51 protein-coding genes, 2 tRNA genes and 1 pseudogene (2 of these 54 only partly in view) are annotated in these 55,729 nt (G+C 62.0%); 26 read left to right on the top strand and 28 right to left on the bottom strand.

Annotation, left to right across the window (positions count from 1 at the left end; genetic code table 11):
- The 3 genes from RTH74_RS11980 to RTH74_RS11970 form a co-directional block, all read right to left on the bottom strand.
- A protein-coding gene (locus RTH74_RS11980) for an IS1182 family transposase (protein ID WP_316914799.1) crosses the window boundary here: on the bottom strand, positions 1–1,266 show its 5' portion. It extends 105 nt beyond the left edge of the window; the window shows 1,266 of its 1,371 coding nt (coding positions 1–1,266); its start codon is at positions 1,264–1,266; its stop codon lies beyond the left edge, outside the window.
- A gap of 247 nt (positions 1,267–1,513) precedes the next feature.
- Entirely contained in the window at positions 1,514–2,125 is a 612-nt protein-coding gene (locus tag RTH74_RS11975) for a hypothetical protein (protein ID WP_316914798.1), read from the bottom strand.
- A 204-nt stretch (positions 2,126–2,329) separates the two neighbouring features.
- The gene (locus tag RTH74_RS11970) at positions 2,330–3,436 is read right to left on the bottom strand and encodes a hypothetical protein (protein WP_316914797.1); all 1,107 of its coding nucleotides are present in this window, start codon (positions 3,434–3,436) and stop codon (positions 2,330–2,332) included.
- Positions 3,437–4,242: 806 nt separating this feature from the next.
- On the opposite strand from RTH74_RS11970, the gene RTH74_RS11965 reads away from it, so the two are divergent.
- The 5 genes from RTH74_RS11965 (at position 4,243) to RTH74_RS11945 (ending at position 9,169) form a co-directional block, all read left to right on the top strand.
- Positions 4,243–5,133 carry a TauD/TfdA family dioxygenase gene (locus tag RTH74_RS11965; RefSeq protein ID WP_316914796.1) on the top strand — a complete coding sequence of 297 codons (891 nt, stop codon included), beginning with the start codon at positions 4,243–4,245 and terminating at the stop codon, positions 5,131–5,133.
- A gap of 53 nt (positions 5,134–5,186) precedes the next feature.
- Positions 5,187–6,230 (top strand): ABC transporter substrate-binding protein, encoded by a 1,044-nt coding sequence (locus tag RTH74_RS11960; RefSeq protein WP_316914795.1) that lies wholly within the window; start codon positions 5,187–5,189, stop codon positions 6,228–6,230.
- Between the two features lie 5 nt (positions 6,231–6,235).
- Positions 6,236–7,111 carry an ABC transporter ATP-binding protein gene (locus RTH74_RS11955; RefSeq protein ID WP_316914794.1) on the top strand — a complete coding sequence of 292 codons (876 nt, stop codon included), beginning with the start codon at positions 6,236–6,238 and terminating at the stop codon, positions 7,109–7,111.
- A 12-nt stretch (positions 7,112–7,123) separates the two neighbouring features.
- Positions 7,124–7,990, top strand: coding sequence for an ABC transporter permease (locus RTH74_RS11950; protein ID WP_143503941.1), 867 nt, complete (start codon positions 7,124–7,126; stop codon positions 7,988–7,990).
- Positions 7,991–8,152: 162 nt separating this feature from the next.
- Positions 8,153–9,169 (top strand): ABC transporter substrate-binding protein, encoded by a 1,017-nt coding sequence (locus tag RTH74_RS11945; protein ID WP_316914793.1) that lies wholly within the window; start codon positions 8,153–8,155, stop codon positions 9,167–9,169.
- Positions 9,170–9,198: 29 nt separating this feature from the next.
- On the opposite strand, the gene RTH74_RS11940 is transcribed toward RTH74_RS11945, so the two are convergent.
- From RTH74_RS11940 to RTH74_RS11920, 5 genes are all read right to left on the bottom strand, one after another.
- The gene (locus RTH74_RS11940) at positions 9,199–11,103 is read right to left on the bottom strand and encodes a patatin-like phospholipase family protein (protein WP_316914792.1); all 1,905 of its coding nucleotides are present in this window, start codon (positions 11,101–11,103) and stop codon (positions 9,199–9,201) included.
- Between the two features lie 182 nt (positions 11,104–11,285).
- Complete coding sequence (locus tag RTH74_RS11935) at positions 11,286–11,552, bottom strand: DUF2790 domain-containing protein (RefSeq protein WP_099524529.1); 267 nt, start codon at positions 11,550–11,552, stop codon at positions 11,286–11,288.
- A gap of 182 nt (positions 11,553–11,734) precedes the next feature.
- On the bottom strand, positions 11,735–12,073 hold the full coding sequence (locus tag RTH74_RS11930; RefSeq protein ID WP_296235890.1) for an antibiotic biosynthesis monooxygenase family protein: 339 nt from the start codon (positions 12,071–12,073) through the stop codon (positions 11,735–11,737).
- 44 nt (positions 12,074–12,117) lie between these two features.
- The gene (locus RTH74_RS11925; protein WP_316914791.1) at positions 12,118–13,092 is read right to left on the bottom strand and encodes a zinc-dependent alcohol dehydrogenase family protein; all 975 of its coding nucleotides are present in this window, start codon (positions 13,090–13,092) and stop codon (positions 12,118–12,120) included.
- 155 nt (positions 13,093–13,247) lie between these two features.
- Entirely contained in the window at positions 13,248–13,550 is a 303-nt protein-coding gene (locus RTH74_RS11920) for an ArsR/SmtB family transcription factor (RefSeq protein WP_017676662.1), read from the bottom strand.
- A 261-nt stretch (positions 13,551–13,811) separates the two neighbouring features.
- Here RTH74_RS11920 and pdxY point away from each other — a divergent pair, with 261 nt between their 5' ends.
- Positions 13,812–14,690 carry a pyridoxal kinase PdxY gene (gene pdxY, locus RTH74_RS11915; protein WP_316914790.1) on the top strand — a complete coding sequence of 293 codons (879 nt, stop codon included), beginning with the start codon at positions 13,812–13,814 and terminating at the stop codon, positions 14,688–14,690.
- Between the two features lie 404 nt (positions 14,691–15,094).
- A complete protein-coding gene (nfsB, locus tag RTH74_RS11910) occupies positions 15,095–15,745 on the top strand; it encodes an oxygen-insensitive NAD(P)H nitroreductase (protein WP_099524511.1) in 651 nt (216 codons plus the stop codon).
- 40 nt (positions 15,746–15,785) lie between these two features.
- Here the strand turns inward: nfsB and RTH74_RS11905 are convergent, their stop codons facing one another.
- Complete coding sequence (locus tag RTH74_RS11905) at positions 15,786–16,610, bottom strand: ROK family protein (RefSeq protein ID WP_316914789.1); 825 nt, start codon at positions 16,608–16,610, stop codon at positions 15,786–15,788.
- 4 nt (positions 16,611–16,614) lie between these two features.
- Positions 16,615–17,502 (bottom strand): LysR family transcriptional regulator, encoded by an 888-nt coding sequence (locus tag RTH74_RS11900; RefSeq protein WP_316914788.1) that lies wholly within the window; start codon positions 17,500–17,502, stop codon positions 16,615–16,617.
- A gap of 106 nt (positions 17,503–17,608) precedes the next feature.
- Here RTH74_RS11900 and RTH74_RS11895 point away from each other — a divergent pair, with 106 nt between their 5' ends.
- Positions 17,609–19,144: an NADH-quinone oxidoreductase subunit L gene (locus RTH74_RS11895; protein ID WP_316914787.1), complete on the top strand. Its 1,536-nt coding sequence runs from the start codon at positions 17,609–17,611 to the stop codon at positions 19,142–19,144.
- Positions 19,141–21,594: a DUF2309 domain-containing protein gene (locus RTH74_RS11890; RefSeq protein WP_316914786.1), complete on the top strand. Its 2,454-nt coding sequence runs from the start codon at positions 19,141–19,143 to the stop codon at positions 21,592–21,594. Before RTH74_RS11895 ends, RTH74_RS11890 begins: the two co-directional genes overlap by 4 nt.
- A 56-nt stretch (positions 21,595–21,650) precedes the next feature.
- Here RTH74_RS11890 and RTH74_RS11885 read toward each other — a convergent pair whose 3' ends face one another.
- Entirely contained in the window at positions 21,651–22,046 is a 396-nt protein-coding gene (locus tag RTH74_RS11885; protein WP_316914785.1) for a RidA family protein, read from the bottom strand.
- Between the two features lie 139 nt (positions 22,047–22,185).
- Between RTH74_RS11885 and RTH74_RS11880 the strand changes: the two genes are divergently transcribed.
- Positions 22,186–23,118, top strand: a complete 933-nt coding sequence (locus tag RTH74_RS11880) for a LysR substrate-binding domain-containing protein (protein ID WP_316914784.1) — start codon at positions 22,186–22,188, stop codon at positions 23,116–23,118.
- On the opposite strand, the gene RTH74_RS11875 is transcribed toward RTH74_RS11880, so the two are convergent.
- The 3 genes from RTH74_RS11875 to RTH74_RS11865 all read right to left on the bottom strand — a co-directional run bounded on the left by RTH74_RS11875 (position 23,119) and on the right by RTH74_RS11865 (position 27,236).
- On the bottom strand, positions 23,119–23,979 hold the full coding sequence (locus RTH74_RS11875) for an alpha/beta fold hydrolase (protein WP_316914783.1): 861 nt from the start codon (positions 23,977–23,979) through the stop codon (positions 23,119–23,121).
- 10 nt (positions 23,980–23,989) lie between these two features.
- Positions 23,990–26,782 (bottom strand): autotransporter domain-containing protein, encoded by a 2,793-nt coding sequence (locus RTH74_RS11870; RefSeq protein ID WP_316914782.1) that lies wholly within the window; start codon positions 26,780–26,782, stop codon positions 23,990–23,992.
- Positions 26,783–26,921: 139 nt separating this feature from the next.
- Positions 26,922–27,236, bottom strand: a complete 315-nt coding sequence (locus RTH74_RS11865) for a helix-turn-helix domain-containing protein (protein WP_316914781.1) — start codon at positions 27,234–27,236, stop codon at positions 26,922–26,924.
- An 89-nt stretch (positions 27,237–27,325) separates the two neighbouring features.
- Between RTH74_RS11865 and RTH74_RS11860 the strand changes: the two genes are divergently transcribed.
- The 4 genes from RTH74_RS11860 (at position 27,326) to RTH74_RS11845 (ending at position 30,064) form a co-directional block, all read left to right on the top strand.
- A complete protein-coding gene (locus tag RTH74_RS11860) occupies positions 27,326–27,883 on the top strand; it encodes a carboxymuconolactone decarboxylase family protein (protein ID WP_316914780.1) in 558 nt (185 codons plus the stop codon).
- Positions 27,884–28,004: 121 nt separating this feature from the next.
- On the top strand, positions 28,005–28,595 hold the full coding sequence (locus RTH74_RS11855; protein WP_316914779.1) for a TetR/AcrR family transcriptional regulator: 591 nt from the start codon (positions 28,005–28,007) through the stop codon (positions 28,593–28,595).
- Between the two features lie 9 nt (positions 28,596–28,604).
- Positions 28,605–29,084: a DUF1348 family protein gene (locus RTH74_RS11850; RefSeq protein ID WP_125879916.1), complete on the top strand. Its 480-nt coding sequence runs from the start codon at positions 28,605–28,607 to the stop codon at positions 29,082–29,084.
- A gap of 68 nt (positions 29,085–29,152) precedes the next feature.
- Entirely contained in the window at positions 29,153–30,064 is a 912-nt protein-coding gene (locus RTH74_RS11845; protein WP_041978882.1) for a LysR family transcriptional regulator, read from the top strand.
- Positions 30,065–30,071: 7 nt separating this feature from the next.
- Here RTH74_RS11845 and RTH74_RS11840 read toward each other — a convergent pair whose 3' ends face one another.
- Positions 30,072–30,350: a peptidylprolyl isomerase gene (locus RTH74_RS11840; protein ID WP_013715799.1), complete on the bottom strand. Its 279-nt coding sequence runs from the start codon at positions 30,348–30,350 to the stop codon at positions 30,072–30,074.
- Positions 30,351–30,499: 149 nt separating this feature from the next.
- Here RTH74_RS11840 and RTH74_RS11835 point away from each other — a divergent pair, with 149 nt between their 5' ends.
- Positions 30,500–31,720, top strand: coding sequence for a PilT/PilU family type 4a pilus ATPase (locus RTH74_RS11835; RefSeq protein WP_177432777.1), 1,221 nt, complete (start codon positions 30,500–30,502; stop codon positions 31,718–31,720).
- Positions 31,721–31,723: 3 nt separating this feature from the next.
- On the opposite strand, the gene RTH74_RS11830 is transcribed toward RTH74_RS11835, so the two are convergent.
- The 10 genes and pseudogenes from RTH74_RS11830 to RTH74_RS11790 form a co-directional block, all read right to left on the bottom strand.
- Positions 31,724–32,473, bottom strand: coding sequence for a transporter substrate-binding domain-containing protein (locus tag RTH74_RS11830; protein WP_316914778.1), 750 nt, complete (start codon positions 32,471–32,473; stop codon positions 31,724–31,726).
- A 70-nt stretch (positions 32,474–32,543) separates the two neighbouring features.
- A complete protein-coding gene (locus RTH74_RS11825) occupies positions 32,544–33,497 on the bottom strand; it encodes a GGDEF domain-containing protein (RefSeq protein ID WP_296235898.1) in 954 nt (317 codons plus the stop codon).
- Positions 33,484–34,311, bottom strand: coding sequence for an alpha/beta hydrolase (locus RTH74_RS11820; protein ID WP_316914777.1), 828 nt, complete (start codon positions 34,309–34,311; stop codon positions 33,484–33,486). The genes RTH74_RS11825 and RTH74_RS11820 overlap by 14 nt, the downstream gene beginning before the upstream one ends.
- Positions 34,312–34,417: 106 nt before the next feature.
- A pseudogene (locus RTH74_RS24225) lies at positions 34,418–34,516 on the bottom strand (hypothetical protein); the annotation flags it as partial.
- A gap of 97 nt (positions 34,517–34,613) precedes the next feature.
- Positions 34,614–35,513: a hydroxymethylglutaryl-CoA lyase gene (locus RTH74_RS11815; protein ID WP_316914776.1), complete on the bottom strand. Its 900-nt coding sequence runs from the start codon at positions 35,511–35,513 to the stop codon at positions 34,614–34,616.
- A gap of 98 nt (positions 35,514–35,611) precedes the next feature.
- Positions 35,612–37,540: an acetyl/propionyl/methylcrotonyl-CoA carboxylase subunit alpha gene (locus RTH74_RS11810; RefSeq protein ID WP_316914775.1), complete on the bottom strand. Its 1,929-nt coding sequence runs from the start codon at positions 37,538–37,540 to the stop codon at positions 35,612–35,614.
- A gap of 2 nt (positions 37,541–37,542) precedes the next feature.
- Positions 37,543–38,337 (bottom strand): gamma-carboxygeranoyl-CoA hydratase, encoded by a 795-nt coding sequence (locus RTH74_RS11805; protein WP_316914774.1) that lies wholly within the window; start codon positions 38,335–38,337, stop codon positions 37,543–37,545.
- A 93-nt stretch (positions 38,338–38,430) separates the two neighbouring features.
- Positions 38,431–40,038 carry a carboxyl transferase domain-containing protein gene (locus tag RTH74_RS11800; protein ID WP_316914773.1) on the bottom strand — a complete coding sequence of 536 codons (1,608 nt, stop codon included), beginning with the start codon at positions 40,036–40,038 and terminating at the stop codon, positions 38,431–38,433.
- A gap of 71 nt (positions 40,039–40,109) precedes the next feature.
- Positions 40,110–41,273: an isovaleryl-CoA dehydrogenase gene (locus RTH74_RS11795; protein ID WP_316914772.1), complete on the bottom strand. Its 1,164-nt coding sequence runs from the start codon at positions 41,271–41,273 to the stop codon at positions 40,110–40,112.
- A gap of 34 nt (positions 41,274–41,307) precedes the next feature.
- A complete protein-coding gene (locus RTH74_RS11790) occupies positions 41,308–41,688 on the bottom strand; it encodes a MerR family transcriptional regulator (RefSeq protein ID WP_017676704.1) in 381 nt (126 codons plus the stop codon).
- 87 nt (positions 41,689–41,775) lie between these two features.
- On the opposite strand from RTH74_RS11790, the gene RTH74_RS11785 reads away from it, so the two are divergent.
- The 3 genes from RTH74_RS11785 (at position 41,776) to RTH74_RS11775 (ending at position 45,093) form a co-directional block, all read left to right on the top strand.
- A complete protein-coding gene (locus tag RTH74_RS11785) occupies positions 41,776–42,543 on the top strand; it encodes a 3-hydroxyacyl-CoA dehydrogenase (RefSeq protein ID WP_316914771.1) in 768 nt (255 codons plus the stop codon).
- Between the two features lie 133 nt (positions 42,544–42,676).
- Positions 42,677–43,867, top strand: a complete 1,191-nt coding sequence (locus tag RTH74_RS11780) for an acetyl-CoA C-acyltransferase (protein ID WP_316914770.1) — start codon at positions 42,677–42,679, stop codon at positions 43,865–43,867.
- Between the two features lie 98 nt (positions 43,868–43,965).
- Entirely contained in the window at positions 43,966–45,093 is a 1,128-nt protein-coding gene (locus RTH74_RS11775; protein ID WP_316914769.1) for an acyl-CoA dehydrogenase family protein, read from the top strand.
- Between the two features lie 35 nt (positions 45,094–45,128).
- On the opposite strand, the gene blaPRC is transcribed toward RTH74_RS11775, so the two are convergent.
- A complete protein-coding gene (gene blaPRC, locus RTH74_RS11770; RefSeq protein ID WP_316914768.1) occupies positions 45,129–46,268 on the bottom strand; it encodes a PRC family class C beta-lactamase in 1,140 nt (379 codons plus the stop codon).
- A gap of 94 nt (positions 46,269–46,362) precedes the next feature.
- Positions 46,363–48,198 carry a sigma-54-dependent Fis family transcriptional regulator gene (locus RTH74_RS11765; protein ID WP_316914767.1) on the bottom strand — a complete coding sequence of 612 codons (1,836 nt, stop codon included), beginning with the start codon at positions 48,196–48,198 and terminating at the stop codon, positions 46,363–46,365.
- Between the two features lie 259 nt (positions 48,199–48,457).
- Between RTH74_RS11765 and RTH74_RS11760 the strand changes: the two genes are divergently transcribed.
- Genes RTH74_RS11760 through RTH74_RS11735 form a run of 6 tightly spaced genes read left to right on the top strand, consistent with a single transcriptional unit; the run spans position 48,458 to position 54,397 of the window.
- A complete protein-coding gene (locus tag RTH74_RS11760) occupies positions 48,458–49,552 on the top strand; it encodes an ABC transporter ATP-binding protein (RefSeq protein ID WP_179544747.1) in 1,095 nt (364 codons plus the stop codon).
- Positions 49,552–50,649 (top strand): ABC transporter ATP-binding protein, encoded by a 1,098-nt coding sequence (locus tag RTH74_RS11755; RefSeq protein ID WP_106732432.1) that lies wholly within the window; start codon positions 49,552–49,554, stop codon positions 50,647–50,649. Before RTH74_RS11760 ends, RTH74_RS11755 begins: the two co-directional genes overlap by 1 nt.
- Positions 50,646–51,509, top strand: a complete 864-nt coding sequence (locus RTH74_RS11750) for a carbohydrate ABC transporter permease (protein WP_013715269.1) — start codon at positions 50,646–50,648, stop codon at positions 51,507–51,509. Before RTH74_RS11755 ends, RTH74_RS11750 begins: the two co-directional genes overlap by 4 nt.
- 8 nt (positions 51,510–51,517) lie before the next feature.
- Positions 51,518–52,318, top strand: a complete 801-nt coding sequence (locus RTH74_RS11745) for a carbohydrate ABC transporter permease (protein ID WP_013715270.1) — start codon at positions 51,518–51,520, stop codon at positions 52,316–52,318.
- Between the two features lie 12 nt (positions 52,319–52,330).
- Positions 52,331–52,603: a DUF2160 domain-containing protein gene (locus RTH74_RS11740; protein ID WP_316914766.1), complete on the top strand. Its 273-nt coding sequence runs from the start codon at positions 52,331–52,333 to the stop codon at positions 52,601–52,603.
- Between the two features lie 51 nt (positions 52,604–52,654).
- Positions 52,655–54,397 carry an ABC transporter substrate-binding protein gene (locus tag RTH74_RS11735; protein ID WP_316914765.1) on the top strand — a complete coding sequence of 581 codons (1,743 nt, stop codon included), beginning with the start codon at positions 52,655–52,657 and terminating at the stop codon, positions 54,395–54,397.
- Positions 54,398–54,457: 60 nt separating this feature from the next.
- On the opposite strand, the gene folD is transcribed toward RTH74_RS11735, so the two are convergent.
- Positions 54,458–55,312, bottom strand: coding sequence for a bifunctional methylenetetrahydrofolate dehydrogenase/methenyltetrahydrofolate cyclohydrolase FolD (folD, locus tag RTH74_RS11730; protein WP_316914764.1), 855 nt, complete (start codon positions 55,310–55,312; stop codon positions 54,458–54,460).
- A 269-nt stretch (positions 55,313–55,581) separates the two neighbouring features.
- On the opposite strand from folD, the gene RTH74_RS11725 reads away from it, so the two are divergent.
- Positions 55,582–55,658: transfer RNA gene (locus RTH74_RS11725), tRNA-Arg, on the top strand.
- 36 nt (positions 55,659–55,694) lie between these two features.
- Positions 55,695–55,729 (top strand) — tRNA-His (locus RTH74_RS11720) (it continues 41 nt past the right edge of the window).

Below are 55,729 nucleotides of genomic sequence, written 5' to 3'. Positions count from 1 at the left end.
CAATCGTAAACGGTCGAGTTTCATGATCCGTTTGAGGTGGGCGAAAAGCATCTCTACCTTCTTCCGTTCGCAACGAGAGACAAGGTATTCCGGTGTCTTGGCGATGCGTCGGGCCACGTCACGGGCAGCTTCATGGATGCTGCGGACGATTTTCCGATTCGGTGTGTTAGGGCAGCACTTCGCTTTCAGCGGACAGGTGGCGCAGTCGGTTTGACTAGAGCGATAGATGATGGTGTTGGCCTTGGTCACCCGCGATCTTTTCTGGGTGAAGGCGCGCCATTCACTGCGTAGCGGTTTGCCGGTTGGGCAGTGGTATTCATTGGCCTCCGGATTCCAGTGGAAGTCGTTACTGGAGAGGCTGTCGTCTTTGCGCTCGGTCTTGTCCCAGACTGGGATATGCGGGTCGATATTCTTTTCTTCGACCATCCAGGCCAGCATCGGGGCAGTGCCATAGGCGGTATCACCGATGAGGCGTTCCGGCGTGATGTCGAACTGCGCTTCAACGCGATCGACCATTGTCCTGGTCGAATCGACCTCGGCGGTACGATGCGCCGGAGTTGCTTCCACATCCATGATCACGCCATGCTCAGTATCGATCAGGTAATTCGTGGAGTAGGCAAAGAAGGCTGGGCCGCCTGGCGCTGCTGTCCAACGGGACAGCGGATCGGTGAGCGAAATTTTCTTGGGAAGAGCTTCAGCCAACGCCTCTTCATCAAGGGCTTCAAGATACTCGCGCACAGCGCGGCTGCTGAGCGCAGGATCACGCCAATCGACTTCATCTCCCGCCACTCCACGTTGCCGGCTGGCATCCGCCTTGATGATGCTGGCGTCTACAGCGAAGCCTTCACCTTTGACCAGGCCAGCCGCCATGCAGCGGCGCAGCACCTCATTGAACAACCAACGGAACAGGCCGCTGTCACGGAAACGGCCGTGGCGATTCTTCGAGAAGGTCGAGTGATTGGGTACTTCGTCTTCCAGACCCAGCCGGCAGAACCAGCGATAGGCCAGATTTAAATGCACCTCTTCGCATAGTCGTCGCTCGGAGCGGATGCCGTAGCAGTAGCCAACGACCAGCATGCGCACCATCAACTCAGGGTCGATCGAGGGGCGTCCAATGGGGCTGTAGAAGTCGGCCAGATGTGCACGCAGATCGCTGAGATCCAGGCACTGGTCGATGCTGCGCAAGAGGTGTTGGGACGGAACGTGGCCTTCCAGATTGAACGAGTAGAACAGGCGCTGCTGTCCACCCGGTAGCTGTCCCATCATGCTGTTCGCCCCTGCGCTCACCAACAGAGTGATTCTGCCGGCGGCACGGGGAGGTCGCTACTTTTTCAACACAATCGGCCAGAAGCGGACAGTCAACCCAGTAAATAAATCTGTCCCCTTTTCGCTAGTCCCCTTTTCGCTATGTCCCCTTTTCGCTGCAGCGCGACTCGATTGATGCCGTTACCCAACAACAAGCTATGCATGATTTATACGCCCCTGTTGGAGTCAGTTTATCGCGCCTGGTGCTCTAGAAATTGCTGTCCTCGACAGCGACCTGTAGAGACGGGAACCCACTTAGCGAGAACATCCATGAAAGCGAATCACCCAGCGCTCTAACGGCATTTTGCCCACCCTCTGAATGCAGTTCGGCCGTAATGATCACGTTGACAAGCTTGCTGGGCAACGCGCGACCAGGCCCGATAAGAGGCGCTGTCGCAACTTGGTATGCCGCTTCGGCCACATCTTCTAGGAAAGAGTAAACCAGTCCCGTACCACGACTGCTATTGGCGAGATATATCGCTTCTAGCGTAACCGTTAGATAGATTTCGTCAGGGAACTCCATGCCCGAGAAACCAAGTACAGCAACGCCGGCCAGCGAACCCTTAGTCCATAGTTCATAACAAGGACGACCGAGGAAATTCGAAGGCTGCAACAAATCCCCTACTGGCCTTTTCCGACGAAAAAGCCCTTTGATCTGCTGGTCAGTGGCAAGGCTGTAAGTGACCTGATAATTCTGATCTCGCCCCGAATCCAAGAGGTGCGCACTGGCGGCCAAGCTACGGGGCGCAGGCTCAGGGAAGACTAGATCACTGCCTTCATCCTCCAACTCTTCTGCTATGTCCTGAGAGTGAATGTCCATTTCTCATCCTTGGCTAACAACAAAAACTCCAGACATCGACCTGTATAGGCTGGAACCCTGCATGCTGTTATCTGTAGGGATTAAGAGTCAACCCGGTGTCTGCTTCTGCCCGTTTTTGCCTGTCGCCAGCGGCAGCTATGTGTCGACTTTGAGCAAAGAGGTACCGAGACTACCGATCAACACCACAGTCGGGCACAGAGCAAATCAGGCGATTTCAACCTCATCGACAACTGGAAGCCATGCCTGGAACTCGGCCCCAGTGGAAATCCACCGAAACCCGAGAGGAGTAGCCATGAGCAGCGCCTTGTCGGCTTTCTCTGCTTTGGGTGCAGGGTTCCACAGTCCGTGCTCTTCCACCTCAGCAACGAGGGTAGCGAACTGCTCAGCGCTCTCGAGACCAACTATCAAAACCTCAAAACCAGTCGCGGAGATTTCCGTCAGGAGCGCAGCTGAGGTATCCATTCCAGGGGCGACATAAGCCGTCACCATTCGCCCGCCCAGGCGGTCGTTGATCCGTTTCTGCCGCTCGTAGGCGGCATCGACTTGCAAGCCGGCGGCGTCGCTAGAGATCAAGAACCTCCCGTCGTCTGTCAATTCGATCTTCCAAGGCATAGGAGGGTTCTCGCTGAACCGACCGACGATGGTTCGGGCGGGACGAAATGACTCTGCCGTTTCCTGTTGAAAGGTTTGGAGGAGTTCGAAGAAATACAGTGCGGTCTGTAAGGAGGCCACCAGTTCGGCATTGGATACGACCATTGGGTGACCGCCATTTCTTCGCCGCAACCGCAACCCATCCGGTACCAGTATGTAGTCTGCGTGCGCCATGGCATTTCGAATATCGTCCCGGAAAGCGAGTTCCAGCAGACGTGCGAGGCCGGTCATCCCAATCTCGGTAGCGGCTTTCGCGAGACGCCGGAACATTGCATTGGCGTTGGGGCCTATCACTGCTCGGGGTGTTGGGCGGATGCGTACGAGGTCTTGAAAAGGCCAGAGATTGTAGGCCTTCAATTGCGGGATCTGCAGAATGTTCAGCAGCCCCTCGTAAACTCCGCCAGCCTCTGATAACTGTGCGTAGAGGCAGAGCACCTGACGAAGCTCTGCCCGATTCAGCGGTGCGCCCTTCGATCCAAGTGCCTTCAATTCGTGGAACACCTCATGAGCTGTGGCGACCGTGCTCCAACCAGCATCCTGCATCCCACGGAACTCACTAAACAAAGCTGCCGCGGTATCAATTTCATTGATTTTTCGCGCATAGCCGAACAGGTAGGTGAGTTGGATGTTCAGCTCTCGAATGTAGATTTGAGGTTCCATTTACCATTAGCGTCCGATAGCAAGTGGTCGCGCGACGATCATGCCCAAGCGCTGAGCCGAAGAGCCCCATCTCTATCGCGCTTAAAGCCTATCGTATAACGTTTACTCATTGCCGAGGCGGGCCGGGTTCGACTTAGGCGTTTTGTTGAAGGTATCGGCTCTCCAGTTCAGAGCTTGTCATTTTTGATCAGACCGAAAAGGGGACAGATTTATTTAATGCGCTTGCAACTTCCGCTATTGGCCCATAGCAGCCCCCTCTTAACGAGAACTTTCTACAAGGCGAAGCCTGCTATTCGCGGTTGATTCACCGGTTTCTTGCCTAACGCAAGCTACTGCCCGACCGGCGAAGCACCTGATAGCGACGGCGAGCGTGACGGCTGATGGCGCGACTCGCTGGCGGGTCATATGAATATGCTTATTCGGTATTTAAAGACCGAAAAGGGGACAGATTTATTTAATGCGCTTGCAACTTCCGCTATTGGCCCATAGCAGCCCCCTCTTAACGAGAACTTTCTACAAGGCGAAGCCTGCTATTCGCGGTTGATTCACCGGTTTCTTGCCTAACGCAAGCTACTGCCCGACCGGCGAAGCACCTGATAGCGACGGCGAGCGTGACGGCTGATGGCGCGACTCGCTGGCGGGTCATATGAATATGCTTATTCGGTATTTAAAATAATTTTCTTATACCTATAGAGTTCTGCTCCATGCGTACCTGCCGACCAATCGGCGCGCCGCACTGAACACATGGCCGAACCCTCGGCCGGTCAAAGTGATGCGCCGATTGGCGCCTTTGCATGGAGTTTTCTATGTCGGCAGTAGCCCATACCACCACCGCGGCGTCGGCACAGTCATTCGAGGTTCGCCCCTTCGATGCGCCCGTTGGCGCCGAGATCATCGGTCTTGATCTGACCCGGCCGCTCAGCGATGAAGACTTCGCTCGTGTCCATCGCGCTCACCTCGATCACGCCTTGCTGGTATTCCGTGACCAGCGCATCACGCCCGAGCAGCAGATCGACTTCAGCCGCCGTTTCGGCCCGCTGCAGATCCACGTGCTCAAGCAGTTTCTGCTGGCCGATCACCCGGAGATTTTCATCATCTCCAACATCATCGAGAACGGTCAGCCGATCGGTCTGGGCGATGCCGGCAAGTTCTGGCATTCGGATCTGTCCTACAAGGAATTCCCCAGCCTGGGCTCGATGCTGCTGGCGCAGGAGCTGCCGGAGGAGGGCGGCGATACGCTGTTCGCCAGCCAGCAACTGGCTTATGAAACCCTGCCAGCCGAATTGCGCCAGGCCATCGAAGGCAAGCGCGCTGCGCATTCCTACACGGCCCGCTATGCCGATGAAGTATTCGCCGGCATCCGTCGCCCGACCCTGACCGAGGCGCAACTGGCCGAGGTCAAGTCGGTGGTTCACCCGGTGGTGCGCACTCACCCGGAAACCGGGCGCAAGGCCCTGTTCGTCAACGAGAACTTCACCACCCATATTCTCGACGTTCCCGAGGACGAGAGCCGGCAGATCCTCGCTGAGCTCTACGCGCACAGCGCCAAACCCGAGTTCATATACCGCCACCAGTGGCAGCCACACGACATGGTGTTCTGGGATAACCGCGCGCTGGTCCACCTGGCCACGGGCTGCCCGAGCCACCTGCGCCGGCGCATGCACCGCACGACGATCCAGGGCGACATCCCGTTCTGATTGACCGCAACACCCTATTTTCCTTTTCGCTTGCATCCGAATGGAGTCACACCATGTCTCTAGGCAAACGTTTTCCTTTCATTCCACGTTTTGGCTGGCTGGCCAGTGGTATCGGTCTGTCACTGAGCCTGCTGGCAGGCTCGCTGGCGGCGCCTCAGGCAGCGCATGCCGAGGGGCAGATTCGCATCGCCGAGCAGTTCGGCATCGTTTATCTGTTGCTCAACGTGGTGCGTGACCAGCAGTTGATCGAGAAGCACGGTAAGGCCGATGGTCTGGACATCAAGGTCGACTGGCAACAACTCTCCGGCGGCGCGGCGATCAACGATGCGCTGCTGTCCGGCGCCATCGATATCGCGGGTGCCGGCATTGGCCCGTTGCTCACCGTCTGGGATCGCACCCACGGCAAGCAGAACGTCAAGGGCGTGGCTTCGCTGGGCAACTTCCCGTACTACCTGCTGAGCAACAATCCCAAGGTCAAGACCATCGCCGATTTCACCGAAAAGGATCGCATCGCCGTGCCGGCGGTAGGCGTTTCGGTGCAGTCACGTTTCCTCCAGTACGCCGCCGCCAAGCAGTGGGGCGACAAGGCGTTCTACCGCCTCGACAAGTACACCGTGGCGCTGCCGCACCCGGATGCCACCGCCTCGCTGCTGTCTGGCGGTACCGAGCTGACCGGGCATTTCTCCAACCCGCCGTTCCAGAACCAGGCGCTGGAGAACCCCAGCGTGCATGTGGTGCTCGACACCTACGAGCTGCTCGGCCCGAACTCGCCGACCGTGCTCTATGCCACCGAGAAATTCCGCAACGACAACCCCAAGACTTACAAGGCCTTCGTCGCTGCTCTGGCCGAGGCTGCCGACTTCGCTCAGAACGACAAGGGCGCGGCCGCCGACACCTACATCCGCGTGACCGGCGCCAAGATCAGCCGTGAGGATCTACTGAAGATCATCGACAACGAGCAATTCCAGTTCAGCGTGACGCCCACCAACACCTACCCGTTGGCCGAATTCCTCCAGCGCGTCGGCGCGATCAAGAACAAGCCCACCTCCTGGCAGGACTACTTCTTCGAAGACCCCGCCATCGGCCAAGGAAGCTGAACCCCATGAATGCCCCTTTTCAAGGCCACACGGCCAGCAACCCACAGTCAACCGTCACGGCTTTCGACACCGTTTTACAGGTGAACAAGGTCAGCCTCGAATATCGCACTCCGCAGCGCGTGGTGCGTGCCACCCACGAAGTCAGCTTCGAGGTGGATCGCTCCGATCGTTTCGTGCTGCTTGGCCCTTCGGGCTGTGGTAAGTCCACGCTGCTCAAGGCCGTCGCCGGTTTCATCGAGCCGATTGGCGGCAGCATCCGCCTCGATGGCGCCGAGGTGCGCGAGCCTGGCCCTGACCGCATCGTGGTGTTTCAGGAGTTCGACCAGTTGCCGGCATGGAAGACGGTGAAGCAGAACGTCATGTTCCCGCTGTTGGCGTCGCGCACCTTGGGCCGTCGCGAGGCCGAAGAACGGGCGCTGCACTATCTGGAGAAGGTCGGCCTGGCCGCCTTCGCCGACGCCTACCCGCACACCCTGTCCGGCGGCATGAAGGCGCGCGTGGCGATTGCCCGGGCGCTGGCCATGCAGCCGAAGATCCTGCTGATGGACGAGCCGTTCGCCGCGCTCGACGCCCTGACCCGCCGCAAGATGCAGGAGGAGCTGCTGCAACTGTGGGATGAGGTGCGCTTCACCTTGCTGTTCGTCACCCATTCGATCGAAGAGGCGCTGATCGTCGGCAACCGCATTCTGCTGCTGTCGCCACATCCGGGGCGGGTGCGGGCGGAGGTGGGCAGCCATCAGTTCGACCTGCACAGCCTGGGTGGTACAGCGTTCCAGCAGACCGCGCAACGCATCCATCACCTGTTGTTCGAGGAGGACAGCGAGGAGGGCGCACGCGCCGCTGCCGAGCTGGGCTTCCATGACATCCGCATTGCCTACTGAGGAGCGTGCACCATGAGTCTTTCCCCCGCACGCCGAGACGATTACGAAATTGCTCTGCAGCCGCTGCCGGATCTCAAGCTGGAACGTGAGCTGCCCTTACTGCAGCGTCTGTGGCAACAGGGCTGGCTGCGCAAGACGCTGATCCTGCTGGTGTTGGCGCTGATCTGGGAGCTGGCGGCACGTTATCAGGGCAACGACCTGCTGCTGCCCAGCTTCGTGCAGACGGCCAAGGCCTTCGCCGAAGGCATCGGCAGTGGCGAACTGCTGGAGAAGGTGGCGATTTCGCTGTCAGTGCTGATCAAGGGCTATCTGCTCGGCATCGGCCTGGCCTTCCTGCTCACCACCCTGGCGGTGTCGACCCAACTGGGGCGCGACCTGCTGTCGACGCTGACCTCGATGTTCAACCCGCTGCCGGCCATCGCGCTGCTGCCGCTGTCGCTGTTGTGGTTCGGCCTGGGCGAGAACAGCCTGATCTTCGTGCTGGTGCATTCGGTGCTCTGGGCGCTGGCGCTGAATACCTACGCCGGCTTTCTCGGCGTCTCCGAGACCCAGCGCATGGCCGGGCGCAACTACGGCCTCAGGGGCCTGCGTTTCGTGCTGTTCATCCTGATTCCGGCGGCGCTGCCGTCGATCCTCTCGGGCCTGAAGATCGGCTGGGCCTTCGCCTGGCGCACCCTGATCGCCGCCGAACTGGTGTTCGGCGCCTCCAGCGGCAAGGGCGGCCTGGGCTGGTACATCTTCCAGAACCGCAACGAGCTGTACACCGACAAGGTCTTCGCCGGCCTGGCAGCGGTGATTCTGATCGGCCTGCTGGTGGAGAACCTGGTGTTCGCCACGGTGGAGCGGGTGACCGTCAAGCGCTGGGGGATGCAGCGTTGAAAGCGATTTATCACTCCTTAGGGTGGGCCGGGCGGCGATCCGTTTTAGCCCACCAATTGGACGTACCGTTGGTGGGCTGAAGCCCACCCTACAAGCCTGAAGCGGATCGCCGCAGGCCCACCCTACAAGACCAATTCACTGATCACATAACGAGAAACGACCATGACCAACACCTTCACATTTGGCCGTCTGGCCGCCGCACTGGGCCTGCTCGGCGCATTGGCAACTCCGCTGGCTGCGCAGGCCGAAGGCAAGATCAGCATCGCTCAGCAGTTCGGCATCGGTTACTTAGTGCTGCACGTGGTCAAGGACCAGCAACTGATCGAGAAGCACGCCAAGGCCCAGGGCCTGGACAAGATCGACGTCGAGTGGCGCACCATTTCCGGCGCGACCGCGATGAACGAGGCGCTGCTGGCCGGCGCCATCGACGTGGTCTCGGCGGGTGTGCCGCCGATGCTCACCGTATGGGATCGCACCCATGGGCGGCAGAACGTAAAAGCGGTGGCGGCGTTGGGCTCATTGCCGGGCTATGTGTTGAGCAACCGTGAAGACGTCAAGTCGCTGGACGATCTTTCCGAGAAGGATCGTCTTGCCGTGCCGGCAGCCGGTGTCGGCTTCCAGTCGCGTACTCTGCAGCTCGAGGCCGCCAAGCGCTATGGCAAGGATGACTTCCAACGCTTCGACAATATCTCCGTCAGCCTGCCGCATCCGGACGCCACTGCGGCGCTGATCAAGGGCGGCTCGGAAATCACCGCGCATTTCTCCAGCCCGCCGTTCCAGTATCAGGCGCTGGAGAACCCCAAGGTTCACAAGCTGATCAGCAGCTACGACATCCTCGGCGGCCAGGCCACGTTCAACGTGCTCTACGCCACCGAGAAATTCCACGACGAGAAGCCCAAAACCTACAAGGCCTTCTATGACGCGCTGGTGGAAGCCGAGCAGATCATTAAGGCCGACAAGGCCGCAGCCGCCGAGACGTACATTCGCGTGGAGAACTCCAAGCTGCCGCTGGACTTCGTGAAGAAGATCATCGAGGACCCGGAAAACGACTTCAGCATCTCGCCGCAGCGCACTTTCATCTATGCCGAGAAGCTGCATGAGCTGGGTGTGCTGAAGAACAAGGCGGCGTCCTGGAAGGATTATTTCTTCGAAGAGGCCTATGCCCATCCGGGTAGTTGATCACCCCAGCCTTGTCGTTTGCTGGCGCCTTACAGGCGCGGCCGCAGCTTGAGTTCAGGCGTGGGTTTGGGGGCGTCGATCGCCGGATGACCGTCCGGGTGCTGTTCGATCATCTGGGCGATCTCCCGCAGCTTGCCCAGCATGGCCTGCGCCAGGCCGGCCTGGGTGCGATACAGGCCGGTATCCGGGTCCTGCTCCAGGTCATGCAGGCCTTTGAAGGGGTAGCTGTAGCGCCTGGCATCGGCGCTGAAGAAGCGCTGGTAGTCCTGCTCGGTGCCGTGCAGTTCGCGGCAGGCTCTTTCCAGGCTCTGTAGTTGTTCAGCGACGCTGGCCAGTTGCAGGCGCAGGCGGATGATCTGGTGGTTCTCCCAGTTCATCGGCGATGCCTGGGCGCCAGGTAGCCAGTGCTGCGGGTCGCCGAAGCGCAGGACGAACTGCTGGCCGGCTTCACGTCCGTAACGGGTCAGCCGTTCGATGCGCTCGGTGGGCATGGTCAGGTTGAGGCCGCCTTCTTCGCGGGTCAGCTGGATCAGGCCGATACGGTCGCGAAAGCCGGGCATCAGCGACAGGGTTTCGTGGTTCCAGTCCTTGGCAACGTTGCTCAGCAGGGCGAGGAAGCCGCGCAGGGCGGGCAGGCCCTTCTGCGGGAAGCGGCGCCAGTAGGCAAGCCGCGCATCGCCATTGTTGCGCGGGAAGCGCACGCGTTGTTCGTCGGCGCCATCGGTTGGACCCAGGTCGAGGCCGAAGGTGGGGCGCCTGGGCAGCGCGGCATCGAAGAAGTGGATAGGAAAGTTGGAGCTGATGCCGCCATCGGTGAACCAGCAGCGCTCCAGCTTCTTCGCGCTCTTGCGATAGTCCACGGCATGCAGCGGCACGGCGCTGAGCAGCAGGGGAAAACTCAGGCTCATGCGCACGGCGACGATCACCGGCAGGTCGTCAGGCAGCGGCAGGCGCAGGTAGCCGTCGTCACGGTCAGTGCCGGGACGCTGGTGAGCGCGCATCCAGGCCACCACGCGCTGAGGGAATAGCCGTGAGAATTCCTCCTGGCGGAAGTGGAACTGGTTGTTCTCGCGCACCTTGTCATCGTCACGAAAGGGCAGGCGGAACGGTCGCGCCATGCTCAGGCAGGTGGTCATCACTTGCAGGTCGATGCCATGGCGACGCAGATCGCCGAAGGTCAGGGGGCGCTCGCATTCGATAGCGTCGGCCTGTCCGGCGCAGTAGTCGGGTTGGCCGCTGAGCTGGTCGAAGTACTGGGCCAGCCAGGTGGTCAGAGCTTCATCCGGGGCGTCGTCATCGGCCGTTGGCATGCCGCTGCACAGGCCGAAACCGCTCGCCGGCAATTCGCGCAATGCCACCATGGCCATGCGTCCGAGCACGGCTGCGACGCCACCCAGTGCGGTGAACAGCAGCACCCAGAGCCAGACCAGGGCGCTGGCGCTATTGATGGCGCTCCACCACAGCGGCCCGCCTGCCAGCAGAGCGCCGACCAGGGCAGCGAGCTTGTGGCGCAGGAGCATGACTTTCAATGGCGCTAACAACCGCGCCCAGGAGCCTTTTCCCTTGGCCTCGAGAATGGCGATAAAGGTATCGAACAGGGGGCGTACTGCCGGGGCCGGCTTGAACAGCGCCAGCAGCTTGGTGCCATGGCCATTGGCGGCGGGCACGCAGAGGTGTTGGGGCAGCCGTTCGATTGTCGCGAAGCCGGCCGGGTCGTTGCTCAACTCACCCTGCTGATAGCGCTGGCGGCCCAGCTCGGCCGCAGCTGCTGCCGCTGCAGCGATGGCGCCGGCACTGGTGCCGCCGATGCTGCGCAGACGAAACGCCTTGGCGATCTCGGTAATAGCCAGCGGGTAGACGATGCCACTGGTGATGCCGCCTTTCATGATCAGGTCGCATTCCCGGGCAAACGCCGCCTGGCGCGAATCGCTCATCTACTGCTCCTTGTGCTCATGCCGAACGCTGGCGCGGGCATGATAACGCGGCTCGTGCGGCTATATGCCAGTATTGCGAGCGATTGCCAAGAATGAGCGGCTACATAGGCGTTGATCGCTAAGTTGTACGCAGTTGCTCATTTTAACGGCTGCTTGCCATCCCTGGCGCCACTGGCGTTATGTCAGTGCCCTTTGCTGCATGCATCAGAGAGAGCCCTGAATTTCAGGGTCTGGATGGTTCCAGCCGAGTCGATGTATTTCATCAGATGATCGACCGGCTTGCAGGTATGGGTTTTGGGTTTCGAGATGGATAGAACTTTGGCTATATCAAGTTTCAATCCATACTTGTAAGTGGTGGCGTGACTTTCAGCGAGTGCATTGCTGGATAGAAGTATGGCCAGGCTGGTAATTGAAATAGTTGCCAGGTTTTTTGCATGTTTGATGATCATTTTTAAACTCCGGAATGCGAAATTAATGTCGAATGCCTCCGCGAGAGTTGAGCTCGGTTGCCAACTCACTATTGGAGCAAGCGATGGAATGGTGTTTAGGGAAGTTGATCTGACAGCCTTGTATTGCAAAACTGTCAGATCAGATTGCGGCCAGAAGCAGTGCCCACGTCAGTGCTGCAGACTTAAGCTTTTGGCGTAGCAATATCGAAGGCCTGATTGTTTCCATGGGTAAAAGCAGCCTCCTGAATGTGGTAGACAGTCGGCTCTTGCGAGAAGTATTCCTCCAGGCCCTGCATGAAAGTCTGATGGTCGTCACTTGCTTCGAAACCCGGTGAGTGGTCCTCAAGTGAAGCCCAGCGCACGATCAGGTTGAAGGTCTCGGGACTTTCGACGCCTTGCGCGAACATATGGCCGTGATAACCCTTGGCGCGTTCTAGCAAATGAACCACGTCGGCAAATGCCTGTTTGAACTGTTCAATCTGTGCACTGTGAACAGGCAGTACTGCAATTTCATAAATCATTACGGTATTCCTCTGGAATCAGTTTGGTAGTTGAGCCTGTGTACTTACGGGACGAGTGAGGGCTCGACGGCAATTGCGACTTTGCCGCGAAGACCGTTGTTGGGCGTTTCCAGCAGGGCGTGCGCGCTTGCAATGTCAGCAAGCGAATAGACCGCGCCAATATGGGGGCGCAGTTGACCGCGCTCGACCAATGCCTTCAGCTCATCGAGCTTGCCGCGGTTCTGGCGGGTGAAGACGAAGTGGTAGCTGGCGTTCTTACCCCAGGCCTGAATCAGATTTTGCGGCTTGGCGATGTCGACGATCGAAACCACACGGCCCAGTTGGGCGAGTGCATCGGGGCTACGGGTCAAGGTGTCGCCGCCGATGGTGTCGAAGATCACATCCACGCCTTGGCCATCGGTTTCCCGCAGGATGGCGTCCACGTAATCCTCTTGTTCGTAGTCGATGACTACGTCGGCACCCAGGCCCCGGGAGAATTCGAAGTTCTCTTCACGCACGGTGGTGAATACTCGGGCGCCAATGGCTTTTGCCACCTGGATCGCGACATGGCCGACGCCACCCGCACCGCCGTGGATCAGAATGCTTTCCCCGACCCGCAGCGATACACGCCCGATCAGTGCTTCCCAGACCGTCCCGCCTACCAGCGTCAGGCTTGCTGCCTCGAGGTGGCTCAGCGATGCCGGCTTCTTGCCGATGATGCTTTCGGACGCAACGTGGTACTCGGCGTAACTGCCGTCACCTTCGAAAATCTGCGTGGTGTACCAGACCTCATCGCCTGGCACGAAGCTGGTCACACCTGGGCCGACCGCTTCGACCACGCCGGATACGTCATGCCCGGTAATGGCGGGGAGGGGAACGTAATCGACGTAGTCGCCACGGCGTACCTGGTAGTCCAGCGGGTTGATGGAGGTTGCGTGAACCCGCACCAGAACTTGCCCTGCCTGCGGTACGGGTTTGGCCACTTCGCTCAGTTCAAACGCGTTCGGGCCGCCAAAGGATTTGAGAATTTGCGCTTTCATTGTGTGGTTCCTTGTTTCTGGAAAAAGGGATATAGGGAATTTTCGATATAGTGATGCAAAAAAATTTACGCGACTGTGCCTAGGGTCTCTCCATTGTCAGTTCTCGTTTCGGTTAAAAGGGATATCGAGAAATATCGATATATTGGGTCAAAAAATTACAGCTCCTTGCCAATGAGCTCGGCCAGGGCACGGATATTGGCTTCATTGCGTTTGTAGTAGGTCCACTGACCAACCCGGCGGACTTCGACCAGACCGACCCGTTGCAACGTCGCGAGGTAATCGGACACCGTCGACTGCGACAGACCGACACCTTCCTGAATACTGCTGACGCACACGCCCACGGTATGAACGTCCCCTTCATCTTGCGGAGGAAAGTTCTTCACCGGATCCTTCAGCCCCTTGAGGATGCCAAGGCGGGTGGGATTCGAGAGGGCTTTGAATACATTGATCAGGTCCATGGGTGGCGATAATATCGAGATTTTCCGATATGTCAATTCCTATATCTGCCGTTCGTCGCGCACCCGGCTCGAGTAGAGTTTTCAGCAAGTCTTGGTAGCGCACCTCAAATCTCTGGCTTGCCTGAGGCGTGCAAGCTGTTGCGATTTAACTCAGCCGCCAGGCTCCGTCTCCAGCAGCTCGGCGCTTGAAGAGGTAGTGGTGCGCCCAGGCAGCTTGGCGAATAATCTGCGCCTTGTCATACGCAGCCAGCAGAGACCGTCATGAGCGCCACGCTACCGCCCCTCGTCTTGTCCATTCAGTCGCACGTTGCCTGGGGCCATGTCGGCAATGCTGCTGCGGTTTTCCCATTGCAGCGGCTGGGCTTCGAGGTGCTGCCGATCCACAACGTGCAGTTCTCCAATCACACCGGCTACGGCCAGTTTCGCGGTCAGGTGTTCGGCGCGGAGCATGTGCGCGAGGTGCTGCTCGGGCTGCGTGAACGCGGTGTTCTGCCGCGGCTGTCGGCGGTGCTTTCCGGTTATCTGGGCGATGCTGATACCGGGCGGGTGATTCTCGAGGCGGTAGGTGAGATTCGCCAACACAACCCGGCGGTTCGCTACCTGTGCGACCCGGTGATGGGCGACGTCGGGCGCGGCGTGTTCGTCAACCCGGCGATTCCCGATTTCCTGCGCGACCAGGCGATTCCCTTCGCCAATATCATCACGCCTAACCAGTTCGAGTTCGAGCTGCTCACCGGCTCGAAGCCGGCCAATCTGCAGGAAGCGGTGAAGATCGCTCGGCAGTTGCGCGGCCGTGGCCCGGATGTGGTGATCGTCACCAGCCTGGCCACGCCGGATATTCCTGACAGCGAGCTGGGTACGCTGGCGGTCAACGGCGAGGGCGCGTGGCTAGTGACCACCCCGCGCCTGGCGCTGCACCCATTGCCCAATGGCATGGGCGATGTGTTCTCGGCCACGCTGCTGGGCCGGCTGTTGGCCGGACAGGCGCTGCCGCAGGCATTGGAATTGGCCACGGCGACGCTCTACGCACTGGTTGAGCAGACCGCCGAAGGCGCGCGCGATCTGCCGCTGGTGGCCGCGCAGGAGCAGATCGTGGCGCCGGGTAAGCGCTTTGGAGCCAGCCAGCTTTTCATGGGCTAACAGTCCTCAAATATAGGCGAGGCAGGCAGCCTGCAAACGATTGAAGTATGGTTGGAGCTATTAGCTTCAACGCTTAAGCCCGGCCCCGGCCAGCCAGTTACCGGACAGTAAGGAGCCCGCTTGCTCAAGCGCCTCTGCGTAACGCTCGATGTCGTGACATTGGGGGACTAGGGCGATGCTTGGGGTGGCTAGTTCGTTGGCTTGGCCCAGCACGGAAGGCCTGCCGGTAGCAAAGCGAGGGCGAAGTCAGCAGGGAGCTGCCTTCCGGCAGGTCGAACGCCGGCACCTGCCAGTATTTTCATTTTTTATTTGAAACTCCTAGCGGCATTGCCTGCTTTTTTCATGCACAGGCATGCTGCAGACTGGCGTCCATTTTGCGTCATCCATCGATCAGGAGTGTGTTCATGAGCCCCGTTTCTTTCGCGCGTCAGCGTTACACCACCAAGGCTTACGATGCGAGCCGCCAGGTGGATCAGGCGACCATCGATGAGCTGCTGGAGTTGCTGCGTCTGTCGCCGTCTTCGGTCAATTCGCAGCCCTGGCACTTCGTCGTGGCGAGCACTGCCGAAGGCAAGGCGCGCCTGGCCAAGGGCGCTCAGGGCGGCTTCGCCTACAACCAGCCGAAGATCCTCAACGCCTCGCACGTGATCCTGATCTGCGCCCGCCGCGACCTCGACGATGCCCATCTGGCCGATGTGCTGCAGCAGGAAGCCGATGATGGCCGCTTCCGCGATGACGCGGCGCGCACCACTCAGCACAACACCCGCAGCAGCTATGTCGAGCTGCACCGCGGCCTGGGCGATATCCCACACTGGGCGGAGAAACAGGCTTATCTGGCGCTCGGCACCTTGCTCCTGGGCGCTGCGGCCAAAGGTGTGGACGCTACGCCGATGGAGGGCATCGACCGCGAGGCGCTGGATGAGGAACTGGGGCTGGCCGCTCAGGGGCTGAGCAGCATGGTCGCGGTGGCGCTGGGGTATCACAGCGACAGCGATTTCAATGCCGCGCTGCCGAAGTCGCGTCTGCCAGCCGAGCGCGTCTTCACGCATCTCTAAGCATAAAGTGCATGGCGCTGGATACCGGTTCCAGCGCCGCTCAATCGCTCGCAGCGCGCGCTGCACCGAGGGCCACTACCTTGTGGCCGGTGCGCACCATGCGGATTTCGCAGGCCCGCCAGAGCGTTGCAATCGAGGCCTTTTGTGCGCTAGCAAGGGCCGCATCTAAATAGCCAGGCAGTGCCAGCGTACCTCCACCCAGAGCGATCACCGAAGGGTTTATCAGGTTGATGACTGTGGCCAGGCCCAAGCCAAAGGCCTGACCGGCATCGGCGATGCTCGCCAGCACCCACGCGTCGCCAGCCTGTGCCAGCCGAGCCAACTCGTCAGCGGGCATGTTGCAGTATGTGGCGATTGCTGCGCCTCCCGCCCGTTCATCGAGGCGCCGCAACTGGCCGTCAGCGTCCAGCACTGGGATGTATCCCAATTCTCCAGCCCAACCACTGCAACCGCGCAGTGGACGCCCATCAGCAAGGATGCCTGCACCGATTGCCGTACCGACCATGATCATGACGGCAGTAAGGCTGGCGGGGGCGTCGTGGAACTCCTCGCCCAAGGCTGCCTTGACATCATTAAGTACCGTGACCCGTTGAGCAACAGCAGCCAACTCGGTCTGCGGCCGCCACCCGGTGAAATGGGGCAATACGTCGCAAGCCACTAGGCGTTGACTGGCGTCGACCAGCCCAGGGACGGCAATGCCGATGTTGGCGCGTTCAATTCCATGCTGCGTCATGAACTCCACAAGGTGCTGGTGCAGCTGCTGTGGGGTGAAGCGAGGCCCGGTTACCACACGTGATTCATGATCGGCGGCGACCATCAACAGCTTGGTACCACCCAGGTCTATGCCGAGCGTTGGGGGTTGCATGGCTTCAATCTCCGGTTGAAGGGGGTTGGGGCTGACCGAGCAGTTCGTCCAGTACATCCAGCGTAAACTGGCGTTGCAGGGTGATGGCGAAGAACTGCTCGGCGATCTCGGGAATCTCGGCGTACAGCTGCAGCACGCCCGATTGCAGTTCGTCCTGCACCACCACCGCCGGTAGCAGCGCCATGTCGCCGGAGTCTCTTGCCAGCAGGCGCAGCATGGCCATGTCGTCGACCTCGGCGCAAATGTCCGGCTGCAGACCCTGGCTGTCGCAGAACAGTTCGAACTGACTGCGAATATCGCTGCTGCGTCCCGGAACTATCAGACGCGCCCCTTGCAGATCGCGTCGTAGATCGAAACTGCCTGCGCGCGGCAGACCCACCAGGCACACGCTCTGCCTGTCCAGCAGGCGGCAGCGCCACGAGCGTTGGGAATCGCTGCTGACCGCCTGATTGGTCAGCACCACGTCGAGATTGTGCAGCGCAAGGCGCTCCAGCAACTCTCCGAGGCTGCCGGATTCCAGGGCGATGCGCAGCTCAGCGCGGCCGAGAAAGGGCCGCAGCAGGTTCTCCTGAAAATTACGCGACAGCGTGGCCACGGCGCCGATGCGCAGTTGCCGGTTGGCCTGCAGCGCGCCCTGCAGGGTCATCTGCAGTTCGCTGCCGAGGGCGAAGATACTGTCGGCGTAATCCAGCACCAGCTGTCCTGCTTCGGTGAGCAGCAGATTGCGCCCGGAGCGGATGAACAAGGCATGACCAAGTTGCTCTTCGAGCGCGCGAATCTGCGTCGAGAGCGCCGACTGGGCGACGTGCAGCGACTGGGCTGCGCGGGTCAAATTGCCTTCCTTGGCCACAGCCCAGAAGTAGTGCAGGTGATGGAAGTTGAGCCGTCGCATGCTTGGTTCTCAAAAGAAGAATGTTTGATTCTTATCAATCTATTTTAAATAAATATAGCGCTCCAGGAGACTAGTGCCATCACGCGCCTATCTCTGGAGATCGTTCATGCTGCCTCTGTCTTCTCAATTGGCCACCTGGCTGCCCTGGCTGTACGCCCTGGCACTGCTGCCGGTGGCCTGGTGGCCGACCCGCATGGCGGCCAGCCTCTGGTGGCCAGGGCGCCTGGCTGGAATCGGCGGTTTGGCTCTGGTGCTGGCCGCGCTGGCGCAGGCTGGCCTCGACGATCAGCCGGCCGACCGCCTGGGGCTGGCCATGGCCACCCTGATCAGCCTGCTGGCTCTGGTAATCGTCGAGTTTTCCGCGCGTTACCTGCAGGGTGAGCCCGGTCAGCGTCGTTATCTGCTGGCGTTGCTCGGCACCCTGGCGGCGGTAGCCATGGTGGTGACCAGTCGCGATTTGTACGGGCTGGTGGCTGCCTGGATCGTCTCCAGCCTGTGCCTGCACCAGCTGCTGACCTTCTATCGCGACCGCCCCATGGCACTGGTGGTGGCGCACAAGAAATTTCTCGCCAGCCGCCTGGCCGATGTCTGTCTGCTGCTGGCCAGCGTGCTGCTGGTGCGAGCGGCTGGCAGCAGCGAACTTGCGCAGATTCTCGATCAGGTGGCGGTGCGCCTCGACGGCGGCGCCCTTGGCTGGGATCTGCACCTGGCGGCGGTGCTGCTGGTGTTGGCGGTAATCCTCAAGTCCGCGCAGTTGCCGGTACATGGCTGGCTGATCCAGGTGATGGAGGCGCCGACGCCGGTGTCGGCGCTGCTGCATGCCGGGCTGGTCAACCTGGGCGGTTTCGTCCTGCTGCGTTTCGCGCCCTTGCTGTCGGCCGCCCCAGTTGCCCAGACGCTGCTGGTGGTGGTGGGCGGCCTGACTGCCGTGCTCGCGGCGCTGGTGATGATGACGCGTATGAGTATCAAGGTGCGCCTGGCCTGGTCGACCTGCGCGCAGATGGGTTTCATGCTGCTCGAATGCGGCCTGGGCCTCTATGAATTGGCACTGGTGCACCTGTTGGCCCACTCGCTGTACAAGGCACATGCCTTTCTCACCTCCGGGGAGAGGGTGTTGCAGGTGCGTCATCAGGCGTTGCAACCGCAGCGGCCGGCACCGGGATTGCTCTCGCTGTTGCTGGGGCTGGCGCTTGCGGGGCTGGCCGTGGCGCTGCTCGATCAGCTCTGGCGGCACCAGGTACCGATGCATCCGCTGCCGTTGGAGGCCCTGGTCATTCTTGCGGTGGGGCTTGCGCCCTGGTGCCTGCGGCGCAGTCAGCCGGTTTACGCTGCGCTGATGCTGGCTGCGTTGCTGGGGCTGTATCTGCTGTGGCACCTGGCAGCCAGCTGGATTCTTGCATCCGGCGCGGCGTTCGCCTCGGCGCCACTGTATCTGAGCTTGCTGGCCCTGGCGCTGTTCCTTGGGCTCTATCTGTTGCAGGCGTGGATCGTCGCGCGGCCTCAGGGCCTGCTGGCGCGGCGCCTGTATCCGGCGGCATTCGCCGGTTTCTTCCTCGATGAACATTTCACTCGTCTGACCTTCCGCCTGTGGCCGGTACGCCCACTGCCCGCCAACCAAGCCATCACCGGAGAGCGCCTATGACCGCCATCGAACATTTCGTCACTATCGACCGTGACGTCCTCCACGCCGCCGCGGCGCGAGCTTGTGAGCGTATCGCGCCGACCTGGCCATTGGATCGCATGATCGCCGTCAGCCCGCTGTGGGAGCGGCGCCAGCAGCCTTGGGCTGAAGTGGCCGAGCAGCTCTGGCTGCGTGTCGGCAGCCGATTGACGCTAGCGGCTGACGACTACCGCCAGGCCTGGGCCGACGGGCAGATCGGCGAGCGCCACTTGCAGCATGTCTTGAAGGGCAATGCGCACGGCTGGACGGTACCTGATCTGCTGCAGGCTCTGCCGGCTGCACAACAGGAGGTATCCGGTCTGTCGTTGCTGGAGGATATGGCCGATGCCGAGATCGCCTTGCCGGGCTGGCCGACCTTGATCACCCAGCAGGTCGGCCAGTGCTGCGCTGCCTGGTTCGACGAGTGCCAGGCCGACTGGCATGCCGATCGCCAGGGCGGGCTGTATCAGGCCTGGCGCCAGGCCATGCAGGACGATCGTGGCCTCAGCGTGCTTAGCGCCTGTCGCGAGTTGGGCGCACGTATCGCCGAGTTGCCGTTGCAGCCGCGGGCGGCGCTTGAAGCTGCCGTACAACGCCTGGGGCTGAAAGCCGACGAGCTGGAAGAATGGTTCGATTGTCTGCTGTTGCGCAGCCTGGGCTGGGCCTCCTGGTGCGCCTATCGGCGCTGGCTGGCGCGTCAGGCTGGCAGCGACGATGACACGCTGCTGGATTTGTTGGCCATTCGCGCGGCCTGGGAGTGGCTGGTGGATGATCGCCGGCGTGGTTCAGGCAGTCGCTGGAGTGCCTGGCGCGAGGCCTGGCAGGCGGGGCGCAGCAGTCGGCCGTCGCATGCCTGGCAGGCGCTGCAACTGTGGCAGCGCGCCGAAGAGCTGGCCTGGCAAGAGCACCTGCAGCAGCTTCTGCAGTCTGCCCAGGCACAGAGCGTTACAGCGCAGCCAACGCTGGCCAAGGTGTACTTCTGCATCGACGTGCGCTCCGAGCCGCTGCGCCGCGCCCTTGAAGCAGTCTGCCCGCAGGTGCAGACCGGTGGTTTTGCCGGTTTCTTCGGTCTGCCGATCACTTATATGCCGCTCGGCACGACAGCCAGCCGTCCGCAGTTGCCGGGACTCCTGGCGCCGCAACTGAGCGCCGGCGACAGCTGCGGTGACGAGGCCTGCGACGCTCGGCTGGCCGGGCGGCGCCAGGCACGGTTGGCGCGGCAGGGGCGCTGGCGCCTGTTCGAGCGTTTGCCGGCATCGGGCTTTGCCCTGGTCGAGTCGCTTGGCCTGGGTTACGCCGGTTCATTGCTCGGGCGCACGGGGGGGTGGCTACGTGGCCTGGCGCCGGCCGAGCGCGCGGGACTGAAAACCGGTGAGTGGCAACGTCTCAGCCCGGTTCTGAAGCCACTTGGCAATGATCAGCGGGTACAACTGGCGGCTCGTATTCTGCGGGCTATGGGTCTGACGCGGGACTTTCCGCCGTTGCTCCTGCTGCTTGGCCATGGCAGTCAGAGCGCCAACAACCCACAGGCTGCCGGGCTGGATTGCGGGGCCTGTTGCGGCCAGAGCGGCGAGGTCAACGCCCGCGTGTTGGCCCAGCTACTCAACGATTCGGCGGTGCGCCGGGGCCTGGTCGAGCAGGGGATCGAGCTGCCGATGAACTGCCACGTGCTGTCGGGCCTGCACAACACCACCACCGACGAAGTCCGCGTCTTCGCCAGTGACGCCTTGCCGCCTGATCTCGTGCCAGGCTGGCAGCGGCTGCGCCAGGCGCTGGACGCTGCAGCCGGGCGGGTGCGTGAGGAACGTGCGGCGCGACTTGGGCTAGGGGCTATCCGTGATAAACCGGAGCGTCTCCTGGCTACCCTGCGCCGGCGTGCCGATGACTGGGCGCAGACACGGCCGGAGTGGGGGCTGGCTGGCAATGCCGCTTTCATCGCGGCGCCCCGCGCGCGTAGCCGCGGCCTCGACCTGCAGGGGCGTGCCTTCCTGCATGACTATGACTGGCGGCAGGACGTGGGTGGCAAGGTGCTGGAGTTGATCATGACCGCACCGATGGTGGTAGCGCACTGGATCAACCTGCAGTACCTGACCTCGACCACCGACAACCAGCGCTTCGGCAGTGGCAACAAGGTGCTGCACAACGTGGTGGGTGGCAACATCGGGGTATTCGAGGGCAACGGTGGCGACCTGCGCATCGGCCTGGCGCGCCAGTCGCTGCATGATGGTCAGCGCTGGTTGCATCGGCCGCTGCGTCTGAGCGTGATCATCACTGCGCCGCGCTCGATGATCGATCAGGTGCTCGCCAGCCATCAGGTGGTGCGCGAGCTGGTCGAAAATGGCTGGCTGTATCTGCTGAGGCTGGACGATCATCCCGGCACGCCATTACAGATTCGCGACGGCGATGGCTGGCGGCCGTTGCTCGCGCCTTGAGCCGGATCTGCGCCCACCGGGCCGTGCCGCTCTGCGCAGAGCGGTACGGCCCACATTCACTGCGGCAGCTTGGCGATCACCTTGATTTCGAAGTCGAAGCCGGACAGCCAGGTGACACCGATAGCGGTCACGGTCGGGTAGGGTGCTTCGCCCCAGTAATCGGCTGCCACTTCCCAGATGGTCTCGAATTCTGTGTGCGGATCGACCATGAAAATGGTGGTGTCGACCACGTCTTCGAAGCTGCTGCCAGCCTCCGCGAGGATCGCATTGAGGTTGGCGAAGGCCAGGCGCACCTGTTCCTTCAGATCAGGCTCGGGCGAGCCGTCCTTGCGGCTGCCGACCTGGCCGGATACGAACAGAAAACCATTGGAACGAATCGCTGGCGAATAGCGATGAAGTTCGTACAGGTCATGGCGGTCGGCCGGGAAAACCACATCACGTTTGCTACTCATGGTTGACTCCATTGGGGCCACTGCGGCCCGTTGTGAACGATGAAGCCACTTTAAAAACACCACCGGGCTGGATAAACCAGCAACTCTGGTCATGACTATTTGTAGAATCCAAACAATCAATGGCTGAGAGAGACGTGAGATGGATCGTTTCGATGCGATGCAGGCCTTCGCCCGGGTGGTGGAAACCGGCAGTTTCACCAAGGCGGCTGCGACCCTGCACATGAGCAAGACCAGCGTGACCCAGCTCGTGCAGCAACTGGAGGCGCGGCTGCGGGTGCGCCTGCTCAACCGCACTACGCGCAAGGTTAACGTCACCGCCGATGGTGCGGCCTACTACGAGCGTGTGGTGCGTTTGCTGGCTGATGTCGACGACGCCGAGACCAGTTTGTCCAGTGCGGCGCTGGCGCCACGGGGTCGTTTGCGAGTGGATGTGTCCAGCCCGTTCGCGCGCATGCTGCTGATCCCGGCCTTGCCGGGGTTCTATGCGCGTTATCCGGAAATCCAGCTGACTCTGGGCGTGAGCGACCGAATCATCGACATCATCGGCGAAAACGTCGACTGCGTGGTGCGCGGCGGCGAGATCACCGATCAGTCGCTGATCGCGCGCCATGTTGGCGATCTGCAACTAGGTATCTACGCCACGCCGGGCTACCTGCAGCGCGCCGGCACGCCGACACATCCGCGCGAGCTGGAGGCGGCTGGTCATCATACGGTGGGTTTTCTCTGGTCGCGCACTGGCAAGGCCTTGCCCTATGCCATGTGGCGCGACGAGGAGCGAATCGAAGCCCAGGGCCGTCCGCTGTTGATCGTAGACGATGGTAATGCCTACCTGGCCGCAGGGTTGGCAGGTTTAGGGATGCTCTGGTTACCGCACTACATGGCCAAACCACACCTGGCCAGCGGCGAGCTGGTGCGCCTGTTCGAGGACTGGCAGATGAAACCGATGCCAATGTACCTGGCCTTTCCACCGAACCGGCACGTCAGCGCCAAGCTGCGGGTGTTCATCGATTGGGTGGTGGAGTTGATGGCTGAGCATGCACCGGTGTTGGGGCCGCTCACGCTGCGCGGTTGATCACCGCTGATCTCGCATGCTTGCCTGCGCATCCTGCCGCAGCTTAAGCCAGAGGCTCGGCCAATCGCGCGCCCAGCAGCAGGCGTGGTCATGCTCGGGCAGCAGGTAAACGCGCGAGGGCGTGTCAGGCGGGTAAGCGTCATTGAAGGCGCTGGCCAGGACGGCAGGCACGATGCGGTCGCGACCACCGACCAGATGCTGCTGGCGCTTGCCGGCTAATGCCAGGCGCTGGTCTGCTGGATTCAGCGAACGCTTCAGCGGTTGCAGGCGGTGATGCGTCGTCCAGGCCTGTGGATCGAGATTCCCGGCCACGGTGACGACACGCGCCACATCGTCACGTCGAGCCGCCAAAAGTAGGGCGAGGGCCCCCCCCCCGGAGTAGCCCACCAGGATCAGTTGCTGCGCACCGACGCGTGTCTTCAACTGATCTGCGGCCTGATCGAGGCTGCTCACCACCTCTGGTGCGAAGCGCGCGTCCGTCCAGTAGTCCCGCGAGCAGGCCGGCTGAGTCGCGATGAACTGGCAGGGCCGGGCAAGGTAGGCCGCCGCGCCGCTGGGTTGGGCCAGTGCCAGTTGCAAGGCGACAGGCGTCAGGGGCGTGGGATCGGTCGAGGGGCGGGTCGAGGTGAGCCAGGCGAAGCCGTCACCTTCCAGATAGATCACCAGGGTGTCGGCAGCAGCCGCCTTTGGCAGGTAGGCGCGCAGTTGAAACGGCGCCACTTCGAGAGTTTGCGCCGCCCAACCACGCTCCGCTGCCAGCCTGTCGGCGTTGTGCGCGCGATCCTCGGGGGTTGGCAGCGTGGCGCAACCCACCAGTAAGGTGAGCAGCGCCATGCCTGCCAGACGGACGGGACGAATCATGACGCGCTCGTTAGAACATCCAGCGCAGTTGCACCGAGGCAGTCTGGCTGAGGAAGCCCTCGCGGTGCTGGGCGTCATAACGACCAGTGATTTCGGTGCCGTTGGCAGTGGTGTAGATCAGCCCGGCGCCGGCATGCTGCGACCAGGCCGACTGATTGCTGCCTTCGGTGACAAAGGCAGCATCCGGAGCGCCTGCGTAGGCGGCGATGATGGCGGTGTCGCGGTTGTAGAAGTCGTAGCCGGCGCCGAGGTTGGCGGTGGCGGTGAGCTGCTCGGTGAGGTCGTGGGTCAGCAGGCCGTCTAGGCCCAGCACCAGCGCATCGGTGCTGCGCGACTTCACCTGGAGGCTGAGACCACCGGCACCTTTCTCGCGATAGGCCTCATCTTCGACCCAGGTGTAGTCGAGGTGAAGCGACGGTTTGAAGATGGTGCGCTCGCCCAACTGGAAGCGTCGATCCACGCCGATTCCGGCATGGGCGGTCTTGCTGTCGTAGCTGGACTCGGCGTTCAGACCGACGAGATCGATCTGGCGCTTGCCATCGCTGCGCATCTTGCCTGTATCGAGTTGGAACAGCAGGTCGCTGCTGGCGTCTAGGGCATGACGGCCGTAGAAGATGAGCTGATAGGTGTCGATGTCCGCACTCTGTTTCGGCCCGGCTGAGTTGCTCGAGACGTCGGTCTTGGCATAGGCGAGCGCCAGGCCCAGATCGGTATCGGGAGAGACGCTGGCATCGGCGCCGATCACGAAGCCATGGGTCTCGGCGCTGTAGCCGACCACGCCACTGCGGTTGTCCTGGCGCGAACGGGTAGTGAAAGGTTTCATCCACAAATGCCGCTCACCCAGGAAATCATCGCCCGATGACAGGCCGCGTGTTGCGTCGACACGCGACTGGATCACCGAGTTGACGCTGCCCAGGGTGTTGTTGGCCAGGTTGATCGAGTTGCCCGTCAGCAGTGGTAGGGTTTGCTGCACCTTGCTGGTGACCTCGCCGGCATCCTCGCTGGCGACGATTTCCTGCAGCGCCTGGTTGAGTTCGGCGGAGCCGGTGCCATTGACCAGCAGGTCGTCCCACACGGCGGCGGCCCCCAATGCGCCGGGCGCTTGGGGTGAAACGGCGCTGCTGATGGTGCTCATGCCGGTATCGCGCACCACCAGATCCATGCCGTTGGCACGGAACAGCGTGGAGAAGGCATAGCGCAGGGAGTTGTCGGTCACGCGCAGGCCACTATCGGTCAGGCCGCCGGTAGCGGTGATCACATCGGTCAGGTCGCCTCCCGTGTAGCTGGACTTGACGTCGACCTTGAGGGTGCCGCCCAGGTTCGCCGTACCGCCGACCGCCAGGGTGCTGTAACTGGCCACGCTGGCCGCTGCGATGTTCAACGAGCCGCTGGCGCTTTGGGTGAAGTTGCCGCCGACGCTGCTGCTTACCACCGATCCGCCCGTGGTGTAATTGCTCAGGCTGGCGCCCTGTTTCAACACTAGGTCGCCGCTGTTGAGGAAATTGGCCAGGTTACCCAGTTGCAGGTTGCCGATGGCCAGCCCGCCAGCGCTGTTTTCGACATCCACGGCTACGCCGTAACCCACCAGGAACGCTGTACTGGCTGAGACGAGCGTGCCGCTGTTGACGACCTCGCCCGAACTGGCCGAATTGACCTGGATACCGGTGCCGCTGGTATTCAGCGTACCCGTGTTGGTGACACTGACCATTCCGCTGCTGGATTCGGCGAGCAGGCCGGTAAGGGCGTTGATCCGCCCGGCGTTGAGCATGCTGATCGTGCCTTGGGCGCTGGCGCCCGCCATGCCAGCGTCCCACGCAGCATTGATGACACCACTGGCGGTGTTGGTGGTGGTCACGTTGCCGATGCCATCGCTATAGGCGCTGATGCCGTGAAAGTCCGGGCTGACCTGGCTGAGGTTGAGGTTGCGGTTGGCGGTGATGCTGCCGCTGTTGGTGACCGTTACGTTGCCGCCGGTACCGGCCGCCACAACCGCATCGTAATGATCGGCAACCACGGTGCCGCTGTTGCTGATCTGGGCACCGCCATTGGCGGACCAGGCGATCAGACCCTGGCGAGTGGTCGAACGGACAGTGCCACGGTTATCGATCACCGCTGTGCCGTTATAGTCGATCGCACGTGCACCGGCCTGATAAGCATGAACCGAGCCCAGGTTGGTGATGCTGACGCTGACCGGCGTCAGACTGGCCGAGCCACCGTCGGCGTACAGGCCACGTCCGCCGGCTACGGTTACGCTGCCACGGTTGGTCAGCGAGACGGCGCCATTGTTGGAGGTGGCGGTGATGCCGTCGGAACTGGCGCCGAAGCTCGATATGCTGGCGGCGCTGTCCACCACGATGGTGTTGCTGGTGCTCGTGTCGTTGCTTTCCGAGCGTAGCCAGACCGCGCCGAACGGGCCTGCGGAGGTGATGCTAACCCCCGAGCCGATCTGCAGATTGGCATCCCAGCCGGGCTGACTGGAATACATGTACACCGCTGGATAATCACTGCGGTTCAGCACCGTGGTGCCGTCGATGGTCAGGTTCTGGGTGAACGGGCCACTGTCGTAGGGCGAACTCAACACCGCGACCGAGTTCGCCGTGGTATCCGTCACGGTGAGCGACGAGCTACCCGTGCCCCCCACCATCTGGATGTCGGTGGCGGTGCATTGTATCGAGGAGACATTGCCCGACGTGCTGCAGTTGGTTGCCGCCATTGCCGCGCCGGTGCTCAGCAGAAGCGATGCCTGGGCGATCTGGAGGGAAAGACGACGGAGCGGGAAGTGGCGACGGTCGGGGCGCTGCATGATGGCGTCCATTAGCTGTTGTTATGGTGTTGGAGGCAAATTGCCAGCGGATAGTGAAGGAGGCCACGCCTTTTGTCATCAATGTTCGCTCCAGCCTGGTCGTTGACTCGCATCGCCGTAACGAACTTGCGCTCTACCGTTACGGAATCTCTTGCAGCTGATTTGCCCACTTATCGGCGAAGCGATAGAGCGGCAGGAAGGTTTTCGTCAGTTCCGTCCCCAGAGGTGTGAGTGCATAGCCCTTATCGCCTGACTCGATCAGACCTGCGGCGCGTAACTCGTTGATTCGACTCTGCAGTACCGTTGGCGATATATCCCCCGATGCACTTCGCAGCGCCCTGGAGCTGAGTGCGCCATCGCGTAGTTCCCAGAGAATGCGCAGCGCCCATTTCTGCCCGAGCAGATCGAGCAGCGCCATGATCGGGCGGCGCCCGCTGAGAATCGATGAAGTCATGCTGCGCTTATCACCCCTATTTATTGCTCTTGTTTGCTACATATTCTGTAGCGATACTTTTGCTACATATTCGATAGCGGAGAATGAGCATGACCAGAATTGCAGCACTGAACAAGCCTTATACCGAGGAAATCCAGTCTTCTTTCGACAGAGTCATGGGTGCAGGTGTGCCGCCACTGCTGCTATTCACAACCCTGGCGAGGAGTAGACGCGCATGGAACAAGTTCACTGCGGGCGCTCTGTTGGACGGCAAGCTGCTGACGCTACGTCAGCGTGAGCTGGTCATCGACAGATGCTGCGCATTGACCGGGTGCGAGTACGAGTGGGGTGTGCATGTAACGACGTTCGGCAAAGCGGCTGGCTTGAGCCGGGAGGAAGTGAGAGCCACTCTGGACAGGCCCCTGCGCCCTGAAGTGTGGTCGCTTGAGGAGGCCGCACTACTGACTACCGTCGATGCGCTGCACGAGCGAGCGACTTTGAGCGATGAGGAGTTCGCTCGCCTGCGTGTGCATTTCGATGACGAGCAGGTTCTGGAGATATTTATGCTGGCAGGCTTTTATCGGACGGTCGCCTACCTTGCCAACGGGCTTGATCTGCCAGTGGAGCAGGGGGCGGCGAGATTCAATGAGTACCTCCTTCGCAGCTAACGTAGTTTGGTGTCAGTCAACATTTCGTCGAGAGACTTAGCCTGAGTTTCATGCATTTGCTTGACTCTTGAGAATGATCGTTCCACTTTATCGAGAACGATCATTCTCTTTAGTTTGAACCATGCTCGAAGACGTCTCAATCCAGCAGCGCTTGCTACAAGCCACCGAAAGCCTGGTCTATGCCGGGGGTATCAACGCCACAGGGATGGACGCCATCGTCAAGGCATCCGGAGTGGCGCGCAAAAGCATCTACCGCCTCTATTCCACCAAGGAAGCATTGGTTGCCGCTGCGCTGCGCGCGCGTGATGAGCGCTGGATGCAGTGGTTCATCGCGGGTACTTCCGCCGGCTCGCCAAGCGAGCGCCTGTTGGCGGTGTTTCCGCTTCTGCGCTTCTGGTTTTCGGCGGCGGATTTCCATGGCTGCGCCTTTATCAATGCGGCAGGCGAGATCGGTGATCTCGACAGCGAGATCCGTGCTGTGGCGCTGCTGCATAAACAGCGCCTGTTGGCCTATCTGAACGAGCTGACCACGGCTGGCGGCTTTGCCGAGCCCGAGGAAATGGCCAGGCAGTTTCTCCTGCTGATCGATGGCGCTACCGCCGTCGCCATGGTTACCGGCCAGGCGGATGCTGCCGACAGCGCCGGCCGTACTGCGCAATTGCTTCTGCAATCCCTGTCGCCCAGCGATGGGCTCAACTCCCTGCAAGCCTGAGGTGCCGTCATGTCGTCAAATACCGAGGTTCGTCCGCCGCTGCCGCCGTTCACTCGCGAGAGTGCCATCGAGAAAGTCCGCCTGGCCGAGGACGGCTGGAACAGCCGTGATGCCGCCAAGGTCGCGCTGGCCTATAGCCTTGATACGCGCTGGCGCAACCGCGTGGAGTTCGCCAATGGCCGCGATCAGGCGCGGGCGTTTCTCGAGCGCAAATGGGCCAAGGAGTTGGAGTACCGTCTGATCAAGGAACTCTGGGCATTCACCGACAATCGCATCGCCGTGCGCTATGCCTACGAATGGCGTGATGACTCGGGCAACTGGTTTCGCTCCTACGGCAACGAGAACTGGGAGTTTGGTGCCGACGGCCTGATGATCAACCGTTATGCCTGCATCAACGACTTGCCGATCCTGGAGTCCGAGCGCAAGTTCCGCTGGCCTCAGGGGCGTCGTCCTGACGATCATCCAGGCCTCTCCGAACTGGGGCTCTGATCGGGCTATGTGGGCACGGGAGTTGCTGCTTTAATGCGCCAATAAACCTGTGCCCCGAGGCCCTCTGGATGAATCGCAACGACCTGCGCCGCGTCGACCTGAATTTGCTGGTGATCTTCGAAACCCTGATGTTCGAAAAGAACCTGACCCGGGCGGCCGAGAAGCTGTTTCTCGGCCAGCCGGCAGTCAGTGCGGCGCTGGCCCGTTTGCGTGACCTGTTCGACGACCCGTTGCTAGTACGCAATGGTCGTGGCTTCGAGCCGACGGCGCGGGCACTGGCGATTCTCAAGGAGTTGCAGCCGGCGATGGACACCATCTCGGGCGCGGTCAGCCGTGCCCGTGAGTTCAACCCGGCGACCAATCGCGACACCTTCCGCATCGGTCTGTCCGATGACGCCGAGTTCGGCCTGTTTCCGGCTTTGCTCAACCAGATCCGTGAAGAGGCGCCGGAGGTGGTGATCGTGGTGCGGCGGGTCAATTTCCTGCTGATGTCGTCGATGCTGGCCTCGGGGGAAATCTCCGTTGGCGTCAGCTACACCACCGAACTGCCGGCCAACGCGAAGCGGCGCAAGTTACGCGAAATGAAGGTCAAGGTGCTGCGTGGCGATGACCGTCCCGGCGCATTGACGCTGGATGAGTACTGCTCGCGGCCGCACGCGCTGGTGTCGTTCTCGGGCGATCTGTGTGGCAACATCGACAACGACCTGGCGCGCCTGGATCGCTCACGTCGCGTGGTGCTGGCTGTACCGCAGTTCAGTGGCTTGCGCTCGATCATCGCGGGTACGGAAATGCTCGCGACCGTACCTGATTTCGCTGCTGCGGCGCTGATAGACGGGACCAGTCTGCGCGCCGATGACCCGCCATTCGAACTGGTCAACTCGGATCTGTCCATGGTCTGGAGCGGGGTAACCGACAACGACCCGGCCGAGCGCTGGCTCAGGAGCAAGATCGTCGAATTCATGGGCGAGCCAGGCGCCTGAGCACGACTCAGTCGCGGTAGAACACCTGGATCAGGTGATAGCCGAACTGGGTCTTCACCGGGCCGTGCACTTCACGCAGCGGCTTCTTGAAGATCACCTGATCGACCGCCCGCACCATCTGCCCGGGACGCACTTCACCGAGGTCGCCGCCTTTCTTGCCGGAGGGGCAGGTTGAATGCTTGCGCGCCAGCACATCGAAGGCCTCGCCGGCAGCGATGCGCTTTTTCAGCGCGGCGGCTTCCGCTTCGGTCTTGACCAGGATGTGGCGGGCCATTGCCTTTGCCATTGATGGGTTCCTCAAATCTGTCAGGGCGCTATTGTGCCAGCATTCATTGCGCCAGCAGAATGGCGTCAATTTTGTGGGCTGTGCGTCATCCGCGATGCGGGCGAATCATGGCCTATGGTATTTCAATCGTGCCCACGGAAAACGCCGCCATGGATCTCCACGCAATGCTGAAAATCCTGTCCAGTCAGGATGGCTCCGATCTGTATCTGTCCACCGGTGCGCCACCTTGCGCCAAGTTCAACGGCGTGCTCAAGGCGCTGAGCCAGGAGCCAATGAAGGCGGGCGATGTGGCGGCCATTGCCGATTCGATCATGGATAGCGCGCAGCGCGAGGAGTTCGAGCGAGAACTGGAGATGAACCTGGCGATTTCCCTGGCAGGCGTCGGGCGTTTTCGCATCAACATCTTCAAGCAACGCAACGAGGTGTCCATCGTCGCGCGCAACATCAAGCTGGATATTCCTCGCTTCGAAGACCTGAAACTGCCGGAAGTGCTGCTCAGCACCGTAATGGAAAAGCGCGGCCTGGTGTTGTTCGTTGGCGGCACCGGCTCGGGCAAGTCGACCTCCTTGGCGGCACTGATCGACTACCGCAACCGCAACAGCGGCGGCCACATCATCACCATCGAAGACCCGGTGGAGTACGTGCACCGGCACAAGAAATCGATCATCAACCAGCGTGAGGTGGGCGTGGACACCCGCAGCTTCCATGCGGCATTGAAGAACACCCTGCGCCAGGCGCCGGACGTGATTCTGATCGGTGAGATCCGCGACCGCGAAACCATGGAGCATGCCCTGGCCTTTGCCGACACCGGCCATCTGGCGATTTCCACATTGCATGCCAATAACGCCAACCAGGCGCTGGACCGCATTATCAACTTCTTCCCGGAAGACCGCCGCCCGCAGCTGCTCAACGACCTGGGTAACAACCTCAAGGCATTCGTTTCCCAGCGCCTGGTCAAGACCGTCGATGGCAAGCGCCGCGCAGCGGTGGAGGTGATGCTGGGCACGCCGACGGTGCGCGACCTGATCAAGCGCAACGAGTTTTCCGAGCTGAAGGAAATCATGGAGAAATCCAAGAACCTGGGCATGCAGACCTTCGATCAGGCGCTGATCGACCTGGTGCACGAAGGCGCAATCGATGAGGAGGAGGCGGTGAAGAATGCCGACTCGGCGAACAACGTTCGTTTGAAGCTCAAACTGCATCGAGACAACCCTGCCAATGCCAGGCCTGCGCCTGCTGCCGCTGCGTCGGTGGCGGCGCCCGTTGCGCCAGCCAAAGTCACCCCACCAGGCGATTGGGGGTTGGAATTGACGCTCGAGGATATCGAAGAGGAGCAGCCGCCAGAGGACCCGGGGCGGCAGGGGATCTAGGCACTATGGGTCGGGCTGCAGAGGGAGATAGGCCTGGCGCAAGAGAAGGCTGACGCCTTCATGCTCCAGTTGGTTGATGGCGATGCGCAACTGCTCGACCAGTTGTGCATCGCAGTCCCTCGAGCAGGCCAGATACAGACCGGTGCTGGCCAGGATTGGGCTTTGGCGCAGATTCTGCTCGCGATAAGCCGAGGCTTCCCAGATATACAGCGCCTCCGGTATCCCGGTGAACCAGGCGTCGATACGTCCAAGGCTGAGCAGATGAGCCGGGTTTTCACCCAGCTTTAGTTGCACGATTTGCTCGTTGCTGAAGCCTTCGCGTTGCAGGATGCCTACCTGCGCCGTTCCCATTCCAACACCGATGCGGCGGTAGCGCTGACGCGCCTGAGCGAAGCTGGTGACGGGCTCGTCGAGGCTGAAGAAGGCGCGCTCCAACTCCATGATCGGGGCAATCCAGGTATAGATATTCTCGCGTTCGGGTGTGCGCGACAGCGGGATGATCAACATGTCCTTGCCCTTGGCGACCCGTATCTGAGCGCGTGGCCAGGGCTCGGCGACGATGTGGGTGAGCTTGCCGATTCTGGCCAGTGCAGTCAGCACCACATCTCCCACCATGCCATGGCCGCCCACGTAGTGATGCAGGGTTAGCGGCGGCGCGTCCGGCATGTACAGCTTGATAGGCTCGTTGGCTGATGTTGTTCCGACGATCAGCAAGGCCGCGAGCAGGCGCAAGGGTTTGGGCACGACGAACATCCTGTTGTCACTGTGGCAGAAGTATAGAGGGCATTTCTGACTGGGCATTCCGGCCCGCCCTGTGTCTCAGTTACTCATGCCGGATACTGCGATTTCTTCCCTGTGCTTTCGCGGTATATAGGGCCTTGTCGGCTGCCGCCAGCAGGTTCTCGAGATAATGTTCACATGGTTTGAGGCTGGCGATGCCGATGCTTACCGTGACCGATTCGTTGGCAACCTCAACCGCCTTGATCTGATCATGCACGCGCCCGGCGATGTCGCTGGCTTCATCGAGATCGGCGTTGGGCAGCCATATTGCGAACTCTTCGCCGCCGTAGCGCACCACGCTGTCGCCACTGCGCACGCTGACCAGAAGATGTTGCGCCATGTCCACCAGGACTCGATCTCCCTCGGCGTGGCCGAAGCGATCGTTGATCTGTTTGAAGTGGTCGATATCGATCAACAGGAGGCTGCCCCAGGTAAGCTCGCTGACGCTGCCGATCCACTGCTCGACGTGCACTGACAGCGCTCTACGATTGCTCAGCGCAGTGAGCGGATCGGTATGACTCAGTTGTGCAAGCTGCTCGGCTTCGCTCTGAATTTCAACTGCGTAGTTGGCCAACTGGGCATAGGCGCTCTGCAGCGCCAGGTTGGCCTTGGCCAATTGTGCTGCGCTTTCCTGCGCCTGTTCACGAGCCTTGAGCAGCTCTGCTTCGAAACGTTGGCGATCCTTGGCTACGAAGAACAGCCAGATGACCTCCGGCGCGCCATCGACTTCGCTGATGCGCGCGTTGGTCATGACGGGTATCGACTGGCCGTTTTCTGATCGCAGTTGCAGGTAAAGCTCACTGAACTCGCCGTTGCGCAGCAGCAGGGGCCAGGCGTGGGTTTGCAGGAAGATGCGACTGGGCGGCGGAAAGAACTGGTCCATGCCTTCGGCCGCGCCCGCACCTGCCAGGCGCTTGAAATCGCAATTGGAGTGCTTGACTCGGCCGTTGCAGTCAGTGACCAGTACCGGGCCGGGTAGGCGGTCAAGATAGAACACGTGTGCGTGCTCCCTGCAGGTAGCGATGCATGGCGGCGCTCACCAGCTCTGGATGGCTCATGTGCGCGCAATGGCCACTGATGTCCAGCGTTTCCAGGGTGCTGTCTGCAAGTGCGTTTTGCAGATAGTCGGCCACTGATGTGGGAACCAGTGCGTCATGCTGGTGATGCAGGATCAGGCAGGGCGACGGGCACGACTGTAGCGCCGGACGAATATCTGAGAAGAAGGTGGCGTGAGCGAAAGCATGGGCCATTACTGGGTCGGTCGAGCAGAAGCTGTCGGAGAGCTGCCGGGTGACTGCGGGAGTCTCGTCGGCTGATACCAGTGGTGCGAATTGCTGGGCCCAGCCCAGATAGTTATGAGCCATCAGATCCAGCAGCCCCTCCAGGTCACTGCGTTCGAACCCGCCCCGATAATCGGGCGGATCGTTGAGAAAACAGGGAGAAGGGCCGAGAAGAATCAGCCGGGAGAACAGCGTGGGGCGCCTGATGGCAGCAAGAATGCCGATGCTGCAACTAATCGAGTGGCCAACGAAGGTCAGATCACCCGAGAGTTCCAGCGCGTCGCACACTTCCAGAAGGTCGTCCACGTATCCTTCAAGCTGGGCATAGCGGGCGGGGTGAAAGGCGTTGGCATCGGAGCGACCGCTGCCGACATAGTCAAACAGTACCTGGTGCCAGTGCTGGCGGAAGGCTGGCGTGACCTTGCTCCACATATCCTGATTGCAACCGAAGCCGTGGCCGTAGATGAGCGTCGGGGCATCGGCTGTTTCCGTTTTCAAGCGTTGAACGTTGTTACGCTGGATGATGTTCATGCCGCCACCTTGCCATTTGCCGAGTCGGCCTTGGCCAGGACTCAGCTGCTGTGAAGACGAAAAAATGGCGCCAGTATAGTGATTTTTTCTGGCTGGTGGCTTATGGCTACAGCTCGTTTCGCAGCTCTGCCAGGCTGCGATACATCTCTAGAGTTTTTGGATTTGCAAGGATATCGGTGTTCTTCACCGGTTGATCGTGGGCGATCTTCGCCGGCCTGTTTGGCCGCGTGGTGTTGGCGCATGGCACCCGGCCAATCCCCTCGCAACGGTGGACGAAAAAATCATCATCCACTCTACGGCGCCTATCGGCTTAGGCGTGCCCGCGCTACCCGCGAGCCATTGGCCTTGCCCAGTACCTCGCAGATGCGATGGCCGGCAGCGATCAGCTTGTCCATGTCCACGCCGGTTTCGATGCCCAGGCCCTGCAGCAGGTAGAGCACGTCTTCGCTGGCGACGTTGCCGGTGGCGCCCTTAGCATAGGGGCAGCCACCTAAACCTGCGACCGAGCTGTCGAACACGCTGATGCCTTCGAGCAGGCTGGCGTAGATATTGGCCAGGGCCTGGCCGTAGGTGTCATGGAAATGGCCAGCGAGCTTGTCGCGTGGGATATCGCGGCCAACCACTTCGAACATATTGCGCGCTTTGCCGGCGGTACCGGTGCCGATGGTGTCGCCCAGCGACACTTCATAGCAGCCCATTGCGTACAGTTCGCGGGCGACGCTGGCGACCTGTTCCGGCGCAATATCGCCATCGTAGGGGCAGCCCAGTACGCAGGAAACGTAGCCGCGTACACGCACATTGGCGGCTTTGGCCGCCTCCATCAGCGGTACGAAGCGCTGCAGGCTTTCGCCGATGGAGCAATTGATGTTCTTCTGCGAGAAGGCCTCGCTGGCGGCGGCGAACACTGCCACTTCCTCGACCTTGGCTTCCAGTGCAGCCTCGAAGCCTTTCAGATTGGGCGTCAGGGCGGCGTAGGTAACGCCCGGTTTACGCTGGATGCCGGCGAACACTTCGGCGGAGCCAGCCATTTGCGGAACCCATTTGGGCGAGACGAAGCTGCCCACTTCCACATAGCTCAGGCCGGCGGCGGTGAGGTCGTCGACCAGACGTACCTTGTCGGCGACGCTGATCGGTTGCTTCTCGTTCTGCAGGCCGTCGCGTGGGCCAACTTCCACCATGCGTACAGTTTTGGGCAGGTTCATCGGGTTTCCTCATGTTTGTCGCGATTGGCCGTAGGGTGCGCTGTGCGCACCGCCTGCGGCAGGACTGAGCTAAAACGGTGGGCTGAAGCTGATCGCCCCTACGGTTCCAGCTCCACCAGCACCGCACCTTCGCTGACCATTTCTCCTTCGCGGCAATACAACGCCTTGACCGTGCCGGCTTCTGGCGCGCGGATGCTGTGCTCCATTTTCATCGCTTCCAGCACCACCAGGGCAGTGCCGGCCTCGACCGCCTGGCCGGGCTCGACCAGTACGCGGACAATGCTACCGTTCATCGGTGCACTGAGGCCGCCTTGCTGGGCATGGCTGGCTTCGGCAGCGGCAATTGGGTCGAAGCGGGTGATCGCGTGAAGCTCGCCTTGCCATTGCAGGTAGAGGGTTTCGCCTTTACGAATGGCGCGCAGACGCTGGCGCGTGCCGTCGATGTCGGCCAGCAGCTCTTCGCCTTGCAAGCACGCCCGGTTGCTTGCGCGCACCTTGCGGCTCTCGCCCTGGCAACTCAGGTGTAATTCGATTTCCGCTGCACCGCCGGCACGCCAACCACTGTGGGCGGCCCAGGGTGAATGGCTGTCGTCCGCTCGCTGCATGGGTGTTTCGCTCTGTGCCCAGGCGTCGGCCGCCAGTTGCCAGAAGGTTTCCGGCAACTCGCTGGGCGCAGGCAGCAACTGCTGCTGATGACGCGGGATAAAACCGGTGTCCAGTTCAGCGGCAGCGAACGCCGGGTGGGCGAGGATACGGCGCAGAAACGCCAGGTTGGTCTTCACGCCGCCGACCAGAGTGTCGTCGAGCATGGCGAGCAGGCGCAGGCGCGCCTGTTCGCGGTTCTCGCCCCAGGCGATCAGCTTGCCCAGCATCGGGTCGTAGAAGGGCGAAACGCTGTCGCCCTCGGCCACGCCACTGTCGATACGCCGGCCGTCGCTATTGGCGGCCTCGCGGTAAAGCGCCAGAGTGCCGGTGGCCGGGAGAAAATCGTGATCCGGGTCTTCGGCGTACAGCCGCACTTCGATGGCATGGCCGTTCAGCGGTACTTGCTGCTGGCTGATCGGCAGCGGCTCGCCACGGGCGACGCGAATCTGCCAGGCCACAAGGTCGAGGCCAGTGATGGCTTCGGTAACCGGGTGCTCGACCTGCAGGCGGGTGTTCATCTCCATGAAGAAGAAGTCGCCGCGCTCATCCAGCAGAAATTCCACGGTACCGGCGCCGACATAGCCGATGGCTTGCGCCGCCTTGACCGCCGCTTCGCCCATGGCGCGTCGCAGCTCGGGGCTCAGGCCCGGTGCCGGCGCTTCTTCCACCACTTTCTGATGGCGACGCTGGATCGAGCAATCGCGTTCGTTGAGGTACAGGCAGTTGCCGTGCTGGTCGGCGAATACCTGGATCTCCACGTGGCGCGGCTTGAGCACGTATTTTTCCACCAGCATGCGCGAGTCGCCGAAGGCGGATTGCGCTTCGCGCTGCGCCGATTCCAGCGTCTCGGCGAGCTGCGTTTCCGATTCGGCGACCTTCATGCCCTTGCCACCGCCGCCAGCGGCAGCCTTGAGCAGCACCGGGTAGCCGATGCGCGCGGCGGCTTCGCGGAAGGTGTCGAGATCCTGCTTGTCGCCGTGGTAACCGGGCACCAGCGGCACGCCAGCGGCCTCCATCAGCGATTTGGCCGCCGACTTGCTGCCCATGGCGTCGATGGCCGGGGCGGGCGGGCCGAGAAAGATCAGCCCGGCTTGCTCGATGGCGCGGGCGAAGCCGGCGTTCTCCGAGAGAAAACCATAGCCCGGGTGGATGGCCTGCGCGCCGCTGGCTTTTGCGGCGGCGATGATCTCGTCGATCAGCAGGTAGCTTTCGCCGGGTTTGGCGCCGCCGAGATTCACCGCCATGTTGGCCTCGCGCACATGCCGTGCATTGGCATCGATAGCGCTGTGCACGGCGACAGTGCGAATGCCCATGGCCTTGGCCGTACGCATCACGCGGCAGGCGATTTCGCCGCGGTTGGCGACCAGCAGGGTATCGATCATGGTTATTGCTCCTGCCAGGACGGCTGGCGTTTTTCCAGGAATGCGCGCAGGCCTTCTTGGCCCTCGGCGCTGACACGCAGGCGGGCGATGGCGTTCTCGGTGTAGCGGCGCAGGGCCGGGGTCAGCTCGCCGCTGCCGACTTCGCGCAGCAAGTCCTTGCTGGCGCGCATGGCTTGCGGGCTGTTGTGCAGCAGGTTGGCAATCCAGGCTTCTACCTGGGCATCCAGCTCATCGCTTGGGAAGCACTCGGCGAGCAGGCCCAGTTCGCGGGCACGTTTGCCGTCGAAGCGTTCGGCGGTGAGTGCGTAGCGCTTGGCCGCGCGTTCGCCAATGGCCTGCACGACAAAGGGGCTGATCACTGCTGGCGCCAGACCGATGCGTACCTCGGACAGCGAGAACAGCGCGTCCTCGCTGCCGATGGCCATGTCGCAGCAACTGGCCAGGCCCACCGCGCCGCCGAAGGCCGCGCCCTGGACGACGGCCAGGGTGGGGATCTTCAGGCCGTGCAGGTTGTACATCAGCTCGGCCAGTTCGCGGGCGTCGCTCAGGTTGGCGTTGTAATCCAGGGTGGCGGCGTGCTGCATCCAGGCCAGGTCGGCGCCAGCGGAGAAGTGCTTGCCACGGCCGCGCAGCAGGAGAAAACGCAGGCTTTTGTCTTCGCCCACGGCGTCGAGGGCGAGGATCAGCTCGCGGATCATCTCGGCGTTGAAGGCGTTGTTCTTCTCCGCGCGGTTCAGCCACAGGGTGGCGAAGCCGCGCGGATCTTTCTCAAGCTGTACGGTGGTGAAGTTGGTCATAGTGTCAGGCTCGAAATATGCGCTGGCTCTGGTAGGAGGGGCTTTAGCCGCGAGCTTTGCTGTGGCTGTCGCGGCTAAAGCCCCTCCCACGGATTACATACGGAACACCCCGAATCGGGTCGGCTCGATGGGCGCGTTGAGGCTGGCGGACAGGGCCAGGGCCAGCACCTCGCGGGTCTGCGCCGGGTCGATCACGCCGTCGTCCCACAACCGGGCGCTGGAATAGAAGGCGTGCGCCTGCTGCTCGTACTGCTCGACGATGGGCTGCTTCAGGCGCTGTTCGTCCTCGTCGGAGTACGGCTTGCCGGCACGCTGCGCCTGTTCGCGCTTGACCTGCACCAGCACGCCGGCCGCCTGCTGCGCACCCATTACGCCGATGCGGGCGTTGGGCCACATCCACAGAAAGCGCGGGTCGTAGGCGCGGCCGCACATGCCGTAGTTGCCGGCTCCGAAGCTGCCGCCGATGATCACGGTGAATTTCGGCACCTGGGCGCAGGCCACAGCGGTGACCAGCTTGGCGCCGTGCTTGGCGATGCCGCCTTCCTCGTACTTCTTGCCCACCATGAAGCCGGTGATGTTCTGCAAAAACAGCAGCGGGATGCCGCGCTGGCATGCCAGTTCCACGAAGTGCGCACCTTTCTGTGCGGCTTCAGCGAACAGAATGCCGTTATTCGCCAGGATCGCCACCGGATAACCGTTGATGCGGGCGAAACCGCAGACCAGGGTGGTGCCGAACAGCGCCTTGAATTCATCCAGTTGCGAGTCGTCGACGATCCGCGCGATCACCTCGCGCACATCGAAGGGCTGTTTGGCGTCAGTCGGGATCACCCCGTACAGCTCCTCGGCGGCGTAGCGCGGGGCGATGGGCGCGCGGCTGTCGAGCTGGCCGAGCTTGCGCCAGTTGAGGTTGGCGATGCAGCGGCGGGCCAGGGCCAGGGCGTGTTCGTCATCCTCGGCATAGTGGTCGGCCACGCCGCTGGTCTTGCAGTGCACGTCGGCGCCGCCCAGTTCTTCGGCGGTCACCACTTCGCCGGTGGCAGCCTTCACCAGCGGCGGGCCGGCGAGGAAGATGGTGGCCTGTTCGCGCACCATGATGGTTTCGTCACTCATGGCCGGCACGTAGGCGCCGCCAGCAGTGCAGGAACCCATCACCACGGCGATCTGCGGGATGCCCTGCGCGCTCATGTTGGCCTGGTTGAAGAAGATCCGACCGAAGTGCTCGCGATCCGGGAACACCTCGTCCTGGCGCGGCAGGTTGGCGCCGCCGGAGTCCACCAGGTAGATGCACGGCAGGCGATTCTCGCGGGCGATGGCCTGGGCGCGCAGGTGTTTCTTCACCGTCAGCGGGTAGTAGGAGCCGCCTTTGACCGTGGCATCGTTGGCCACGATCATGCATTCCACGCCTTCGACGCGACCGATACCGGCGACCACCCCGGCAGCGGGCACGTCCTCGCCGTAGACCTCATGGGCGGCAAGCTGGCCGATCTCGAGGAACGGCGAGCCGGCATCGAGCAGGCGATTGATGCGTTCGCGTGGCAGCAGCTTGCCGCGCGAGGTGTGGCGCTCCTGCGCCTTGGCGCCGCCGCCTTCATGGATGCGGGCGAGCAGGGCGCGCAGCTCGTCCACCTGGGCGAGCATGGCCGCCTGGTTGGCGGCGAACTCCGGCGAGCGGGTGTTGATCTGGGTGTGCAGGATAGGCATGGTCGCTTCCTGTAGGGTGCGCCGTGCGCACCGTGCCATTGTCTGTGGTGCGCACGGCGCACCCTACGGTGTCATTTGGTCTCGTTGAACAGCTCGCGGCCGATCAGCATGCGGCGGATTTCGCTGGTGCCGGCGCCGATCTCGTAGAGCTTGGCGTCACGTAGCAGGCGACCGGCCGGGTATTCATTGGTGTAGCCGTTGCCGCCGAGCAACTGGATGGTGTCCAGGGCCATCTTGGTGGCCATCTCGGCGGTGTAGAGGATCACCGCAGCGGCGTCCTTGCGCGATTCCTCGCCGCGATCACAGGCCTTGGCGACGTTGTACAGGTAGGACTTGGAGGCGTTCATGCCGGCGTACATATCGGCCAGCTTGCCCTGTACCAGCTGGAATTCGCCGATGGACTGCTTGAACTGCTGGCGCTCGTGCACGTAGGGCAGCACCACGTCCATACAGGCGCTCATGATCCCGGTTGGGCCGCCGGAAAGCACGGTGCGCTCGTAGTCCAGGCCGCTCATCAGCACGCGCACGCCACCGCCTTCGACGCCGAGGATATTCTCTTCCGGCACCTCACAATCCTCGAACACCAGTTCGCAGGTGTTGGAGCCGCGCATGCCCAGCTTGTCCAGCTTCTGGTGGCGGGAGAAACCCTTGAAGTCGCGCTCGACGATAAAGGCGGTCATGCCGCGCGAGCCGGCGTTGATGTCGGTCTTGGCGTAGATCACGTAGGTGTGGGCGTCCGGGCCGTTGGTGATCCACATCTTGTTGCCGTTGAGCACGTAGCGGTCGCCGCGCTTTTCCGCACGCAGCTTCATCGACACCACGTCGGAGCCGGCGTTGGGCTCGCTCATGGCCAGGGCGCCGATGTGCTCCCCGGAGCACAGCTTGGGCAGGTACTTGTGCTTCTGCGTCTCGCTGCCGTTCTTGTGTATCTGGTTGACGCACAGGTTGGAGTGCGCGCCGTAGGACAGCCCCACCGAGGCCGAGGCACGGCTGATTTCTTCCATGGCCAGCACATGCGCCAGATAGCCCATGTCGGTGCCGCCGTACTCTTCCTTGACCGTCATGCCGAGCAGGCCCATGTCGCCGAACTTGCGCCACATGTCCATGGGGAATTCGTTGTCACGATCGATCTGCGCGGCGCGCGGCGCCAGCTCGTTCTGGGCGAACTGGTGCACCGAGTCGCGCAGCATGTCGAGGGTTTCGCCGAGGCCGAAGTTGAGGGTGGGGTAGCTCATGGGGTCACCTGCGATTGTTCTTGTAGTGGGGCGATTACGCGGTCGTTTCGGCCAAGGCAGCGAGACAGCGCTCCTCGGCGGTATCCAGTTCCAGCTGCATCTGCTGGATATCCAGTAACTGTTGTTCAAGCTGCAGACGGCGCTCGGCGATCTTGCCCATGAAGGTCTCCAACTGCTTGCGGCTGCCGGTTTCCGGGTCGTACAGCTCGATCAGCTCGCGGCATTCGGCCAGCGAAAAGCCGATGCGCTTGCCGCGCAGGATGAGTTTCAGCGTCACCTTGTCCTTGGCGCTGTAAACGCGCTCCTGACCGCGCCGCTCCGGGGCGAGCATGCCTTGCTCCTCATAGAAGCGGATGGCACGTGTGGTGATGTCGAGCTCGCGAGCCAGATCGGAGATGGAGTAGGTGGTTGCCATGGTCATTGCTCGTTTACCTTTACGTTAACGTAAACCTGTGCAAATCTGCCTGTCAATCTCACTCCACAACAATCACAGAGGTTGAGCATGCGTATCGACGAATCCGTATTCCTGATCAGCGGCGGCGCCTCTGGTCTTGGCCTGGCCACCGCCCGTGAACTGGTCGGGCAGGGCGGCAAGGTGGTGCTGCTGGATATCAACGCAGAAGCAGGCCAGCAGGCCCTTGCCGAACTGGGCGCCAACGCCCGTTTCGTGCGTGCCGATATCACTCGCGAAGAGGATGGTCGCGCTGCAGTGGCGCAGGTTCTGGAGGCTTTCGGTGCTCTGCACGGGTTGGTCAATTGCGCCGGCGTGGCGCCAGCCGAGAAGGTGTTGGGTCGCAACGGTGCTCATGGCCTGGACAGTTTCCGCCGCACTGTCGAGGTAAACCTGATTGGCAGCTTCAACCTGCTGCGCCTGGCGGCCGAGGCCATGGCGCAGAACGCGCCGAACGTTGAGGGCGAGCGTGGGGTCATCATCAATACCGCCTCGGTGGCGGCGTTCGACGGGCAGATGGGGCAGGCCGCCTATGCCGCCTCCAAGGGTGGTGTCGCGGCACTGACGCTGCCGGCGGCGCGTGATCTGGCGCGCTCCGGCATCCGCGTGATGTGCATTGCCCCCGGTGTATTCGAGACGCCAATGATGGCCGGTATGCCCCAGGAGGTGCGTGATTCGCTGGCGGCCAATGTGCCGTTCCCGCAGCGCTTGGGGCGGCCCGACGAATACGCCGCACTGGTCCGGCATATCGTCGAGAACACCATGCTCAATGGCGAACTGATCCGTCTCGATGGCGCGCTGCGCATGGCGGCTAAGTAGCGGGCTCTAGCTTTTGTGGGAGCGGCTTCAGCCGCGAAGTAAATGACGCAGCGTTCGCGGCTGAACCCGCTCCTACCGCCAGAACATGGCCCGGACGCGATCCGGGAATAACGCAGATCAGAAGGTGAAACTCATGAAACAGCAACTCGACCCCGTCGTCATCGTCAGTGCAGTGCGCACGCCCATGGGCGGCTTCCTTGGTGATCTGGCCGGCCTTACGGCGGCCGAGCTGGGCGCCGCTGCCATCCGCTCGACCCTCGAGCGTGCCGGGCTCGCGGCTGAGGCAGTGGACACGGTACTGATGGGCTGCGTGTTGCAGGCTGGCCAGGGTCAGGCACCCGCGCGCCAGGCGGCGTTGGGCGCAGGGCTGAGCCAGGCCGCTCAATGCACCACGCTGAACAAGATGTGTGGCTCCGGTATGCAGGCACTGAGGCTTGGTCATGACCAGTTGCTCGCCGGCAGCGCCGATGTGCTGGTGGCCGGCGGCATGGAGAGCATGTCCAACGCGCCCTACCTCCTGGCGCGTGCCCGCAGTGGCTATCGCATGGGGCATGGCCAGGTGCTCGACCATATGTTCCTCGACGGTCTGGAGGACGCCTACGAGCGTGGTCGGTTGATGGGCACCTTCGCCGAGGATTGTGCGCAGCAGTATCGCTTCAGTCGTGAGGAGCAGGATGCCTATGCCCTGGAGTCGCTGCGTCGCGCCCAGCAGGCGATAACGGATGGCAGTTTCGCCAGCGAGATCGTCGCTGTGGAGGCGCCGCAGGGGCGTGAACGGCGTCAGGTCGGCACCGATGAGCAGCCGCCCAAGGCTCGCCCAGACAAAATCCCCGGCCTGAAACCGGCGTTTCGCGAGGGCGGTACGGTCACGGCGGCCAATGCCAGTTCCATTTCCGATGGTGCCGCCGCGCTGCTGTTGATGCGCTTGTCCGAGGCTCAGGAGCGTGGCCTGGCGCCGCTGGCGCGTATCGTCGGGCATGCTGGCCACGCCCAGGCACCGAACTTGTTCACCACTGCCCCGGTGGCAGCGATCCAGCGTCTGCTGGCGCGTATCGAATGGGCGCTGGAGACGGTCGATCTGTTCGAGATCAACGAGGCCTTCGCCGTGGTGCCGATGGTGGCCATGCGTGAATTGGGCATCGATCACGCCAAGCTCAACGTGCACGGTGGCGCCTGCGCCCTTGGCCATCCCATCGGTGCGTCCGGCGCACGCATCCTGGTGACGCTACTGGCGGCGCTGCAGCAGCGGGGTCTCAAACGTGGCGTGGCGTCCGTGTGCATTGGTGGCGGTGAGGCCACCGCCGTGGCCATCGAGTTGTATTGACTACCTACGCACTTGACTTGTGGGAGGGGCTTTAGCCGCGACAGTCGCAGCTGAAGCGCCTCCCACAGACTGACTGAACCGCACTACCGGAGCCAGCCATGCTGCCCAACGAAGAAGACATCCTTATCCGTGACATGGCCCGCCAGTTCGCCCAGGAACGGCTGAAACCCTTCGCCGCTGACTGGGACCGCGAGCATCGTTTCCCTGCCGAAGCCATCGCCGAAATGGGCCAGCTGGGTTTTATGGGCATGCTGGTGCCGCAGCAGTGGGGCGGTGCCGAAACCGGTCACCTGGCTTACGCCATGGCCCTGGAAGAGGTGGCAGCTGGCGATGGCGCCTGCTCCACGATCATGAGCGTGCACAACTCGGTAGGCTGCATGCCGATCCTCAAGTACGGCAGCGAGCAGCAGAAACAGCGCTTTCTTCGCCCGCTGGCCGAAGGCAGCATGCTTGGCGCCTTCGCCCTGACCGAGCCGCAGGCCGGCTCAAATGCCAGCGACCTGCGTACCCGCGCGCGGCGCGATGGCGATCACTATGTGCTCAATGGTGCCAAGCAGTTCATCACCTCCGGCAGCCACGCCGGCATGGTGATCGTCTTTGCCGTTACCGACCCGCAGGCGGGTAAGAAAGGCATCAGCGCCTTTATCGTGCCGACCGATGCACCCGGTTTCTCGGTGGTGCGGGTGGAGGACAAGCTCGGCCAGCATGCCTCCGACACCTGCCAGATCCAGTTCGACGAGGTGCGCATTCCGGCCGATCTGCGCCTCGGCGAGGAGGGAGAGGGCTATCGCATCGCCCTGGCCAACCTTGAAGGCGGGCGCATAGGCATTGCCGCGCAATCGGTGGGCATGGCGCGGGCCGCGTTCGAGGCGGCGCGTGATTACGCCCACGAGCGGGTGACCTTCGGCAAGCCGATCATCGAACATCAGGCGGTGGCGTTTCGCCTTGCTGATATGGCCACGCAGATCGCCGTCGCACGGCAGATGGTGCATCACGCTGCCAGCCTGCGCGAAGCTGGGCAGCCTTGCCTGACCGAGGCGTCGATGGCCAAGCTGTTCGCTTCGGAAATGGCCGAGCGGGTGTGCTCGGCGGCGATCCAGACGCTAGGCGGTTATGGCTACCTGAAAGATTTTCCGGTCGAACGCATCTACCGCGACGTGCGCGTGTGCCAGATCTACGAGGGCACCAGCGACGTGCAGCGGATGGTGATCGCACGCAGTTTCTAAGCTCAAGGTGCGTACCCGGCGCACCTGTGCCCTGTCTAGGGCTCGATGCTTTCGAGCAATTGCAGTGCCAGGCGTACGCGCTCGGCATTCGGGTAGTTGCGGTTGGCGAGTATCACCAGGCCGGTATCGCGCGCCGGAAGCAGCAGGATGTAAGCGCCGAAGCCGTTGGTCGAGCCGGTCTTGTTCAGCAGCAGGTCACCTTCGGCTGGCTTGGGCACACTGAAACGCGCCACGCTCTGCGGTTGCAGCGCCATTTCGGCGGAGTTGCCGGCCTGCAGTTTCTTCAGACTGATGGGGTATGCGTAGCGCTCCCAGCCCAGGGCCTGAGTCATGTCGCCGACCTGGTAGTAGCCGCGATGGGTTGAGCTGATCGCCTGGCGCAGTGGTGCGGGTAATTGATCCGGGTGCAGGTTGGCGTCGATGAAACGCAGCATATCGGTGGCGCTGGATTTCAGCCCGTAGGCTTCGGCATCCAGTGCGCCGGGAGTCACGCGCACCGCCTTGTCGTCGCGGTAGCCCCAGGCATAGTGCTCCATCTGCTCGGCCGGTATACGGACGTAGCTTTCCTGCATGCCCAGTTGTGGCAGCAAATCCTGCTCCATCAAATGCTGAAACGGCTTGGCCAGACTGGCCGTCGCCAGGTGGCCGAACAGACCGATGCTGGGGTTGGAATACAGGCGTCGCGTGGCGGGCGGATACACCGCCTGCCAGTTGCGGTAGTAATCGAGTATTTGCCGTTCGCTACCGACCGCATCCGGGAATTGCAGCGGTAGGCCGCCAGCGGTGTAAGTGGCCAGATCCAGCAGGCTGATGTGGTCGAAGGCGCTGCCGCGCAGGGCTGGCAGGTACTGGCTGGCGTTGTCGCTGAGGTTCAGCGTGCCGCGGGCTTCGGCGTAGGCGCCGAGGGTGGCGGTGAAGAGTTTGCTGATCGAGCCCAGCTCGAACAGGGTGTGGCGATCCACCGCCTGGCCGCTTTCACGGGAGGCCACGCCGTACTCGAAGAAATGCGACTGCCCCTTGTGGCTGATGGCGATGGCCATGCCGGGAATGGCATAGGTCTGCATCATCGACTTCGCAGCGGCGTCCACCTGTGTTTCCAATGAAGGCGATGCCGGCGCCTGGCTGGCGGCCAGCAGAGTCAGCGCGGCGAACAGGGGGCGATACAGGTGGCGCATGTTGAGTTCCTTTCGTGGCTGGCCGATGCCGGCCCGTTCGGGGTTCGGGCAGGGTGGCAAATGTATGGCTTGGGCCGATTCTTCGAGCAAAGGTTCAGGGCCGCACGCCCTGTTCGCGCAGGCGCTTGTACAGGGTATTGCGGCTCAGGCCAAGGTGGCGGGCCAGGTAGGAGATATTGCCGCCGCATGCCTGGTACTGGCTGGCCAGGTCGCCATCATCCTGCTCGAGATGCGCGGGCAGGGGCGCCTCTGTTGGCAGATCGAGGAAGAAGTCATCTGGCAGGTGTTCGGCGCGGATAGGCTGGTCGTCGGCCATGGCCAGCGCCACGCGCAACACGCTACTGAGCTGGCGCAGGTTGCCCGGCCATGGGTGATGCTGGAACAGCTCCAGCACTTCGCGGCTGATACCTGCATGTTGGTCAGGTTCGCGATGCTGCTCCCAGAGTTTCTGGAACAGCGCCTGCTTGTCACTGCGCTCACGCAGTGGCGGTAGTTCCAGATTCAGGCCGCTGATGCGGTAGTACAGGTCGGCGCGGAACTGGCCGCTGTCGACGTCCTGGCGTAGCGGGCGGTTGGTGGCGGATACCAGGCGTACATCCACCGGATGCAGCTCGCTGCTGCCCAATGGCTGTACGCAGCGCTCCTGCAACACGCGCAGCAGCCGCGCCTGCACACGCAGCGGCATATCACCGATCTCATCGAGAAACAGGATGCCCTTGTGCGCCTTGCGGATCAGGCCGATATGACCCTTCTGGCTAGCGCCGGTAAAGGCGCCTTTCTCGTAGCCGAACAGTTCCGACTCCACCAGCTCCGCTGGAATGGCCGCGCAGTTGACCGCGATGAAGGGTTTATCGGCGCGTGAGCTGGCGCGATGTAGCGCCCTGACGAAAACCTCCTTGCCGGCACCGGTTTCGCCCTGCACCAGGATCGGGATGTCCTTTTCCAGCAGGCGCTCGGCCTGGCGGATTGCCTTTTCCATGCGTGCGTCACCCATGCTCAGTGCATGCAGATGAGGCTCTTGTGGCGTGCTCTGCGCAACCTGCGGACGGAAGTCACGAGGCTGAATGGGGGCCGGTCGGGCAGGGCGTCGTACCCGTGCGTGAAAGCGAAAGTGGCCGCTGGTGCGCAGGCTGAACGGCTGGCCGTCCGGCTGATTGAGCAACTGCTGTAGAGGCACGTCGAACAGTTGCTCGATGGCGCCGTAGGTCAGCGGCTGGCCGAGCAGATTGTCGGCGCGGCGGTTGGCCGACACCACGTGGCCCTGTTCGTCGAACACCACCAGGCCGGCCCAGGGGCTGTCGAGGTTGTCGAGGCTGGTATTGAAGCTGAGCAGGTGGTACTGGTCGGCGAACAGCTTGAGGATCAGGCGGTTCTCCACCGACTGGCTCATCATCTTGACCATGCCCAGGGTATGCGCCGGCGGCAGGTAGCTGTCGCTGGACACGTCGAGCACGGCGATCATGCGCCGCTGTTCGTCGAAGATCGGCGAGGCCGAGCCGGTCATGAAACGGTTGGCCTTGAGGAAGTGTTCATCGTGCTGGATGTGCACGGCCTGGCCGCAACTGAGTGCGGTGCCGATGGCGTTGGTGCCGGTGTAACGCTCCAGCCAGCTGGCACCGGCGATGAATCCGGCGGCCTGGCGTGGTTCGATGAAGCGCTGGTCGCCCCAGGATTGCAGCAGTCGGCCCTGGTCGTCGGCGAGCATGATCAGGCAATTGGAGTTGGACAGGATGGTGCCGTAGTAGGGCAGCACTTCCTGGTGAGTGGTCTGCACCAGGGCCTGGCGGCTTTCCAGCAGCGCCGAAAGATCGCCTGGCGCCGGAGGATCGAAGCGGGGCACGCTCTGATGGGTCAGGCCGTAGTCACGGCAGCGCGACCAGGACTCCTGAATGATGGCGTCATGCGCCGGTGCGCGGGCAGCTTCTGTCATGGTGCGATCTCTTCTTGTTGGTTCGCGATCTGCGCCGCGATCGATCCAGTTTCGTTCAAGCCTGTTCAAAGTCAACGAACGAATTGTTCAGTTGTTCACATTCGACTGTTCAAAAGTGTTCAGTAGAAAACCTTCGCTGCACCGTTCTTTGGCGGATTTTCGATTCTGATCAACGAGATGCGTTGTTTTTTGTGGGGCTGGCACGCTTGTCGCTATCGATGTTCGCAATCGAATGGCACGACAAGAAAAAGGACAGGCCATGTCGCTCAAGCTCGAACACGTCACCCGTATCGTCGACGGCCAGGTGCATATCGACGATGCCTGCCTCAGTTTCGAACCCGGCTCCTTCAACGTTCTGCTCGGCCGTACGCTGGCCGGCAAGACCAGCCTGATGCGCCTGATGGCCGGGCTGGATCGGCCCAATAGCGGCCGCGTGCTGATGAACGGCGCCGATGTCACCGGCGTGCCGGTGCGCCAGCGCAACGTGTCGATGGTCTATCAGCAGTTCATCAACTACCCGACTTTGACGGTGTTCGAGAACATCGCCTCGCCACTGCGCCAGGCCGGTGTGGCCAAGGAGCAGATCGTCGAGAAGGTCGAGGCCACCGCGCGCATGCTGCGCATCGAGAAACTGCTGTCGCGTTATCCGCTGGAGCTGTCCGGCGGCCAGCAGCAGCGCACGGCCATGGCCCGGGCGTTGGTCAAGGACGCCTCGCTGATTCTCTTCGACGAACCGCTGGTCAATCTCGACTACAAGCTACGCGAAGAGCTGCGCCAGGAAATGCGCGAGCTGTTCCAGGCGCGCCATACCATCGCCATCTACGCCACCACCGAACCCAACGAGGCGCTGGCCCTGGGTGGCACCACCACCATCCTGCATGAGGGGCGGGTGGTGCAGAGTGGCAAGACCGCCGAGGTCTACCACCGTCCGCAGCAGGTGCTGGCTGCCGAGCTGTTCTCGGAGCCGGCGATCAACCTGATGCCGGGGCGTATCAGCGGCTCCGAGGTGAGCTTCGCCGACTGCGTGCATTTTCCGCTCAATCCCGATCTGCGCGGCATCGCCGAGGGCGAGTACCGTTTTGGCGTACGCCCCAGCCATATCGGCCTGGTGCCGTCCAACGACGATGACCTGGAGCTGGCGGTAACGGTTGAGCTGGCCGAGATCAGCGGCTCGGAAACCTTCCTGCATGTGCGCAACGAGCAGTTCGTGCTGGTGCTGCACCTGCCTGGGGTGCACGAGTACGCGGTGGACACGCCGATCCTGATCTACATCCCGACCCACAAGTTGTTCGTCTTCGCTGCCGATGGGCAGTTGGTGCAGGCGCCCAGTCGTCGTCAGGGGAGGGCCGCCTGATGGCCGAGATTCGCTTGCACAACCTTGCGCACAGTTACAGCGGCACGCCGAAAACGCCGGAAGATTATGCGATCCGCGAAATGAACCATATCTGGCAGCAGGGCGGCGCATACGCGCTGCTGGGGCCGTCAGGCTGCGGCAAGTCGACGTTGCTCAACATCATCTCCGGCCTGCTCAGCCCGTCGCAGGGCGAGGTGCAGTTCGACGGCAAGGCGGTCAACAGGCTGTCGCCGCAAGAACGCAACATCGCTCAGGTTTTCCAGTTCCCGGTGGTCTACGACACCATGACGGTGTTCGACAACCTGGCCTTCCCACTGCGCAACCAGGGTATGGATGAAGCCCGGGTGATGAGCAAAGTGCATGAAATCGCCGAGGTGCTGGAGTTGCATCCGCTGCTGCACAAGAAGGCGCGCAACCTTACCGCCGACGAGAAGCAGAAGGTGTCGATGGGCCGTGGCCTGGTGCGCGACGACGTGTCGGCGATTCTCTTCGACGAGCCGCTGACGGTGATCGACCCGCACCTGAAGTGGAAGCTGCGGCGCAAGCTCAAGCAGATCCACGAGCAGTTCAACATCACCATGGTCTACGTCACCCACGATCAACTGGAGGCCTCCACCTTCGCCGACAAGATCGCAGTGATGTACGGCGGGCAGATCGTCCAGTTCGGCACCCCGCGCGAGTTGTTCGAGCGCCCCGGCCATACCTTCGTCGGCTATTTCATCGGCAGCCCAGGCATGAACCTGATCGACGTGCAGCGCTGCTCGGGCGGGGTGCGCTTCGCTGATACGGTGCTGCCGCTTTCCGAGGCGCTCAACCAGCGTCTGGCCGAACTGGACGGCAAGCGTCTGCAGGTGGGCATTCGTCCCGAGTTCGTGCACGTCTGGGATGGCGCCTATGAAGACGCGCTGTGTGGCCGGGTGCTGCACGTCGAGGACCTCGGCACCTACAAGATCCTCACTTTCGACCTCGATGGCCAGGTGCTCAAGGCGCGCCTGCAGGAGGATCAGCCCGTGCCGCACGAGCAGGTCTACCTGAGCTTTCCGGCGCAGTGGCTGATGCTCTACGCCGACGACTACCTGGTGGAGGTGGCGCCATGAAGGTGCAGAACAACAAGGCCTGGTGGCTGGTGCTGCCGGTATTTCTGCTGGTGGCGTTCAGCGCCATCGTGCCGATGATGACGGTGGTCAACTATTCGGTGCAGGACATCTTCGACCCGGCCACGCGCTACTTCGTCGGCGTCGACTGGTATCGCCAGGTGCTGCAGGACCCACGCCTGCATGACTCGTTGCTGCGCCAGTTCATCTTCTCCGCCTGCGTGCTGCTGATCGAGATTCCGCTAGGGATTGCTATCGCTCTGTGCATGCCGACGCGCGGGCGCTGGGCCTCGCTGTGCCTGATCCTGATGGCAATTCCGCTGCTGATCCCATGGAACGTGGTCGGCACCATCTGGCAGATCTTCGGCCGCGCCGACATTGGCCTGATGGGCTGGGCGCTGAACAGCCTGGGCATCAGCTACAACTACGCGGCCAACACCATGGATGCCTGGGTGACGGTGCTGATCATGGACGTCTGGCATTGGACTTCGCTGGTGGCGCTGCTGTGCTACTCCGGGCTGCGCGCCATTCCCGACGTCTACTACCAGGCGGCGCGCATCGATCGCGCCTCGAACTGGGCGGTGTTTCGCCATATCCAGTTGCCCAAGCTCAAGAGCGTGCTGCTGATCGCGGTGATGCTGCGCTTCATGGACAGCTTCATGATCTACACCGAGCCCTTCGTGCTCACCGGCGGCGGGCCGGGCAACGCCACCACCTTCCTCAGCCAGACCCTCACGCAAATGGCTGTCGGCCAGTTCGACCTGGGCCCGGCGGCGGCTTTCTCGCTGGTGTACTTCCTGATCATCCTGCTGGTGTCCTGGCTGTTCTATACCGCCATGACCCACGACGACAAAACCCGCTGAGGCCGACCATGACGCTGCGCAAACGCCTGGTACTGCTGATCTACTTTCTGTTCCTGCTGGTGCCGATCTACTGGCTGCTGAACATGTCGTTCAAGAGCAATACCGAAATTCTCGGCGGGCTCAGCCTTTGGCCGCAGAATTTCACCTTGGACAACTATCGGGTGATCTTCACCGACCGCAGCTGGTACGAGGGCTACCTCAACTCGCTGTATTACGTCAGCCTCAACACCCTGATCTCGCTCAGCGTGGCGCTGCCGGCTGCCTATGCCTTCTCGCGGTATCGTTTTCTCGGTGACAAGCACCTGTTCTTCTGGCTGCTGACCAACCGCATGGCACCGCCCGCGGTGTTTCTGCTGCCGTTCTTCCAGCTGTACTCGTCCATCGGCCTGTTCGACACCCATATCGCTGTGGCGTTGGCGCACTGCCTGTTCAACGTGCCGCTGGCGGTGTGGATCCTTGAAGGCTTCATGTCCAGCGTGCCCAAGGAAATCGACGAGACGGCCTATATCGACGGCTACAGCTTCCCGAAATTCTTCGTGAAGATCTTCATCCCGCTGATCCGCTCCGGTATCGGTGTCACCGCCTTCTTCTGCTTCATGTTCTCCTGGGTCGAGTTGCTGCTGGCGCGCACCCTGACCTCGGTGGACGCCAAGCCCATCGCGGCGGTGATGACCCGTACCGTGTCCGCCTCGGGTATCGACTGGGGCGTGCTCGCCGCTGCCGGGGTGCTGACCATCATCCCGGGGATGCTGGTGATCTGGTTCGTTCGCAACCATGTGGCCAAGGGCTTCGCCCTCGGTCGCGTGTAAGGGAGGTTCATCATGAGCTGGATGGCCTGGACTCTGCCGACCACGCTGTTCTTCGGTTGCATCGCCGTGCTGCTGGCCGGCATGACGCTGGTCGAGCTGCGCTGGCCCTGTGTCGAGCGCAAGGGTTTTCTGCCGATCACCACCACCCGTGGGGATCGGCTGTTCATCGGTCTGCTCGGCAGCGCCTACCTGCACCTGCTGGTGATAGGCGTGACCGACTGGAGCGTGTGGATAGCGTCGCTGCTATCGCTGTTGTGGTTGTGCGCAGTCATGCGCTGGGGCTGAGCCGGGCTGCCGCCGGTATGCCTCTCCCCATATCCTGAGATGGAGGTCTCTATGTTCGACAATAACAACAAGACCCGACATAGCATGGCGTTGGCCGCCTTGCTGGCGTTGTCCGGTTTGAGCGGTGCGGCCTGGGCGGATGCCTATGAAGAGGCCGCGAAGAAATGGATTGCCGATGAGTTCAACCCCTCGACGCTGACGCCTGAGCAACAGCTCGAAGAACTGAAGTGGTTCATCAAGGCTGCCGAACCGTTTCGTGGCATGAACATCAACGTCGCCTCGGAAACCCTGACCACCCATGAGTACGAGTCCAAGGTCCTGGCCAAGGCCTTCAGTGAAATCACCGGCATCAAGCTCAAGCATGACCTGATGCAGGAAGGCGATGTGGTCGAGAAACTGCAGACGCAGATGCAGTCCGGCAAGAACATCTACGACGGCTGGGTCAACGACTCGGACCTGATCGGTACCCACTTCCGCTATGGCAAGGCGGTCTCGATCACCGACATGATGGCTAACGAGGGTAAGGACTTCACCTCGCCGACTCTCGATCTTAACGACTTCATCGGCCTGTCATTCACCACCGGGCCGGACGGCAAGGTTTATCAGTTGCCCGATCAGCAGTTTGCCAACCTCTACTGGTTTCGCGCCGACTGGTTCGAGCGTCCGGAGCTGAAGGCCAAGTTCAAGGAAATCTACGGCTACGAGCTGGGCGTGCCGGTGAACTGGTCAGCCTACGAGGACATTGCTGAATTCTTCTCGGTACACGTCAAGGAAATCGACGGTAAACGCGTCTATGGCCACATGGACTACGGCAAGAAAGATCCGTCGCTGGGCTGGCGCTTCACTGACGCCTGGTTCTCCATGGCCGGCGGTGGCGACAAGGGCCTACCCAACGGCCTGCCGGTGGACGAGTGGGGCATTCGCGTCGACGGCTGCCGGCCGGTAGGCTCCAGTGTTGCCCGCGGTGGTGATACCAACGGGCCAGCGGCGGTGTTCGCCACGCAGAAGTACGTCGATTGGATGCGCCAGTACGCACCCCCGGAAGCGCAGGGCATGACCTTCTCCGAATCCGGCCCGGTGCCGGCGCAGGGTGCCATCGCTCAGCAGATCTTCTGGTACACCGCTTTTACTGCTGATATGACCAAGCCAGGCCTGCCGGTGGTTAACGACGATGGCACGCCGAAATGGCGTATGGCGCCGTCGCCCAAGGGCCCGTATTGGGAGGAGGGCATGAAGCTCGGTTATCAGGATACCGGTTCCTGGACCTTCCTCAACTCCACGCCGGAGAAACAGCGCCTGGCCGCCTGGCTCTATGCGCAGTTCGTTACCTCCAAGACCGTCTCGCTGAAAAAGACCCTGGTCGGCCTGACGCCGATTCGTGAGTCGGACATCAACTCGCAGGCGATGACGGACGTGGCGCCCAAGCTCGGGGGTCTGGTGGAGTTCTACCGTAGCCCGGCACGTGTGCAATGGACGCCGACCGGCACCAACGTGCCGGACTATCCGCGCCTGGCTCAGCTGTGGTGGCAGTTCATCGCCGAGGCCGCCAGCGGCGACAAGACCCCGCAGCAGGCGCTCGATGGCCTGGCGGCTGCGCAAGACACCATGCTCGGTCGTCTGGAGCGCTCCGGTGTGCTGGGCGAGTGCGGGCCGAAGCTGAACGAGCCGCGTGATCCGCAGTACTGGTTCGACCAGCCGGGTGCACCGAAGCCCAAGCTGGCCAACGAGAAGCCCAAAGGCGAAACCATCGCCTACGACGAGTTGCTCAAGTCCTGGGAGCAGGCGCGTAACTGATCCAAGTGGCAGAAACGACAACGGCACCCTCGGGTGCCGTTGTTCGTTATGCAGCGCTGCTTACTTATGCAGATGTTCGGCCGCGTGCAGGGTGTTCTCCAACAGCCCGGCGCGAGTCATCGGGCCAACACCGCCTGGAACCGGAGTGATCCAGCCGGCGCGGGGCAGGGCGGCATCAAAGGTTACGTCGCCGACCAGTTTGCCGTCTTCCTGGCGGTTGATGCCGACGTCGATGACGATGGCGCCTGGCTTGATCCACTCACCCTTGACCAGTCCCGGCTTGCCGGCGGCGACCACGACGATGTCGGCTTGGCCTACATGGCTGGCCAGATCCTTGGTGAAACGGTGAGTGACGGTGACGGTACAACCGGCCAGTAATAGCTCCATGGCCATAGGGCGGCCAACAATATTGGAAGCGCCGACTACCACCGCATGCATGCCGTACAGATCGGCCCCTGTGCTTTCCAGCAGGGTCATGATGCCTTTGGGAGTGCAGGGGCGCAGCAGTGGCATGCGCTGTGCCAAACGGCCAATGTTGTAGGGATGGAAGCCGTCCACATCCTTGTCCGGACGAATGCGTTCGAGCAGCAGGGAAGAATCCAGATTCTCCGGCAGCGGCAGCTGTACCAGGATGCCGTCGATGGTCGGGTCTTCATTGAGCTCGTCGATCAGCGCGAGCAGATCGGCCTGGCTGGTCTCTGCCGGCAGGTCATAGGCGCGGGAGAGGAAACCGACTTCTTCGCAATCCTTGCGTTTATGTGACACATAGACCTGGGAGGCAGGATCGGTGCCGACCAGGATCACAGCCAGGCCTGGCGCACGAAGGCCTTGCTGGCGGCGTTCGGCGACACGTTGGGCAATCTGCTGGCGGAGGCTGGCGGCGATCGCCTTGCCGTCGATCAGTTGTGCGGTCATTGCGCTGGTTAACCATTAATAAGGATGAAAAAAGGACGCGCATTCTCGCATGGGCGCTCACCTGGGCAAAGGCGCCTGCCGTCGTTTTCGCGTAACTCCTTTAAATCGCTGAATTTTTTTGAAAATTTCTGTTGACGAGGTTGGGAGGCGTCTATAACATTCGCCCCGCTTCTCAGGAACAGCCACTCGCTGGGTGAGGCGGCAAAAGCCAAGCCCTGGTGGTGAGGCTGGAGCCAAAAGCTTGTAAGTCTGCGCTAGCGGATGGATAAGTGCCCGTAGCTCAGCTGGATAGAGCATCCGCCTTCTAAGCGGATGGTCGCAGGTTCGAGTCCTGCCGGGTGCGCCATTTGGCGGTCAGGCAAGAGTAAGCAAATGCAATATGGTGGGCGTAGCTCAGTTGGTAGAGCACAGGATTGT

The organism is Pseudomonas sp. zfem001, from assembly GCF_032621725.1.
GTDB lineage: Bacteria > Pseudomonadota > Gammaproteobacteria > Pseudomonadales > Pseudomonadaceae > Aquipseudomonas > Aquipseudomonas sediminis.
This window is presented reverse-complemented; position numbering and strand designations above follow the sequence as displayed.

What these genes read in the sequence shown, in the direction of transcription:
- RTH74_RS11970 (WP_316914797.1), bottom strand. Translation starts at nt 3,436, where the DNA reads ATGGAACCTCAAATCTACATTCGAGAGCTGAACATCCAACTCACCTAC.
- RTH74_RS11745 (WP_013715270.1), top strand. Translation starts at nt 51,518, where the DNA reads ATGACGCTGCGCAAACGCCTGGTACTGCTGATCTACTTTCTGTTCCTG.
- RTH74_RS11840 (WP_013715799.1), bottom strand. Translation starts at nt 30,350, where the DNA reads ATGGCAAAGGCAATGGCCCGCCACATCCTGGTCAAGACCGAAGCGGAA.
- RTH74_RS11875 (WP_316914783.1), bottom strand. Translation starts at nt 23,979, where the DNA reads ATGATTCGTCCCGTCCGTCTGGCAGGCATGGCGCTGCTCACCTTACTG.
- RTH74_RS11735 (WP_316914765.1), top strand. Translation starts at nt 52,655, where the DNA reads ATGTTCGACAATAACAACAAGACCCGACATAGCATGGCGTTGGCCGCC.
- nfsB (WP_099524511.1), top strand. Translation starts at nt 15,095, where the DNA reads ATGAGCCCCGTTTCTTTCGCGCGTCAGCGTTACACCACCAAGGCTTAC.
- RTH74_RS11750 (WP_013715269.1), top strand. Translation starts at nt 50,646, where the DNA reads ATGAAGGTGCAGAACAACAAGGCCTGGTGGCTGGTGCTGCCGGTATTT.
- RTH74_RS11935 (WP_099524529.1), bottom strand. Translation starts at nt 11,552, where the DNA reads ATGATCATCAAACATGCAAAAAACCTGGCAACTATTTCAATTACCAGC.
- RTH74_RS11895 (WP_316914787.1), top strand. Translation starts at nt 17,609, where the DNA reads ATGCTGCCTCTGTCTTCTCAATTGGCCACCTGGCTGCCCTGGCTGTAC.
- RTH74_RS11960 (WP_316914795.1), top strand. Translation starts at nt 5,187, where the DNA reads ATGTCTCTAGGCAAACGTTTTCCTTTCATTCCACGTTTTGGCTGGCTG.
- RTH74_RS11805 (WP_316914774.1), bottom strand. Translation starts at nt 38,337, where the DNA reads ATGACCAACTTCACCACCGTACAGCTTGAGAAAGATCCGCGCGGCTTC.
- RTH74_RS11890 (WP_316914786.1), top strand. Translation starts at nt 19,141, where the DNA reads ATGACCGCCATCGAACATTTCGTCACTATCGACCGTGACGTCCTCCAC.
- RTH74_RS11920 (WP_017676662.1), bottom strand. Translation starts at nt 13,550, where the DNA reads ATGGACCTGATCAATGTATTCAAAGCCCTCTCGAATCCCACCCGCCTT.
- RTH74_RS11740 (WP_316914766.1), top strand. Translation starts at nt 52,331, where the DNA reads ATGAGCTGGATGGCCTGGACTCTGCCGACCACGCTGTTCTTCGGTTGC.
- RTH74_RS11965 (WP_316914796.1), top strand. Translation starts at nt 4,243, where the DNA reads ATGTCGGCAGTAGCCCATACCACCACCGCGGCGTCGGCACAGTCATTC.
- RTH74_RS11845 (WP_041978882.1), top strand. Translation starts at nt 29,153, where the DNA reads ATGAATCGCAACGACCTGCGCCGCGTCGACCTGAATTTGCTGGTGATC.
- RTH74_RS11900 (WP_316914788.1), bottom strand. Translation starts at nt 17,502, where the DNA reads ATGCGACGGCTCAACTTCCATCACCTGCACTACTTCTGGGCTGTGGCC.
- RTH74_RS11940 (WP_316914792.1), bottom strand. Translation starts at nt 11,103, where the DNA reads ATGAGCGATTCGCGCCAGGCGGCGTTTGCCCGGGAATGCGACCTGATC.
- RTH74_RS11865 (WP_316914781.1), bottom strand. Translation starts at nt 27,236, where the DNA reads ATGACTTCATCGATTCTCAGCGGGCGCCGCCCGATCATGGCGCTGCTC.
- RTH74_RS11820 (WP_316914777.1), bottom strand. Translation starts at nt 34,311, where the DNA reads ATGAACATCATCCAGCGTAACAACGTTCAACGCTTGAAAACGGAAACA.
- RTH74_RS11795 (WP_316914772.1), bottom strand. Translation starts at nt 41,273, where the DNA reads ATGAGCTACCCCACCCTCAACTTCGGCCTCGGCGAAACCCTCGACATG.
- RTH74_RS11785 (WP_316914771.1), top strand. Translation starts at nt 41,776, where the DNA reads ATGCGTATCGACGAATCCGTATTCCTGATCAGCGGCGGCGCCTCTGGT.
- RTH74_RS11950 (WP_143503941.1), top strand. Translation starts at nt 7,124, where the DNA reads ATGAGTCTTTCCCCCGCACGCCGAGACGATTACGAAATTGCTCTGCAG.
- RTH74_RS11810 (WP_316914775.1), bottom strand. Translation starts at nt 37,540, where the DNA reads ATGATCGATACCCTGCTGGTCGCCAACCGCGGCGAAATCGCCTGCCGC.
- RTH74_RS11830 (WP_316914778.1), bottom strand. Translation starts at nt 32,473, where the DNA reads ATGTTCGTCGTGCCCAAACCCTTGCGCCTGCTCGCGGCCTTGCTGATC.
- RTH74_RS11975 (WP_316914798.1), bottom strand. Translation starts at nt 2,125, where the DNA reads ATGGACATTCACTCTCAGGACATAGCAGAAGAGTTGGAGGATGAAGGC.
- RTH74_RS11850 (WP_125879916.1), top strand. Translation starts at nt 28,605, where the DNA reads ATGTCGTCAAATACCGAGGTTCGTCCGCCGCTGCCGCCGTTCACTCGC.
- RTH74_RS11790 (WP_017676704.1), bottom strand. Translation starts at nt 41,688, where the DNA reads ATGGCAACCACCTACTCCATCTCCGATCTGGCTCGCGAGCTCGACATC.
- RTH74_RS11945 (WP_316914793.1), top strand. Translation starts at nt 8,153, where the DNA reads ATGACCAACACCTTCACATTTGGCCGTCTGGCCGCCGCACTGGGCCTG.
- RTH74_RS11880 (WP_316914784.1), top strand. Translation starts at nt 22,186, where the DNA reads ATGGATCGTTTCGATGCGATGCAGGCCTTCGCCCGGGTGGTGGAAACC.
- RTH74_RS11885 (WP_316914785.1), bottom strand. Translation starts at nt 22,046, where the DNA reads ATGAGTAGCAAACGTGATGTGGTTTTCCCGGCCGACCGCCATGACCTG.
- RTH74_RS11955 (WP_316914794.1), top strand. Translation starts at nt 6,236, where the DNA reads ATGAATGCCCCTTTTCAAGGCCACACGGCCAGCAACCCACAGTCAACC.
- RTH74_RS11755 (WP_106732432.1), top strand. Translation starts at nt 49,552, where the DNA reads ATGGCCGAGATTCGCTTGCACAACCTTGCGCACAGTTACAGCGGCACG.
- RTH74_RS11870 (WP_316914782.1), bottom strand. Translation starts at nt 26,782, where the DNA reads ATGCAGCGCCCCGACCGTCGCCACTTCCCGCTCCGTCGTCTTTCCCTC.
- folD (WP_316914764.1), bottom strand. Translation starts at nt 55,312, where the DNA reads ATGACCGCACAACTGATCGACGGCAAGGCGATCGCCGCCAGCCTCCGC.
- RTH74_RS11765 (WP_316914767.1), bottom strand. Translation starts at nt 48,198, where the DNA reads ATGACAGAAGCTGCCCGCGCACCGGCGCATGACGCCATCATTCAGGAG.
- RTH74_RS11855 (WP_316914779.1), top strand. Translation starts at nt 28,005, where the DNA reads ATGCTCGAAGACGTCTCAATCCAGCAGCGCTTGCTACAAGCCACCGAA.
- pdxY (WP_316914790.1), top strand. Translation starts at nt 13,812, where the DNA reads ATGAGCGCCACGCTACCGCCCCTCGTCTTGTCCATTCAGTCGCACGTT.
- RTH74_RS11905 (WP_316914789.1), bottom strand. Translation starts at nt 16,610, where the DNA reads ATGCAACCCCCAACGCTCGGCATAGACCTGGGTGGTACCAAGCTGTTG.
- RTH74_RS11800 (WP_316914773.1), bottom strand. Translation starts at nt 40,038, where the DNA reads ATGCCTATCCTGCACACCCAGATCAACACCCGCTCGCCGGAGTTCGCC.
- RTH74_RS11925 (WP_316914791.1), bottom strand. Translation starts at nt 13,092, where the DNA reads ATGAAAGCGCAAATTCTCAAATCCTTTGGCGGCCCGAACGCGTTTGAA.
- RTH74_RS11780 (WP_316914770.1), top strand. Translation starts at nt 42,677, where the DNA reads ATGAAACAGCAACTCGACCCCGTCGTCATCGTCAGTGCAGTGCGCACG.
- RTH74_RS11835 (WP_177432777.1), top strand. Translation starts at nt 30,500, where the DNA reads ATGGATCTCCACGCAATGCTGAAAATCCTGTCCAGTCAGGATGGCTCC.
- RTH74_RS11930 (WP_296235890.1), bottom strand. Translation starts at nt 12,073, where the DNA reads ATGATTTATGAAATTGCAGTACTGCCTGTTCACAGTGCACAGATTGAA.
- RTH74_RS11815 (WP_316914776.1), bottom strand. Translation starts at nt 35,513, where the DNA reads ATGAACCTGCCCAAAACTGTACGCATGGTGGAAGTTGGCCCACGCGAC.
- RTH74_RS11860 (WP_316914780.1), top strand. Translation starts at nt 27,326, where the DNA reads ATGACCAGAATTGCAGCACTGAACAAGCCTTATACCGAGGAAATCCAG.
- RTH74_RS11775 (WP_316914769.1), top strand. Translation starts at nt 43,966, where the DNA reads ATGCTGCCCAACGAAGAAGACATCCTTATCCGTGACATGGCCCGCCAG.
- blaPRC (WP_316914768.1), bottom strand. Translation starts at nt 46,268, where the DNA reads ATGCGCCACCTGTATCGCCCCCTGTTCGCCGCGCTGACTCTGCTGGCC.
- RTH74_RS11760 (WP_179544747.1), top strand. Translation starts at nt 48,458, where the DNA reads ATGTCGCTCAAGCTCGAACACGTCACCCGTATCGTCGACGGCCAGGTG.